The 57,499-nt window shown below is 45.9% G+C and carries 53 protein-coding genes, 6 tRNA genes and 1 pseudogene (1 of these 60 cut by a window edge); 40 read left to right on the plus strand and 20 right to left on the minus strand.

Features of this window, described 5'->3' with window-relative positions; all coding sequences use genetic code 11:
* The first annotated feature begins 48 nt into the window (after positions 1–48).
* The 5 genes from JAO78_RS11200 to JAO78_RS11220 all read left to right on the plus strand — a co-directional run bounded on the left by JAO78_RS11200 (position 49) and on the right by JAO78_RS11220 (position 3,099).
* Positions 49–288 (plus strand): hypothetical protein, encoded by a 240-nt coding sequence (locus JAO78_RS11200; RefSeq protein WP_226751449.1) that lies wholly within the window; start codon positions 49–51, stop codon positions 286–288.
* Between the two features lie 571 nt (positions 289–859).
* Positions 860–1,366 carry a hypothetical protein gene (locus JAO78_RS11205; RefSeq protein ID WP_226751450.1) on the plus strand — a complete coding sequence of 169 codons (507 nt, stop codon included), beginning with the start codon at positions 860–862 and terminating at the stop codon, positions 1,364–1,366.
* Positions 1,367–1,393: 27 nt separating this feature from the next.
* Positions 1,394–1,702: a hypothetical protein gene (locus tag JAO78_RS11210; protein WP_226751451.1), complete on the plus strand. Its 309-nt coding sequence runs from the start codon at positions 1,394–1,396 to the stop codon at positions 1,700–1,702.
* A gap of 90 nt (positions 1,703–1,792) precedes the next feature.
* A complete protein-coding gene (locus JAO78_RS11215) occupies positions 1,793–2,395 on the plus strand; it encodes a hypothetical protein (RefSeq protein ID WP_226751452.1) in 603 nt (200 codons plus the stop codon).
* Between the two features lie 89 nt (positions 2,396–2,484).
* Positions 2,485–3,099 carry a hypothetical protein gene (locus JAO78_RS11220; RefSeq protein WP_226751453.1) on the plus strand — a complete coding sequence of 205 codons (615 nt, stop codon included), beginning with the start codon at positions 2,485–2,487 and terminating at the stop codon, positions 3,097–3,099.
* 572 nt (positions 3,100–3,671) lie between these two features.
* Here the strand turns inward: JAO78_RS11220 and cspE are convergent.
* Together cspE and ald are read right to left on the minus strand one after the other, a co-directional pair.
* A complete protein-coding gene (gene cspE / locus JAO78_RS11225; RefSeq protein WP_027670166.1) occupies positions 3,672–3,881 on the minus strand; it encodes a transcription antiterminator/RNA stability regulator CspE in 210 nt (69 codons plus the stop codon).
* Positions 3,882–4,175: 294 nt separating this feature from the next.
* A complete protein-coding gene (gene ald / locus JAO78_RS11230; protein WP_226751454.1) occupies positions 4,176–5,294 on the minus strand; it encodes an alanine dehydrogenase in 1,119 nt (372 codons plus the stop codon).
* Positions 5,295–5,428: 134 nt separating this feature from the next.
* Between ald and lrp the strand changes: the two genes are divergently transcribed.
* The 5 genes from lrp to serS all read left to right on the plus strand — a co-directional run bounded on the left by lrp (position 5,429) and on the right by serS (position 12,110).
* Positions 5,429–5,914, plus strand: a complete 486-nt coding sequence (gene lrp / locus JAO78_RS11235) for a leucine-responsive transcriptional regulator Lrp (RefSeq protein WP_226751455.1) — start codon at positions 5,429–5,431, stop codon at positions 5,912–5,914.
* A 177-nt stretch (positions 5,915–6,091) separates the two neighbouring features.
* A complete protein-coding gene (locus tag JAO78_RS11240; RefSeq protein WP_226751456.1) occupies positions 6,092–8,665 on the plus strand; it encodes a DNA translocase FtsK in 2,574 nt (857 codons plus the stop codon).
* Positions 8,665–9,369 (plus strand): outer membrane lipoprotein periplasmic chaperone LolA, encoded by a 705-nt coding sequence (lolA, locus tag JAO78_RS11245; RefSeq protein ID WP_226751457.1) that lies wholly within the window; start codon positions 8,665–8,667, stop codon positions 9,367–9,369. The genes JAO78_RS11240 and lolA overlap by 1 nt, the downstream gene beginning before the upstream one ends.
* 20 nt (positions 9,370–9,389) lie before the next feature.
* On the plus strand, positions 9,390–10,718 hold the full coding sequence (locus JAO78_RS11250) for a replication-associated recombination protein A (protein ID WP_226751458.1): 1,329 nt from the start codon (positions 9,390–9,392) through the stop codon (positions 10,716–10,718).
* A gap of 102 nt (positions 10,719–10,820) precedes the next feature.
* Positions 10,821–12,110 (plus strand): serine--tRNA ligase, encoded by a 1,290-nt coding sequence (gene serS, locus JAO78_RS11255; RefSeq protein ID WP_226751459.1) that lies wholly within the window; start codon positions 10,821–10,823, stop codon positions 12,108–12,110.
* Positions 12,111–12,119: 9 nt separating this feature from the next.
* Here the strand turns inward: serS and JAO78_RS11260 are convergent, their stop codons facing one another.
* The 5 genes from JAO78_RS11260 to JAO78_RS11280 all read right to left on the minus strand — a co-directional run bounded on the left by JAO78_RS11260 (position 12,120) and on the right by JAO78_RS11280 (position 14,251).
* Positions 12,120–12,461, minus strand: a complete 342-nt coding sequence (locus JAO78_RS11260) for a TusE/DsrC/DsvC family sulfur relay protein (RefSeq protein ID WP_226751460.1) — start codon at positions 12,459–12,461, stop codon at positions 12,120–12,122.
* Between the two features lie 31 nt (positions 12,462–12,492).
* Complete coding sequence (locus JAO78_RS11265; RefSeq protein WP_226751461.1) at positions 12,493–12,756, minus strand: DsrH/TusB family sulfur metabolism protein; 264 nt, start codon at positions 12,754–12,756, stop codon at positions 12,493–12,495.
* 3 nt (positions 12,757–12,759) lie between these two features.
* Complete coding sequence (gene tusC, locus JAO78_RS11270) at positions 12,760–13,116, minus strand: sulfurtransferase complex subunit TusC (protein WP_226751462.1); 357 nt, start codon at positions 13,114–13,116, stop codon at positions 12,760–12,762.
* Positions 13,116–13,466: a DsrE/DsrF/TusD sulfur relay family protein gene (locus JAO78_RS11275; protein ID WP_226751463.1), complete on the minus strand. Its 351-nt coding sequence runs from the start codon at positions 13,464–13,466 to the stop codon at positions 13,116–13,118. The genes tusC and JAO78_RS11275 overlap by 1 nt, the downstream gene beginning before the upstream one ends.
* A 116-nt stretch (positions 13,467–13,582) precedes the next feature.
* Positions 13,583–14,251 (minus strand): Bax inhibitor-1/YccA family protein, encoded by a 669-nt coding sequence (locus JAO78_RS11280; protein WP_226751464.1) that lies wholly within the window; start codon positions 14,249–14,251, stop codon positions 13,583–13,585.
* Positions 14,252–14,410: 159 nt separating this feature from the next.
* Here JAO78_RS11280 and JAO78_RS11285 point away from each other — a divergent pair.
* From JAO78_RS11285 to JAO78_RS11325, 9 genes are all read left to right on the plus strand, one after another.
* Positions 14,411–14,501, plus strand: a tRNA-Ser gene (locus JAO78_RS11285).
* A 228-nt stretch (positions 14,502–14,729) separates the two neighbouring features.
* A tRNA-Ser gene (locus tag JAO78_RS11290) sits at positions 14,730–14,820 on the plus strand.
* A 332-nt stretch (positions 14,821–15,152) separates the two neighbouring features.
* Entirely contained in the window at positions 15,153–15,803 is a 651-nt protein-coding gene (gene uvrY, locus JAO78_RS11295) for a UvrY/SirA/GacA family response regulator transcription factor (protein ID WP_226751465.1), read from the plus strand.
* An 11-nt stretch (positions 15,804–15,814) separates the two neighbouring features.
* Complete coding sequence (uvrC, locus tag JAO78_RS11300; protein WP_226751466.1) at positions 15,815–17,632, plus strand: excinuclease ABC subunit UvrC; 1,818 nt, start codon at positions 15,815–15,817, stop codon at positions 17,630–17,632.
* Between the two features lie 32 nt (positions 17,633–17,664).
* Positions 17,665–18,222 (plus strand): CDP-diacylglycerol--glycerol-3-phosphate 3-phosphatidyltransferase, encoded by a 558-nt coding sequence (gene pgsA / locus JAO78_RS11305; protein WP_226751467.1) that lies wholly within the window; start codon positions 17,665–17,667, stop codon positions 18,220–18,222.
* A 142-nt stretch (positions 18,223–18,364) separates the two neighbouring features.
* A tRNA-Gly gene (locus JAO78_RS11310) sits at positions 18,365–18,440 on the plus strand.
* Between the two features lie 25 nt (positions 18,441–18,465).
* Positions 18,466–18,539: transfer RNA gene (locus JAO78_RS11315), tRNA-Cys, on the plus strand.
* 35 nt (positions 18,540–18,574) lie between these two features.
* Positions 18,575–18,661, plus strand: a tRNA-Leu gene (locus tag JAO78_RS11320).
* 35 nt (positions 18,662–18,696) lie between these two features.
* A tRNA-Gly gene (locus JAO78_RS11325) sits at positions 18,697–18,772 on the plus strand.
* 70 nt (positions 18,773–18,842) lie between these two features.
* On the opposite strand, the gene JAO78_RS11330 is transcribed toward JAO78_RS11325, so the two are convergent.
* Positions 18,843–19,154 carry a hypothetical protein gene (locus JAO78_RS11330; protein WP_226751468.1) on the minus strand — a complete coding sequence of 104 codons (312 nt, stop codon included), beginning with the start codon at positions 19,152–19,154 and terminating at the stop codon, positions 18,843–18,845.
* A 370-nt stretch (positions 19,155–19,524) separates the two neighbouring features.
* Between JAO78_RS11330 and JAO78_RS11335 the strand changes: the two genes are divergently transcribed.
* Genes JAO78_RS11335 through JAO78_RS11345 form a run of 3 tightly spaced genes read left to right on the plus strand, consistent with a single transcriptional unit; the run spans position 19,525 to position 22,414 of the window.
* Positions 19,525–20,649, plus strand: a complete 1,125-nt coding sequence (locus JAO78_RS11335) for an NAD(P) transhydrogenase subunit alpha (RefSeq protein WP_226751469.1) — start codon at positions 19,525–19,527, stop codon at positions 20,647–20,649.
* Between the two features lie 22 nt (positions 20,650–20,671).
* Positions 20,672–20,992: an NAD(P) transhydrogenase subunit alpha part 2 gene (locus JAO78_RS11340; RefSeq protein ID WP_226751470.1), complete on the plus strand. Its 321-nt coding sequence runs from the start codon at positions 20,672–20,674 to the stop codon at positions 20,990–20,992.
* A 3-nt stretch (positions 20,993–20,995) separates the two neighbouring features.
* Complete coding sequence (locus JAO78_RS11345; RefSeq protein ID WP_226751471.1) at positions 20,996–22,414, plus strand: NAD(P)(+) transhydrogenase (Re/Si-specific) subunit beta; 1,419 nt, start codon at positions 20,996–20,998, stop codon at positions 22,412–22,414.
* 159 nt (positions 22,415–22,573) lie between these two features.
* On the opposite strand, the gene JAO78_RS11350 is transcribed toward JAO78_RS11345, so the two are convergent.
* A complete protein-coding gene (locus tag JAO78_RS11350; protein ID WP_226751472.1) occupies positions 22,574–22,744 on the minus strand; it encodes a hypothetical protein in 171 nt (56 codons plus the stop codon).
* Between the two features lie 270 nt (positions 22,745–23,014).
* Between JAO78_RS11350 and JAO78_RS11355 the strand changes: the two genes are divergently transcribed.
* On the plus strand, positions 23,015–24,103 hold the full coding sequence (locus JAO78_RS11355) for an AI-2E family transporter (RefSeq protein WP_226751473.1): 1,089 nt from the start codon (positions 23,015–23,017) through the stop codon (positions 24,101–24,103).
* A gap of 37 nt (positions 24,104–24,140) precedes the next feature.
* Here the strand turns inward: JAO78_RS11355 and JAO78_RS11360 are convergent, their stop codons facing one another.
* Positions 24,141–26,078: an exoribonuclease II gene (locus tag JAO78_RS11360; protein ID WP_226751474.1), complete on the minus strand. Its 1,938-nt coding sequence runs from the start codon at positions 26,076–26,078 to the stop codon at positions 24,141–24,143.
* A gap of 231 nt (positions 26,079–26,309) precedes the next feature.
* Between JAO78_RS11360 and JAO78_RS16870 the strand changes: the two genes are divergently transcribed.
* Positions 26,310–29,021: a putative bifunctional diguanylate cyclase/phosphodiesterase gene (locus tag JAO78_RS16870; RefSeq protein ID WP_226751475.1), complete on the plus strand. Its 2,712-nt coding sequence runs from the start codon at positions 26,310–26,312 to the stop codon at positions 29,019–29,021.
* A 69-nt stretch (positions 29,022–29,090) separates the two neighbouring features.
* On the opposite strand, the pseudogene JAO78_RS11370 reads toward JAO78_RS16870, so the two are convergent.
* Positions 29,091–29,810, minus strand: a pseudogene (locus tag JAO78_RS11370) (pseudouridine synthase); the annotation flags it as partial.
* A 133-nt stretch (positions 29,811–29,943) separates the two neighbouring features.
* On the opposite strand from JAO78_RS11370, the gene JAO78_RS11375 reads away from it, so the two are divergent.
* Positions 29,944–30,909, plus strand: a complete 966-nt coding sequence (locus tag JAO78_RS11375; protein WP_226751477.1) for an aldo/keto reductase — start codon at positions 29,944–29,946, stop codon at positions 30,907–30,909.
* Positions 30,910–30,977: 68 nt separating this feature from the next.
* Here the strand turns inward: JAO78_RS11375 and JAO78_RS11380 are convergent, their stop codons facing one another.
* The gene (locus tag JAO78_RS11380; protein ID WP_226751478.1) at positions 30,978–32,609 is read right to left on the minus strand and encodes an electron transfer flavoprotein-ubiquinone oxidoreductase; all 1,632 of its coding nucleotides are present in this window, start codon (positions 32,607–32,609) and stop codon (positions 30,978–30,980) included.
* Between the two features lie 262 nt (positions 32,610–32,871).
* Between JAO78_RS11380 and JAO78_RS11385 the strand changes: the two genes are divergently transcribed.
* The 3 genes from JAO78_RS11385 to JAO78_RS11395 all read left to right on the plus strand — a co-directional run bounded on the left by JAO78_RS11385 (position 32,872) and on the right by JAO78_RS11395 (position 35,236).
* Entirely contained in the window at positions 32,872–33,621 is a 750-nt protein-coding gene (locus JAO78_RS11385) for an electron transfer flavoprotein subunit beta/FixA family protein (protein ID WP_226751479.1), read from the plus strand.
* A complete protein-coding gene (locus tag JAO78_RS11390; protein ID WP_226751480.1) occupies positions 33,621–34,547 on the plus strand; it encodes an electron transfer flavoprotein subunit alpha/FixB family protein in 927 nt (308 codons plus the stop codon). The genes JAO78_RS11385 and JAO78_RS11390 overlap by 1 nt, the downstream gene beginning before the upstream one ends.
* A 194-nt stretch (positions 34,548–34,741) precedes the next feature.
* Entirely contained in the window at positions 34,742–35,236 is a 495-nt protein-coding gene (locus JAO78_RS11395; RefSeq protein WP_226751481.1) for a GNAT family N-acetyltransferase, read from the plus strand.
* Positions 35,237–35,299: 63 nt separating this feature from the next.
* Here JAO78_RS11395 and JAO78_RS11400 read toward each other — a convergent pair whose 3' ends face one another.
* A complete protein-coding gene (locus JAO78_RS11400; protein ID WP_226751482.1) occupies positions 35,300–36,325 on the minus strand; it encodes a CNNM domain-containing protein in 1,026 nt (341 codons plus the stop codon).
* A 141-nt stretch (positions 36,326–36,466) separates the two neighbouring features.
* Complete coding sequence (gene fur, locus JAO78_RS11405; protein ID WP_226751483.1) at positions 36,467–36,907, minus strand: ferric iron uptake transcriptional regulator; 441 nt, start codon at positions 36,905–36,907, stop codon at positions 36,467–36,469.
* 152 nt (positions 36,908–37,059) lie between these two features.
* On the opposite strand from fur, the gene JAO78_RS11410 reads away from it, so the two are divergent.
* On the plus strand, positions 37,060–37,530 hold the full coding sequence (locus JAO78_RS11410; protein ID WP_226751484.1) for a DUF4442 domain-containing protein: 471 nt from the start codon (positions 37,060–37,062) through the stop codon (positions 37,528–37,530).
* Positions 37,531–37,594: 64 nt separating this feature from the next.
* Here JAO78_RS11410 and fldA read toward each other — a convergent pair whose 3' ends face one another.
* The 4 genes from fldA to JAO78_RS11430 form a co-directional block, all read right to left on the minus strand.
* The gene (fldA, locus tag JAO78_RS11415; RefSeq protein WP_226751485.1) at positions 37,595–38,125 is read right to left on the minus strand and encodes a flavodoxin FldA; all 531 of its coding nucleotides are present in this window, start codon (positions 38,123–38,125) and stop codon (positions 37,595–37,597) included.
* Positions 38,126–38,138: 13 nt separating this feature from the next.
* Positions 38,139–38,411, minus strand: coding sequence for a LexA regulated protein (gene ybfE / locus JAO78_RS11420; protein ID WP_226751486.1), 273 nt, complete (start codon positions 38,409–38,411; stop codon positions 38,139–38,141).
* A 15-nt stretch (positions 38,412–38,426) separates the two neighbouring features.
* Positions 38,427–38,624, minus strand: coding sequence for a DUF2788 domain-containing protein (locus JAO78_RS11425; RefSeq protein ID WP_226751487.1), 198 nt, complete (start codon positions 38,622–38,624; stop codon positions 38,427–38,429).
* Between the two features lie 64 nt (positions 38,625–38,688).
* A complete protein-coding gene (locus JAO78_RS11430) occupies positions 38,689–39,450 on the minus strand; it encodes an alpha/beta fold hydrolase (RefSeq protein WP_226751488.1) in 762 nt (253 codons plus the stop codon).
* Positions 39,451–39,556: 106 nt separating this feature from the next.
* On the opposite strand from JAO78_RS11430, the gene seqA reads away from it, so the two are divergent.
* From seqA to JAO78_RS11485, 11 genes are all read left to right on the plus strand, one after another.
* A complete protein-coding gene (gene seqA / locus JAO78_RS11435) occupies positions 39,557–40,120 on the plus strand; it encodes a replication initiation negative regulator SeqA (RefSeq protein ID WP_226751489.1) in 564 nt (187 codons plus the stop codon).
* 16 nt (positions 40,121–40,136) lie between these two features.
* Positions 40,137–41,786, plus strand: coding sequence for a phosphoglucomutase (alpha-D-glucose-1,6-bisphosphate-dependent) (pgm, locus tag JAO78_RS11440; protein WP_226751490.1), 1,650 nt, complete (start codon positions 40,137–40,139; stop codon positions 41,784–41,786).
* Between the two features lie 205 nt (positions 41,787–41,991).
* Complete coding sequence (locus JAO78_RS11445) at positions 41,992–44,478, plus strand: glycogen/starch/alpha-glucan phosphorylase (RefSeq protein ID WP_226751491.1); 2,487 nt, start codon at positions 41,992–41,994, stop codon at positions 44,476–44,478.
* Between the two features lie 144 nt (positions 44,479–44,622).
* Positions 44,623–45,492, plus strand: a complete 870-nt coding sequence (locus JAO78_RS11450) for an ABC transporter substrate-binding protein (RefSeq protein ID WP_226751492.1) — start codon at positions 44,623–44,625, stop codon at positions 45,490–45,492.
* 103 nt (positions 45,493–45,595) lie between these two features.
* A complete protein-coding gene (gene astE / locus JAO78_RS11455; RefSeq protein WP_226751493.1) occupies positions 45,596–46,633 on the plus strand; it encodes a succinylglutamate desuccinylase in 1,038 nt (345 codons plus the stop codon).
* A 144-nt stretch (positions 46,634–46,777) separates the two neighbouring features.
* Positions 46,778–47,962 carry a thiamine pyrophosphate-dependent dehydrogenase E1 component subunit alpha gene (locus tag JAO78_RS11460; RefSeq protein ID WP_226751494.1) on the plus strand — a complete coding sequence of 395 codons (1,185 nt, stop codon included), beginning with the start codon at positions 46,778–46,780 and terminating at the stop codon, positions 47,960–47,962.
* On the plus strand, positions 47,962–48,939 hold the full coding sequence (locus JAO78_RS11465; protein WP_226751495.1) for an alpha-ketoacid dehydrogenase subunit beta: 978 nt from the start codon (positions 47,962–47,964) through the stop codon (positions 48,937–48,939). Before JAO78_RS11460 ends, JAO78_RS11465 begins: the two co-directional genes overlap by 1 nt.
* A 10-nt stretch (positions 48,940–48,949) precedes the next feature.
* Positions 48,950–50,554 (plus strand): dihydrolipoyllysine-residue acetyltransferase, encoded by a 1,605-nt coding sequence (locus tag JAO78_RS11470; protein ID WP_226751496.1) that lies wholly within the window; start codon positions 48,950–48,952, stop codon positions 50,552–50,554.
* Between the two features lie 188 nt (positions 50,555–50,742).
* Positions 50,743–51,240 carry an energy transducer TonB gene (locus JAO78_RS11475; RefSeq protein ID WP_226751497.1) on the plus strand — a complete coding sequence of 166 codons (498 nt, stop codon included), beginning with the start codon at positions 50,743–50,745 and terminating at the stop codon, positions 51,238–51,240.
* A 143-nt stretch (positions 51,241–51,383) separates the two neighbouring features.
* Entirely contained in the window at positions 51,384–52,598 is a 1,215-nt protein-coding gene (locus JAO78_RS11480; protein ID WP_226751498.1) for a S1C family serine protease, read from the plus strand.
* Positions 52,589–53,545: an FHA domain-containing protein gene (locus JAO78_RS11485; protein WP_226751499.1), complete on the plus strand. Its 957-nt coding sequence runs from the start codon at positions 52,589–52,591 to the stop codon at positions 53,543–53,545. Before JAO78_RS11480 ends, JAO78_RS11485 begins: the two co-directional genes overlap by 10 nt.
* Positions 53,546–53,554: 9 nt before the next feature.
* Here the strand turns inward: JAO78_RS11485 and JAO78_RS11490 are convergent, their stop codons facing one another.
* Entirely contained in the window at positions 53,555–56,638 is a 3,084-nt protein-coding gene (locus JAO78_RS11490; RefSeq protein WP_226751500.1) for an efflux RND transporter permease subunit, read from the minus strand.
* A protein-coding gene (locus tag JAO78_RS11495) for an efflux RND transporter periplasmic adaptor subunit (RefSeq protein ID WP_226751501.1) crosses the window boundary here: on the minus strand, positions 56,635–57,499 show its 3' portion. 212 nt of this gene lie beyond the right edge of the window; 865 of the gene's 1,077 nt are visible here — the last part of the coding sequence; its start codon lies beyond the right edge, outside the window; the stop codon is at positions 56,635–56,637. The genes JAO78_RS11490 and JAO78_RS11495 overlap by 4 nt, the downstream gene beginning before the upstream one ends.

A 57,499-nucleotide genomic window follows, 5' to 3' on the forward strand; every position in this document is an offset into this window, starting at 1 on the left:
TGAATCATGGAGCTAGCTGAAAGATGGCGTCTTATCGAAGCTGAATTGATGGCAGCTTTCGAATTACTACCAAGCAATACTATAGAATCTGATAATGGATATAGAAAAGGGGATTTCTTGGACTATATCAATGCAAATGAGCTGCTTTTGGCAATGGAAGAGCTAGATGGGGTAATCGAAGATAACCCAAGCCCATCAAAGGAGTTTTGGGTGCGCTTGATTAGCGCTTCAAAACTAATGGGTAACAAGCATCTGGTCAAATACGAGTCCATTTTAAATGCAACATAACAAGCAAATATTATCGCCAGCAAAAAGCGCTGGCTGCGACGTCAACCCGCTGCGCGGCTTTCCGCGCTAAATTTGAGCGTTACATTTTTGGTTGGGACCGAGCGAAATGAATTACCTTAAAAGTGGGATGTATGTTTTTACTTGTACGGTTGCTCCTTTTCTTACGTGGTATTTGTTACAAACGTTAGTTTTTAGCCAATGTGATCCTAAATTTGGTTGCTTCGGGACGTTCAAATTATTTTTTTTCATATTGATTTTATGGGGGCTACTGGCTGTAGTTGGTCATATTTCTAACTTGTTTATTCAGTCAATAATGAAAGGAACACCACTAAAAGCAAATAACTACATGGTGGGATTATTCGGTTTTATTTACGGTTTTGGACATTTGTCAGTGTTCTCATACCATGGTATTGATCTGATGTTCATATTTTTTGCATTATTAGCAGCATACTTTTTAAGTTTGGTTTCTACGCTAATTAAATAAAATGTAACAAACGCCTAAAACAACGCGGCCTCTGGCCGCTGGACTCGCAACAAGTTGCTCGCCGTTTAGGCGAGCGTTAGAAGAACTATGAAACATCTGATGATAATCCCAATTCTGGGGCTAGGCGTAATACACGTAGTAACTTGGTTTGGTATTTTGCCGCCGACTTACTTAACTATTGGTTTGTCTGCTGCATCTGTAGTTGTATTGTTCGTCGGGATAATTTCTGTAAAAAGTTATGCTGATCGCACCGGTGAGAATTTAGGAGAGAAAGTTCTAGGAAATTTGAGTATTAAGCCCTTTTTGTTTGGTCTAGTCGTATTGGCGTACTTCTTCTTTAATTTTTTCTATAGTGCTTCAATGGGAGGAATTACTAAAATCGAAAATGGTAAGTATTTTGCCATGATGGAACCGACCAAAGAGAATTATGAGATTACAGAGTCTGAATACAATGAACGGCAACCTCACCAAGTACGCGCCATGACTGGACACCCATTAGTATTTGGAATAGTTGGTTATATCATGTTTAGTGTGAGTCGTTCCTCTAACAAGCCAAGCAAGAATGACGCACAAAATACGCGCGCCTCTTCTTGACGCGTTATAGCGCTAAATGGAGCTCAGATGTTAGGGAATAAACGAAAGTACAAAATTGCGTCATTTATCTTTCTGGTTTTAGGCTCGGCAGTTTTTGTTAATACGGCAATAGAAATTTTAGAGTCTGATAAATTCAGCTTTTTTGAGCTTCTGAAGGGTATTGCTGGCGCACTAGGTTGTATTTCAATCGGCCTTGCCCCGGAAAAATTATTCTTACCTATGTCTGAAGCTTTTCAAAAAGTTGGTGCCAGTAAGAGGCATCAAGTTTCAGACAAGCTGATTATTGGTGCTGGACTGTTAGCCATAACTGGTTTAATCGGCTCAGTCGCGCTATAACAAACGCCTTAAACAACGCGGCCTCCAGCCGCTGGACTCGCAACAAGTTGCTCGCCGTTTAGGCGTGCGTTATGATTCAATGAGGAACAAGTGGCACAATTAGACTTTTATGCCAGTAGTTCAGATGTTATCACTGTCATCGATTATATGTTTGAGCTATCTCCAATGAGATTATTTGAAGCATACTCTCGTATAGATCATGGAATTAGAGAATTTAAATCCGGTAAGGATATTCTTGAGTCTTCGCATATTGAAGACAATCATGGTGGGATTTTTGTGCGGGGTTGGTGGGAATCAGTGACTTCTGCACCTTATGTCAAAAGATTCGATCTGAATCCAACTGTTGGTAGGTTTCGGGAATCATTGGAAGGTGTTGGCACTTTTCAACTTCTCCAAGGTCGGCCACATGATCTAGCCGATAATGCCTTGAACCTAAGTTGCTTTACGCATTGGAATGAGAAAGGCGCGTTACAAAGAGCGAATTGCTCAGATTCAGAAATTAACGAAGTTAATTGGTCGGAATTGAAATGTCTTTCTGGAAAACTTCATCGCCAAATTAGAAGTACATTTTCTAAAGCCAAATTATTTAAACGCCCAATTTTAGAAGGTGCGTACTCAGATTTAAAAAATGGCGGAAAACTCTTTGGGCAACCCGGTGTTTATTTGATAGGGTCCAAAGAAATTGAATCATAACAAACGCCTAAAGCATCGCGGCCTTCGTCCGCTGGACTCGCAACAAGTTGCTCGCCGCTTAGGCGAACGTTATAACTCAATGGATAGTCATGCGTATAAATCTTGGTGATGTTTTAAAAGAAAATGATGATGACTCAATAATCAAAGTCATTGGCATTGACGAGCATGAAGTATTTTATGACGCATGGTGGGAGCACAGCCAAACTTGGGGTTTGGAAAAATCAAGAACTGCTACATTTTACAGGTTAGGCCTAGAATTCTGTCTAGACAGTTACTCATTTGTTCGAAATGAACCATTAAATCAAAAAGAGTTACTAAAATTCCAACCTGATTTGCCCCACAGAACAGCTAATCTATCAGATTGGCACTGGAACCAAATTGAATATAAAACTCTTGAAGAATTTCAAGACAAGCTTGGCTTGTGTGCTGATACTTTAAAATTTCAAGAACACATCAAAGTAAGTAAACTTGCGATTATTCCATTAGGCGCAAATGGTGGGCATAAGCCAAAAGTCATTTTAACTCCCGATAATGGTGAAATTTTTACCCCAATAGAATTGTTGTGGAAAGCACATAATATACAAGCTGAGTATAAGACCAATATTGTGTCAGGGGTTGGTATTTATCGGCTTGGTATTTCAAATAATGTGCCGTCATATTACTTAGGTGGTAAAGGTGATCAAGCTGGCAATTTTGAGTTATAACAAGGCCTTAAAGTCGGATTCGCAACAGTTGGCTCGGTTCCGCTTCGCTTCACATTTTAGCCAACTATTACTCACCGCTTAAGGCGGCGTTCTGCTAACTCCTAAAAGCGGACTTAAAAGCCTTAATGTTGGAATGTCTGCAATTGGCACAAACAAGCGATTCAGCTAAGCGAATACCGCCCTGGCATTTTATTTCCCTTAGAGCGAGCCGACTGATCATCGTTGACCAAGGTTTTAAAAAACGGGTGTTTGAGTGCAGCGACGAAGCATAACACGAGTGATGTTTTCGCCTTGGACAACGCATGAGCAGCTGGGCTTTCGAGCGGCAGTGGGGCGCAATTTCTTTGGATACGTTCTTTGGCGATGCAAAAGAAAGTCTCTCGCCAACGGCGAAAACGTGAATGCGATTTACCAGCAGAATGCGAGAATGAAGAACAGGGCAATATAAAATATCAGAGGAAACAACAGCAAACAAAAGAGTAAAGTAGAAACAGGAATGGCAGAAACAAAAAAGGCCAGCAAGCTGACCTTTTATACTATCTCAAATCGAGAAGCGCTTTATAAAAGTACTATTACAGTACAGTTACGTTAGCAGCTTGTGGGCCTTTTTGGCCTTGTTCGATTTCGAAGGCAACACGTTGGCCTTCATTTAAGGTTTTGTAACCTTCAGTTTGGATAGCACGGAAGTGAACGAAAGCGTCAGCGCCGCCGTTGTCTTGAGTGATGAAACCGAAACCTTTATCTGCGTTGAACCACTTTACTACACCAGTTACTTTAGCCATGAGAGACTCCTAAAAATTTTAAAAAGTTATTTAACGCGAAATGCGCTTTTAGCCTGACTGTTACTTATGTGGCCAAACGTGCGTGAATCTTCAGGACATGACTTACAAGCGAAGCTGTGTAGCGAAGTTTTCAAAAACAAGTTGTTACATAGGTCTGTACTACAGGCCGGAAAGCACTATAACAGGTCTGAGCGGAATGTATAGCTTTATCGGATAATAAATCGTTAAAACAAGCAGAAATAAAAAAGCCGGTAAAAAATACCGGCTGTTTGCTCAGATTAAAGGTAACGCTAATTAGGCACCAATAGCGGTTTCTGGCGCTACGTAAGCCAGTTTTAACGCGTCAGCAACACTTTCGTTAGTCACTAAGCCACGGTACACGTTTAGACCCGCTAACAGATGCTTGTCATCTTGTAAGGCTTTTTTGTAGCCTTTGTTCGCCAAACGAATAATGAAAGGCAGGGTGGCATTGTTCAAGGCGAAAGTAGAGGTACGTGGCACCGCACCTGGCATGTTCGCAACACAGTAATGCACAACTTCATCAATAATATAAGTTGGATCGGCATGGGTAGTGGGTTTTGAGGTTTCCACACAACCGCCTTGGTCAATCGCCACATCAACAATAGCTGAGCCTGGCTTCATGCGTTTGATATGGTCACGGGTAATCAGCTTAGGCGCGGCTGCGCCTGGTACTAATACACCACCAATCACTAAATCAGCGGCTAAGACTTCTTGCTCTAAGGCATCAGCCGTTGAGTAAATGGCTTTAACTGCGCCGTTGAACTGAGCGTTAATGCGGCGTAACACATCTACATTACGATCCAGTACGGTAACATCTGCACCTAAACCTAAGGCCATTTGCGCCGCGTTAGTACCCACCATACCGCCACCGACAACCACGACTTTAGCGGGTGCTACACCAGGTACACCGCCTAATAACATACCGCGACCAGCACAAGATTTTTCTAAAGCACGAGCACCGGCTTGAATTGACATGCGGCCAGCCACTTCTGACATAGGCGCTAATAACGGTAAACCGCCTTTATTATCGGTGACTGTTTCATAAGCGATACAAACCGCTTTTGAATTGATTAAATCAGCAGTTTGTTCTGGATCCGGCGCTAAGTGCAGGTAAGTGAACAGAATTTGGCCATCACGTAACATGGCACGTTCAACAGCTTGTGGCTCTTTAACTTTTACAATCATGTCTGCTTGTGCAAACACGTCAGCCGCAGTCGCTAATACAGAAGCACCGGCAGCTTGATAATCTTCATCGGTAAAACCGATACCCATACCGGCTTGCTGTTCAACCAACACGCTGTGGCCATGGCCAATCAGTTCGCGAACGCTTGCTGGCGTCATGCCGACACGGTATTCATGGTTTTTGATTTCTTTAGGTACACCGATAATCATATGTTTCACCTTGGTTCAGTTGAGTAATATTTTTAGGAAGTATAGCGGCAAAAAACCAGAATTACTGCTTGTTTTAAGTTCGCTAAATAGTGCAATATGCTGTTTATGGTTACAAGTCGGGATTTTATGCTGCTATGTATTCTTTAAGTAAGAGTATCAAGAAGTTAGATAGGATTGATCGAAAAATATTAGTCGAATTACAACTCGATGGTCGTTTAGCCAATGTGGAATTGGCCAGAAGGGTAGGGCTTAGTCCTACGCCCTGTTTAGAGCGAGTGCGAAAGCTAGAATCTGAAGGTTATATCTTGGGCTATACCGCACAAGTTGACCCACACAAAGTGGGAGCCGCATTATTGGTTTTTGTTGAAATAACGCTAAGCAAAACCTCGCCGGAAGACTTTGATGAGTTCAGTAAAGCGGTGCAAAAGTTATCAGAGATCCAAGAGTGTCATTTGGTATCGGGAAGCTTCGATTTTTTACTGAAAACCCGTGTTGCTAATATGGCGGCATACCGCGAGTTATTAGGGGAAACCTTACTCCGTTTACCCAGTGTGCGCGAAAGCCGTACCTATGTGGTGATGGAAGAGGTGAAACAAAGTAGTTTTGTGCCGATGGTTTAAGCTAAGTTATTGGCTTTATACAGCTATCATTCAGCGAAAAGCCGTTACGCTATGCCGGACATAGATGCACTTTTACCCCAGCTCTGGTAACCTAGTCGCGTCAGTGGCGACAGGCAGTCGTGACTGAGCGCTAGTGGCAATTCATGGTATGAAACCGGCGTTGCGTAGCCAAGTGTGATGACGAATTTAGGGGCCTTTCTTTTGCAAAGCAAAGTGTTTTTCACGTTAAATGGAGTACAGCGATTATTAGAAGTGGGGCTGATTGTTTTTTCTGGCCTGGCACTTTTTATGTTGCTGTCACTGTTGTCTTTTGACCCAGCCGATCCGAGCTGGTCACAAACAGGCTATCATCAACAAATTAATAATTATGCTGGGCGCAGTGGCGCTTGGTTAGCCGATGTGTTGTTGGTCAGTTTTGGCTGGGTAGCCTATTTGCTGCCTTTTGTGGTGGCATTAACCGGTTATCTGTTGTTTAAGCGCTACCATGACTTATTACAACTCGATTATTTAATTCTAGGCTTACGTTTATTTGGTGTGTTGTTGACACTGTGTGCGGCAACAGCCATTAGCAGCATGAATTTCAATGATATTTATTATTTCTCTTCCGGTGGCGTGTTAGGCGATCGGATCAGCGGTAATTTGCTGCCGTATTTTAATTTTATTGGCACCAGCCTGTTATTACTGTGCGCCTTTGCCACCGGCTTGACTTTATTAACCGGTATTTCTTGGCTAACCGTGGCGGATTATTTAGGCGCACAATGTTTTGCCCTGTTTAATCTTGTGCTGAATTTTCCTCAATTCTTGGCCGAGCGGCGAGCGGCTAATGCCGAGCGCAAAGCTGAACTGGAACGAGAAGAAGAGCTCGCACCACCTACCAAAGCCATCGCCAAACGCGCGCGTATAACTCGGATGCCTGAGCCGATTGACGATGATATTGATTTTAGCGAGCCGCCAGAAAGTGTCGATCCGCATTTCTCTTTTAGTGATGATGATGTGCCAGCCATTAAACGCAAAGAGCCGCTGCCTATCCGGCCATTGAATGAACGAACTGAAAGCAAAGCTTATTACAGTGTTGACACCTTGGCGGATGATCAACTGTCTTTTAGTGCGGTGGATGATCCCTTTGATGCAGAACATGTTACCAGCACCTTCAAATATATGCAGCAAGAGGAAGAACTGGATCCGTTGATGCAGTTCCCGTCAGACGAGGATGACGCGGTTGATGACAGTGAAGAAGTCGCGCACTCGCTGGAAGAGTTACCGTCTTTAGCCTTATTGGATCGCCCCGATAAAGCGATTAATCCGATTGACCCCGCCGATTTAGAGCGTGTGTCGCGCTTAGTTGAAGCCAAGCTATTAGATTTTAATGTCGAAGCGCAAGTGGTCGGTGTTCACCCTGGCCCAGTCGTCACCCGTTTTGAATTAGACTTAGCCCCTGGGGTTAAAGTGAGTAAAATTACGGGTTTAGCCAAAGATTTAGCACGCTCATTATCCGCAATCAGTGTCCGTGTTGTGGAAGTTATCCCAGGTAAAAGCTTTATCGGTTTAGAGTTACCGAACCAGCATCGGGAAATTGTGCGTTTATCTGAAGTGATTGGCGATGAGATTTTCACCGAGTCCAAATCAGCTTTAACCATGGTGTTAGGCAAAGATATCGCCGGTAAATCAGTGGTGGCCGACTTAGCCAAAATGCCGCATTTATTGGTGGCCGGTACAACCGGTTCGGGTAAATCAGTAGGGGTTAACGTGATGATTTGTAGTTTGTTATACAAATCAACCCCTGATGATGTGCGCTTCTTGATGATTGATCCCAAAATGTTGGAACTGTCGATTTACGAAGGTATTCCGCATTTATTAACCGAAGTGGTTACCGACATGAAAGACGCCGCCAATGGCCTGCGTTGGTGCGTGGGTGAAATGGAACGTCGCTATAAATTAATGTCAGCCTTAGGTGTGCGTAACTTAAAAGGCTACAACCTTAAAGTTAAAGAAGCGGCTGCCGAAGGCGAGCCACTGAAAGATCCGCTATGGAAACCCTCTGATGATATGCGCACTGAAGCGCCATTATTAGAGAAATTACCGGCTATTGTTGTGGTAATCGATGAATTCGCCGACATGATGATGATCGTCGGTAAAAAAGTGGAAGAGCTGATTGCACGTATTGCGCAAAAAGCCCGGGCCGCGGGGATCCATTTAATCCTGGCAACGCAGCGTCCTTCTGTGGATGTGATCACCGGCTTAATTAAAGCCAATATTCCTACGCGAATAGCCTTTCAGGTGTCGTCAAAAATTGACTCGCGTACCATTCTGGATCAGCAAGGGGCCGAAAGCTTATTAGGACAGGGTGATATGTTGTATTTACCGCCTGGTTCCGGTGTGCCAACACGGGTGCATGGTGCTTTTGTTGATGATCATGAAGTTCATGCGGTTGTCGCAGATTGGAAAAAACGCGGCAAACCTCAATATATCGCTGAGATTTTAAGTGGCGAAACGACCGAAGAGAACTTATTGCCTGGTGAAACACTCGAAACGGAAGACGGCGAATCGGATCCTTTATATGATCAGGCGGTTGCCTTTGTTATCGAATCGCGTCGAGCTTCAGTCTCTGGCGTACAGCGCAAGTTTCGGATCGGTTATAACCGTGCTGCACGTTTAGTAGAACAAATGGAAAGTAGTGGCGTTGTCAGTGCGCCGGGACACAATGGTAATCGCGAAGTCGTGGTACCTGCGCCAAATAATAGAGGGTATTAATGAAAAAAAGTGCAGTGGTCGTTTTGCTCTTAACCAGTTTAAACGCAGCAGGGTTAACCTCTACGTTATCAGCGCAAACGGTAGAAGTCGTGGCACGACCTGATTTTGCGCCACATATGCAGGCATTACGGCAACAGCGCATGGCGAGCGAAGATGCCAGTCAGCCCTTGATGCAGCAACTGGCGAAAATTAAGAGTTTTTCCGCAGATTATCAACAGCGAGTTTATGATATTCAGCAGCAATTGTTGCAAGAAGGTCAGGGCAAGTTGGCGTTAAAACAACATGCGCGTTTTCGTTTTGAAAGTGAAACGCCAGAGCAATCATTGTTAGTCAGTGATGGTAAAACTTTGTGGTTTTACAACGAGTTGCTTGAACAAGTCAGTATTTATGATGCCAACAGTGAAGTGGGGCAAACGCCTTTTGCACTGCTCACCTCAACGGATAAAGCGTTATGGCAGCAGTATCAAGTCACGCAGCAGCAACAGAGCTTTTTTATACATCCTCTCGATGTCGGTAATCCGGTGCAGCAACTGATGTTGACCTTTAAAGATGACCAGTTAGTTGAAATGCAAGTTATTGATATCAACCAACAACAAAGCGTTTATTTGTTTAGTAAGATCAAGGTTAATAGCAGTATTGCCGATAAGCTGTTTACTTTTACCGTGAGCAAAAATTTAGATGTTGATGATCAACGTCAGCGTTAATTTCTACAGTTGCTTGCCTGATGAGTAGCTTACCTTTCGATTTTAATGACAACTTGATGCCGTTGGCCGCGCGAATGCGGCCACGTACATTAGAGCATTATGTTGGGCAGCAGCATATCGTTGCGCCGGGTACACCGCTTTATCAAGCGATCCTTGCTGGACGCGTTTTTTCGTTGATCTTGTGGGGGCCGCCAGGCACCGGTAAAACCACCCTGGCTGAAATTATTGCCAGTCATGCCAAGGCTAGCATGCAGCGACTTTCTGCGGTAACTGCCGGTGTGAAAGAGATCCGTGACGCCATTAGCGAAGCGAAATTACGCCAGCAGCAGTATCAACAGCGCACCTTATTGTTTGTTGATGAAGTACATCGTTTTAACAAAGCCCAGCAAGACGCTTTTTTACCCTTTATCGAAGATGGCACTATTATCTTCATCGGTGCGACCACCGAAAACCCCGCTTTTGCGTTAAATAACGCTGTATTATCTCGCACTCGGGTGTGCGTGTTAAAACCGTTAACCGATGCAGATTTAAAGACGGTATTAACACGTACCTTGCACAGTCACCCTGAGGGATTGGCTGCGCTTAAACTCAGCTTAAGCCCTGCTGCTGAGCAGCTATTAATTCAATTAAGTGCCGGCGATGCGCGGCGTTTATTAAACATTTTAGAGCAATTAGCTGAGCTGGTGCAGAATGCCACCATCAGTGTTGAGCAAGTACGGCAAATTGTGCCGCAACAATTACCGGGTTTTGATCGTGAAGGTGAATTATTTTACGACCTGATTTCTGCTTTTCATAAATCCGTACGCGGCTCCGATCCGGATGCCGCCTTGTATTGGTATTGCCGTATTTTGGCCGGTGGCGGCGATCCACTTTACGTTGCCAGACGTTTGCTGGCCATTGCCAGTGAAGATATTGGTAATGCCGATCCTCGCGCGCTGACCTTGGCTAAGGATGCTTGGGATACCTTTCAGCGGGTGGGGCCAGCCGAGGGAGAGCGGGCTATCGCACAAGCCGCGGTGTATTTAGCGCTAGCGCCAAAAAGTAATGCGGTTTATCAAGCCTTCAATGACATGAAGCAGGTAGTGGCTAGCCAAAGAGATTATCCCGTGCCGCTACACCTGCGTAACGCGCCCACTCAGTTACAAAAACAATTGGGGCATGGAGCGGAGTATCGCTATGCCCATAACGAACCTGGTGCCTATGCGGCGGGCGAGCGCTATTTACCTGCAGAGCTTTGGGGACAACAATTTTATCACCCCTCTGATCGTGGCATGGAAAAACAATTGGCAGAAAAGCTACGCTATTTACGTGAATTAGACGCCAACAGTAAAAACAAGCGTCAGCCTTGAGGAAAATCAAGGAAAAGCATTTCAATTTGCCGCGACGCTGGTTAATATTCTGACCTATTCGATTAATTGCCACCCTCGGGTTGGCCACAAGAAGTTATTACTATGTTAGATCCAAAATTTCTTCGCGCTGAGCTAGCGCAAACTGCCGAACGTTTAGCAACGCGTGGTTTAACGCTAGATGTTGCCACCTTAACTGCTTTGGAAGAACAACGTCGCGAATTGCAGATGCAAACGCAAGATCTGCAAAGCTTACGTAACACTAAATCAAAAGGCATTGGTCAAGCTAAAGGCCGCGGTGAAGACATTACGCCACTGTTAGCTGAAGTGGATGGTTTAGGCGCACAATTAGATGCAGCCAAGTTACGTTTGGATGCGGTGTTAGCCGAATTAGACAAAATTGCCTTAAGTTTGCCAAATTTACCGGATGCATCCGTACCGATCGGCGCCGATGAGCAAGCCAATGTTGAAGTACGACGTGTAGGTGAGCCGGCAACATTTGCTTTTCCGGTCAAAGATCATGTGGCCTTAGGTGAGGCCTATGCTGAAGGCTTAGATTTTGAAAGTGCCGTAAAACTTTCAGGCTCGCGCTTTGTGGTGATGAAAGGGCAAATGGCCAAACTGCATCGTGCTTTAGCGCAATTTATGTTAGATGTGCATACTGAACAGCATGCCTACACCGAGTTGTACGTGCCTTTTTTAGTGAATCACGACAGTTTATATGGCACCGGCCAGTTACCCAAATTCAGTGCCGATTTATTTCATACTCAACCGGCGACCGAGGAAGGTCAAGGTATGGCGTTGATCCCTACAGCAGAAGTACCGGTGACCAACTTGGCGCGTGACAGCATTGTCGATGTAAACGAGTTACCGATTAAATATACGGCGCATACCCCTTGTTTTCGTAGTGAAGCCGGCTCATATGGTCGTGATACGCGAGGCCTGATCCGCCAACACCAATTTGATAAAGTAGAATTGGTGCAGTTGGTGCATCCTGAACTATCAATGGCCGCATTAGAAGAGCTGACGGGCCATGCCGAGAAAATCTTACAACTGCTCGGCTTACCGTATCGGGTCATGCTGCTTTGTACTGGCGATATGGGTTTTGGTGCCTGTAAAACCTATGATTTAGAAGTGTGGTTACCGGCGCAAAATACTTATCGTGAAATTTCGTCTTGCTCAAACATGGGCGATTTCCAAGCTCGTCGCATGCAAGCACGTTTCCGTTCAGCCGAAGGTAAAAAGCCCGAGTTGCTGCATACTTTAAATGGCTCAGGTTTAGCGGTAGGTCGCACCTTGGTAGCGATATTAGAAAACTATCAACAAGCCGACGGCTCAGTGGCTATTCCTGCCGTGTTACAGCCTTATATGGGGGGTAAAACGCACCTGCGTTAAACCGACTTGTTATAAGCACTTGGCTGGTTTGGGTAAACCGGCTAGCCGAGTGGCTTGTTTAGCAGGGCCTTCAGGAAACAACATAAATAAATATTTACTACTGCCTTTCTCAGGGCCAAATTTGGCTGCCATGGCTTTGACTAACATCCGCACTGCGGGTGAGGTATTAAATTCCTGATAAAACTCTCGCACAAAGCGGATCACCTCCCAGTGCGCCTCGGTTAAGGTTATCTGCTCTAATTCTGCAAAACGCTCTGCTACCGACGGCTGCCAATCAGACATCTGCGCTAAATAACCGTGTTTGTCTAATTCGAGCTGCTGATCGCCTACTGTCAAAAATGTCATGCTCATACTGAGGTTCGATCCTTAATAAAACTTGGCGTTATCGCCATAAGATGCTTTTATTCGCGGCTGCCGTTAATTGCACCCATTCTTGTGTGTTGATCAGCTGAATATGTGCTTGCTTGGCCAGATTGCGCCATGCTAGATCACTCGATAAAGCCAGCACCGTGCACGTAAAAGGTAATGACGGTTGTAACACTAGGTAAACGGCATCTTGGCGCAAAAGTACGGTATCAGCTGGGGAACAGAGTTGAGCTAATTCGGTTAAATCTGCTGCGGGGTTAATAAGATTAAACAGTATCATGGCTTAGCACCTTATTACCTGTTCGGCCGCGCACATCAGGGCGGTTATGGCTGTCGGCGTAATAGTTTGAAATCCGGGAGGCAGCGGCAAAGCGGTCAGACCGCGTTGTGTTAATGCTTGCTGGCAGACGAAGCACTGTTCAATGTCGTATAAGCCAAATAAACCAAAACTTTTATACACCGGCTTGATGGGCGGTGCTTTTAACTCCGCAGGGCTAACTAATTGAAATACGGCATCCGCCATAAAGATGACACTGAGCTGATAATCCACGGCGGCTAAAGCCAAGGTTAAATCGAGCGCTTCACGAGCGCGGGCTTGATTAAACGGCGACTGCGTTTGCAGTATCAGGATATGTTGCATCAGAATTGCACCAATTTACTGTTGGCCAAACGCATAGCAAACTCGGCCAAGCCAGCCGCTTGAAAAAGGCTATCGTTCGCTGCTTGCACACCGCGTTTCTCTGCCGCGGTAATGCAATATAACAAAGGCAGCTGTTGCTGCTGACAAAATTTGGCTAATTCCGCTGCCAAATTACGTTCATCTGTGGGTAAGTCGATCGTCGCTGCGGCTGCGAATACGGCATCTTCATATAAAAACACCTGCTCAATGCTGTAGCCTGCGGCTAAAGCCGCTTTGGCAAATTGCAAAGCACTATCAAAGCTTTGACAAGCGAAGGGGTTTTGAGTCAACAATAAACTAAAATGAGCCACGGTAGTTTCTCTTAATAACGGCATTAGTGCACTGGGCACAGCACAGTAGGGCGCGGCTAAAAAAATACCCCGCTAAGCGGGGTATTTTAACTAAATTACGACTGAGCAGCAAAAGCTTAGTCGTCACCACCCATAATGCCTAATAAGCTTAACAGGTGCACAAAGATGTTGAACACGTTTAGGTATAACGAAACGGTTGCACGGATATAATTTGTTTCACCACCGTTGATGATACGGCTGGTATCAAACAAGATTAAACCTGACATAATCAAAATAACCACGGCACTGATGGTTAGGCTTAACGCTGGGATAGCTAAAAATATATTTGCTAAAGCAGCAACCAACACCACGATTAAACCAATCATTAAGAAACCGCCCATAAAAGAGAAGTCTTTACGTGTGGTTAAAACATAAGCCGATAAACTAAAGAAGATCAGCGCAGTACCGGCTAAGGCTTGCATAATTAACGCTGGGCCATTGGCTAAGCCAGCATACATTGACAACATTGGGCCAAGTGACGCGCCCATGGCGCCTGCAAAACCAAATACCCAGAAAATGCCGCTAGCAGAGTCTGCTTTTTTGTTAACAACAAATAGCATAATAAAGCCTGCGATCATGCAGACTAAAGAAGCCATCGGCGAAATGTTCATGGCCATGGCGGTAACGGCGGTTACCGCGCTAAAGGCTAAGGTTAAACCTAGCAAAAAGTAGGTGTTGCGCAATACCTTGTTGATTTCAACACCATGACTGAGTGTGTTGATATTACTGGTTTCTCTGTATGACATAAATGTCTCCTATTACCGAGTTTTGTAAAGTTACTGAGTGCATAATACTGTTAAAGTTCCGTTATAACTAGAGCTGGCTGCACGAAAAAACGGCAGTTAGAATTATTTTAAATTTTTTGCTTTATTTTCCAGAGCAAAGTGATTAGTATACGCAGCGCTGGAGGGATGGCAGAGCGGTTTAATGCACCGGTCTTGAAAACCGGCGTAGGTTAATAGCCTACCGAGAGTTCGAATCTCTCTCCCTCCGCCATTATTCTAAAAAGCCACCCTAGGGTGGCTTTTTGCTTTCTTACGTTGCAGTTTAACGTTAGGTTCAACATCACGCTGTTGCAAACCTGAATAAGCTGCGACGACAATATAGCGTTAGGTTTGTAACGTTTGCCCGCCATTTGCTGAAATTGTCGGCAGTTAGTTTAGCGAAGTAAAATTAACGCTTTACAAAGTGCAGCCAAGTTTTTAATATGCCGTCCTGTAACGCGGAGGGGTGGCAGAGCGGTTTAATGCACCGGTCTTGAAAACCGGCGTAGGTTAATAGCCTACCGAGAGTTCGAATCTCTCCCCCTCCGCCACGCAACTTCCTATACTTGTCTAGCTAAATACCTCATAATTTTTTCATTTAACTACACTCGCTAAATAAACTTAATCGCTATATAGTAGTTTTTGCGCTAAAAGCCTTTGATTTCGCTTGTTAATTTGCACCGATTTTAGAAACATTTAATGGTTTGCAGATGCAACGCTTTCTGGCACACTAAGCAGCTGCTTTGCTGGTCATTGTTAATTTGACGCAAAGCGATGACACCGTAGTTAGCCCTTAAGCGGTTAACTGGAAAATTAATATAGCGCCTAGCTGTGGACAAATCCGCCAGCTACAGGTGATAACCCGCATAACGGAGAAGCCAAGTTGATTAACGTGCTGTTAGTTGATGATCACGAGCTTGTTCGGACTGGTATAAGTCGCATACTAATGGATGAGCGCGGTATCAAGGTGATAGGCGAGGCCAGCTCCGGCGAAGAAGCCTTACAGTTTTGTCGTCAAAACGAACCTGATGTCGTGTTGATGGACATGAATATGCCCGGTATGGGTGGCATGACCGCGACCAAGCGCATTCTGCATTATTGCCCAGATGTTAAAGTATTGGCCTTATCTATTTCTTGTGAAGAGCCGGTACCGACTAAAGTGATGCAATTAGGTGCCGCCGGTTTTATCTCAAAAAATACGCCACCCAAAGAAATGGTAATGGCGATTAAAAAAGTGTATTCCGGTGTGCGACATATCTCTGATGAAGTGGCGCAAAAAATGGCCTTGGCTAAGGTCAATAATTTGCAACCTAATCCTTTTGAAGGGTTATCTGATCGTGAATTACAAATCATGATGATGATCACCCGTGGTCAAAAGGTGACCGATATCGCTGATCAGTTAAATGTCAGTGCAAAAACGGTGAATTCATATCGTTATCGCATGTTTGAAAAACTGGCGATTAATGGTGATGTTGAACTGACTCATCTAGCGTTTCGACACGGCATGATAGATATCGCTAAGATTGCGCATTAACAAGTCCTATTATGTTTGATTCAAAAGCGTTTTTGGCCACAGTGCCGCAACAACCTGGCGTGTATCGCATGTTTAACCAGGGCGGCATTGTTATTTATGTGGGTAAAGCAAAAGTTCTGAAGAAAAGGCTAAGTAGCTATTTTCGAACCACGGTCGACAGTGTGAAAACCCGTGCCTTGGTTGGGCAAATTGCGAGTATCGAATTCACTCTGACGCACAGTGAAACCGAAGCACTGATTTTAGAAAACAACCTGATAAAACAGTACTTACCCAAATACAATATTTTACTGCGTGATGATAAGTCTTATCCGTATATCTTATTAACTTCTCATCGTCATCCGCGGATTAGTTCACATCGCGGCCCGCGAAAAGTGGTGGGCCAGTATTTTGGGCCTTACCCGAATGCTGGTGCGGTGTGGCAAAGTTTAAAAAGTTTGCAGAAAATTTTCCCGATCCGTCAATGCGAAGATGGTTTCTACCGTGCTCGCACTCGGCCCTGTTTGCAATATCAATTAAAGCTGTGCAGTGCGCCCTGCGTGGGTAAAATTAGCGATGAAGATTACGCAGAGCAAGTGCGTTTAGCGGCGCTATTTTTAGCCGGTAAAAACCAACAAGTTATTGATGATTTAGTGCAGAAAATGGCTGCAGCCAGTGAGAGCTGGCAATTTGAAGCTGCCGCTGCATTTCGCGATCAAATTAGTGCCTTGCGCAAAGTGCAAGAACAGCAATATGTGAGCGGTGATCATGAAGAGCTTGATGCCATCGGCTTTAGCTTGCATGGTCAAACCGCGGTAGTGCATGTGCTGTTTATTCGTGATCGGAAAATTCTCGGTAGCAAATCCTATTATCCGAAAGTGCCGTTGGATATGAGCGCGGCCGAGGTATTATCTGCTTTTATTCTACAATTTTATCTCAATGGTCACAGCGAACAGCAGATCCCTAAAGAGATCGTGTTACCGATGGCACTTGAAAATGCGGATAGTTTAGCCGAAGCGATAAGTAATATTGCTGAGTTCAAAGTGCGGTTAACTGCCGCTAAACGCGGCGAGAAAGCCCAGTATTTGAGTTTAGCGCAGAAAAATGCGCAAATTGCCTTAGACAGCAGGCAGTCATTAACGCAAAAAATGCGGGTACGCTATCAAGCATTACAACAATTATTACAATTACCAGATGATATTGGCCGTATGGAATGTTTTGATATTAGTCATACCATGGGGCAGGCCACCATCGCATCTTGCGTGGTGTTTGATGGTGAAGGCCCTTACAAGCAAGAATACCGCCGTTACAATGTCACCGGTATCACCGGGGGGGACGATTATGCCGCGATGCGCTTTGCGTTAGATAAGCGATACAGCAAGCTAAGCGAAGTCAGTAAAATCCCTGATATTATTTTTATCGATGGTGGTATCGGGCAACTGAACATCGCACTGGAACAATTTAGCGCTTGGCCACATGCGAAAAAGCCCTTACTGATTGGTGTGGCTAAAGGCGTCAGTCGTAAAGCGGGCTTAGAAACCTTAATTTTGTGGGACAGTGGGCGGAGTATTAACTTACCGGAAGATAGCCCCGCCTTGCATTTGATCCAGCAGATCCGTGATGAGGCGCACCGTTTTGCGATAACCGGTCATCGAAATAAACGCGGTAAAGCTTTATTAAAAAGTCCGCTTGAAAACATTTCAGGTATTGGTGAAAAACGCCGGCAAGCCTTGTTACAATACTTAGGTGGCTTACAAGGTGTATTAAAAGCGTCGGTCACTGAGCTATGCTCAGTACCAGGAATTTCAAAACAACAAGCAGAAAAGATTTACCAAGCCTGTCAGAACAAGTAGCATTAAGGCATTAAGTGCCTGAGAACTCTGTTATGTGGAATATTCCCAACCTGTTAACGCTGTTTCGTTTACTGCTCATCCCAGTATTTATCTATTTTTTCTACTCTGGTTTGGAAAATGCCCGTTTTTGGTCTGCTCTGGTGTTTTGCTTAGCGGCAATTACCGATGCGTTAGACGGCTATTTAGCCAGAAAACTGGAGCAATTTACCCCGTTCGGTGCTTTTTTAGATCCGGTCGCCGATAAGGTGATGGTGGCCACCGCTTTGGTATTAGTTGCCGTAGACATTAAAACCCTCTGGGTGATCATTCCTACTATTATTATTATTAGTCGTGAAATCTTTATTTCGGCGTTACGTGAATGGATGGCAAGCCTAGGCAAACGCGCGAATGTTGCGGTATCGAATTTAGGCAAATACAAAACTATTGCGCAAATGTTAGCGTTAATCGCTTTAATTTGGCAGCCGACTTTGAGTTTATTAAGCTGGTTTACGCCGGCAGGCATGTTATTGTTGTATATCGCCACCATCTTAACGGTTTGGTCGATGTATGAATATTTGCGTGCGGCCTGGGCGGATTTGTCGACCGTATAAGCAAGTCGCTGTTATTGTCAGCAAGTCAGTTACTTTTTAAGCAAACAGACACAAAACTAAAAATTTAATATTGACGGATTTAATTAAAACAGTAGAATGCGTCACGTGTTAAGGCAGATGACCATTAAGCGGTCATAGCAACGCGAGTTTAGCTCAGCTGGTAGAGCGCGACCTTGCCAAGGTCGAGGTCACGAGTTCGAATCTCGTAACTCGCTCCAATTCTTTAGAGTTGGTAGCAACAGTGGCGGGTTGGCAGAGTGGCCATGCAGCGGATTGCAAATCCGTCCACCTCGGTTCGACTCCGGGACCCGCCTCCATAACAGGCTGTTTTAATACCTTTGAAAAGTTGTCTGCCCGGGTGGTGAAATCGGTAGACACAAGGGATTTAAAATCCCTCGAGGGAAACCTCGTGCCGGTTCAAGTCCGGCCCCGGGCACCATTTAATATTGACCAGCAATATTAAAGCTTCAATTTGCGAGTTTAGCTCAGCTGGTAGAGCGCGACCTTGCCAAGGTCGAGGTCACGAGTTCGAATCTCGTAACTCGCTCCAAATTCAATAAAAACCGCTTATCTAAGCGGTTTTTTTGTATCCGAAATATCGCCTTTTATATTAAGGCCTTTTAACGTTTACCTTCCAAAATTCGTACTATCTCTCTGCTGTGTTCAAATAATTCAATGATAGTGCCTTCAACTTGGATAGTAATAATGCCATCAGCATTAGGTCTTTTTAATACTGTACTACGACGATAATAATCATCTTGAAGATACTGACCCACTGACAGTTTTTTTTGCCAACCAGGCGGCAAAGGTTTTCCTTTTTCTAGCTTTTTCTCCAAGCCAGGTGGTAATCCTTTTTCATGCTCAGGTTTGGCCATGGCCGAATGACTCAACAGTAGGGTGGAAGTAAATAACACGAGCATAACTGTTTTCATTTGAATTTACCTTTTAACTTGTGGACTTCATTTATAACAGTCTGTGCTTAACGCTGCATTAATCACTGCACCGGCTTTTTCGTATTTAGTTAGTCGATCTCGGTATAAACGAAATGGATGTTAAGCTGTTATTTGATTAAATATGACTGAAAACCCGATGCTAAGTGCAAAGTGACATAGCAAGGATTTCAGAAAACAACCGCGACATACAGTCGTATCCTGTTGGCGTTTTTAGGCAACGAGGTTGTTGAGTTTTGCAGCGTTATGACAAAAGATAACCTAAACCTCAAAAACTTTTAATGCTGAAACACCGGTAAGTTTCTAAGTAAAGACTATACTCCTCAGACAGTTATCATTAGGAGTAAAGGATATGCCGATAAAGGTTGCCGTGTTGTTTGAGCGCAGGCCGCATGAGAAACGGGTCGCGATGGTGCCAGCAGTGGCGGATAAGCTCGCGAAACTGGGTTGCAGTATCAGTATGCTAAGCGGGGCGGGTTTAGCCAGTAAGCTGCCAGACACGGCCTTTAGTGCTGTGACTTTTGCCCAGAGTGAACAAGCATTACTCGCGGATGCCGCTATTGTGTTAGCGGTGCAAGCGCCCAGCGCTGAGCTCATTACTTTGCTGCAACCCGGCACGATCTTAATTAGTTTTATTTATCCCCATAAAGAAGCGGCATTAACCCGCTTATTACGTGATAAACAGATCACCTGTTTCGCCATGGAACAAGTACCGCGCATTAGCCGCGCCCAAGCTATGGATGCCTTATCTTCACAAGCTGCACTCGCCGGTTATTATGCCGCCTTAATGGGCGCAACCAAACTTTCCCGTATTTTACCGATGATGACCACTGCGGTTGGCTCTATTCGCCCGGCACGCTGTTTAGTAATGGGGCTTGGGGTTGCCGGTTTGCAAGCGTTGGCCACCGCTAGACGCTTAGGTGCGATAACCGAAGGTTATGACGTTAGGCCTGAAACCAAAGAGCAGGCCGAATCTCTAGGGGCTAAATTTGTGGATACCGGTGTTGATGCTCGCGGTGAAGGCGGTTATGCCCGAGAATTAACTGCAGCAGAAAAAGACAAGATTGCTGCGGTCGTCACCAAACATATTCAACAAGCCGATATTGTGATCACCACTGCAGCCATTCCAGGGCGACCTTCGCCCAAATTGATCAGTAAAGCGCAAGTTGATGGCATGAAACTGGGCGCCGTAATCATTGACCTTGCAGCCGAAGGCGGCGGTAATTGCGAATACAGCGTGCCGGGTGAAACCGTACTGCAAGGTCAAATTACTATCGCGGCCCCTTTAAATGTCCCCTCGATGTTGGCGGAGCATGCTTCTGAGTTGTACGCCAAAAATGTACTGAATTTACTGCAACTGTTTATTGTTGACGGTGAAATCGCCCTGAACTGGGAAGATGAAGTGTTAGCCAAAACGGTACTGACGCACGCGGGCGAGATCAAACCCGCTGCGATTAAAACCGCACTAGAACAATAAATACAGGCTTTGGGAGTTTTTTATGGAATACAGCACCACTATTTTAACGGGCTTTGTCGCCTTATACATTTTTATGCTGGCTGCCTTTACCGGCTTTGAAATTATCGGCCGAGTACCGGCTATTTTGCATACGCCGTTAATGTCTGGCTCGAATTTTATTCATGGCATCGTGGTAGTGGGGGCGCTCTGGGCATTACTTAATGCAAGTTCATTACCTGAGCAGATCATTGGTTTTTTAGGCGTGTTATTGGGGGCCGGCAATGCTGCGGGCGGTTATGTCGTCACAGAGCGTATGCTGCAGATGTTTAAACCCTCAAGTAAAAGCCCTAAAGCCAAGGAGTAACACATGAATGCAGCTTTGTTGATTGATGCCAGTTATTTCGTTGCGGCGTTTTTGTTTATCTATGGTTTAAAGCGCATGTCATCACCGTTAACGGCACGCTCAGGCATTGTGGTAGCCGGTGCCGGTATGGTGTTAGCGGTGTTGGCGAGCTTTCTCTACACGTTAGACGTGAACGAAGCCGCAAAACCGCATTTAAGTACCAACTTAACCCTGGCATTCCTCGCGCTGGCCATCGGTTTAGGCTGGGCCTGGCGCAGTGGTAAAAAAGTGGCCATGACCGAAATGCCACAAATGGTTGCGCTTTATAATGGTATGGGCGGCGGTGCCGCGGCGGCCATTGCAGCAATTGAGCTGATTGGTTATAAAACCCACGGCAGCATTTCACTGAGCCTAGCGGTGCTTGGCGGGGTGATAGGTGCAGTGTCCTTATCTGGCTCATTGATTGCGTGGGCCAAGCTGGATGGCCGGATCAATGGTACTTTGCGGTTTAGCGCCTTACAACTGGTTAATGGCAGCTTGTTACTGGTGTTGTTGGCCATCGGTACTTACATCGTGTGGCAAGGCGGGGCGGTCAGCATGCCGGTCTTCGCCGTGTTCTTTGCCTTGGCGTTGCTTTACGGTGTGATGATGACCATGCCTATTGGCGGTGCCGACATGCCTGTTGTGATCTCACTTTACAACGCCTTTACTGGCTTAGCGGTTGGCTTTGAGGGCTATGTGCTGAATAACCCAGCGTTGATGATTGCCGGTATGGTGGTTGGCTCTGCTGGCTCTTTATTAACCTTATTAATGGCTAAAGCGATGAATCGCTCTGTGGCTAATGTGCTATTTTCAAACTTCGGGGCAGCGGGCGATGAAGAACAAGGCGAAATGTCCGGTAGCCAAAAACCGATTGATGCCGGCGATGCCGGTATCAATATGCGGTATGCCTCTAAAGTGATTATTGCCCCAGGCTATGGTTTAGCGGTGGCACAAGCACAACATAAATTGTATGAATTAGTGAAGTTACTGCAAGACGCCGATGTGGAAGTGAAATTTGCCATTCATCCGGTAGCGGGCCGTATGCCCGGACACATGAACGTGTTACTGGCAGAAGCCGGTGTGCCTTATGACATTATTTATGATATGGAAGACATTAATAATGAGTTTAAAGATGCGGATGTCGCCATTGTGATCGGCGCTAACGATACGGTCAATCCTGCCGCGCGCAGTAACAAAAGCTCACCGATTTACGGTATGCCTATTTTGAACGTCGACATGGCTAAGCAGGTGTATGTGGTGAAGCGTGGTCAGGGTAAAGGGTATTCTGGTGTTGAAAACGCGTTGTTTTATGCCGATAACACGCAAATGGTGTACGGTGATGCGCAAAAGGTCATGGTGTCGATGATCCAAGCTATTAAGTCTTTAGGTGGCGGTCATTAAACGCTGCTGACATAACACTGGGTTACTGATAGCGATGCCAGTTGTTTAGTGTAAAGAACAAGCATCCACCGCTTAGGTGGGTGCCTTTTGGTCATTAAAGCCGCAACAAGTTGTTATTTTGACAGCGGCAGGGTAAGGGATTAACGAGCGCGCAGCAGGCTAAGACTTGGGTAGCAGCTTGTTGCTGAACAAGCCCAACCAAAACCCCAATTCTAATACCATGCCTAGCACCACAAAAATTACTGTGCCACTCGAAAAACCATAGCCATAGCAGATCAAAGCAGCGAGCAGTAAGCCGATAATCATTAAGGTTCTGTAGAGAGTTTTCATTCATTCTCGCTCTTGCAATAGTGTTGCTGTTTAACTTTAGAGGCTAGGTGTGTTTTCGTCAAATGGACAGCTGTTGCCCCTTATTTTGGGACGTGAAGAGGGGGGAAGTTGCACCGTCGCGCGACAAGTCGCAAAACTTTAGTCGCAAGCGGCTGCTTGTCAGTGCTATTTCACCCGTAAAGCAGTAAAGTAGCGCCATTATTGTGGCTAGGATCAAGGCTGCATTTCTAGGTGTCGTCAGCCCCTTGCGGGCAGTCAAAGGTGGTAAGCATGGCACAAATTTTTAGTAATGAAGCGATCAGTCGCGTTTTGCTGTTGTTGATTTTAGCCTCAGGGGTGTTTTTCTTTATTGGTTTTTTGGTGCCAGTCTTAGCCGCACTGATTATCTGCTTTGCCAGTTGGCCGCTTTATCAAAAATTGGTACAGCGCTGCGCTGAAAACGTGACCTTAGCGGCAACACTGGCGCTAACGATGATAGTGTTAGGGTTAGTGGTGCCTTTAACATTGGTGTTTTCTTTTGCGCTGCAAGAAGCCAAAACCTGGCTGCAATGGCTGGTGCATGCCAACCAATTTGGTGAGCCGGTACCGGCATGGTTAGCTGCTTTGCCCTTAGCTGGCGAGTGGTTAGCAGAGTTATGGCAGGCGCACCTTAGTGCGCCTAATCAGTTGGGGCAATTTATCAGTGTGGTCACGGGAGAACATCTTGGTGGTATTTCCCGTACCATTTTAACCATGGGCTGGCATACCGCAGGGTTTTTACTGTCACTGTTGTTTATGTTGATTACGCTGTTTTTTTTGTATAAAGACGGCGATAAATTAGCGCTGCAATTAGATACCGTGGGCGAGCGTATTTTGCCACAGCGTTGGCAGCGTTTCTCGCGGGTGGTACCGGCTACTGTAACTTCAACCGTGCTGGGGATGTCAATTATTGCCGTGGGTGAGGGCGTAGTACTGGGCGTTGCTTACTGGGTGGCAGGGGTGCCTTCGCCGGTCGCTTTTGGTGTGTTAACGGGCTTTATGGCGCTGGTGCCCGGTGGCGCACCGCTGGCCTTTAGTTTGATTTCGTTATACCTCGTTGGCACCGGTGCTACCACCGCAGGGATTGGCTTATTTTTATGGGGCAGTATCGAGCTATTTATTGTTGATAAAACCATTCGGCCAACCTTGGTGGGAGGGCGAATTAAACTGCCGTTTTTACCCACATTTTTTGGTTTAATTGGTGGCGTGAAAACGATGGGTTTAGTGGGGTTATTTATTGGCCCGGTATTAATGGCATTGTTGGTGGCGATTTGGCGCGAATGGATCCGCGATGAAACCCAAAAAGCTCAAGCAGAAGAGCGTAATAACTTATCTGAATGAGCCTTTGGGCCCGTTAGCAAATCAGCTGACGGGCGCTTTACTCTGCGCTTTGCAAAGGTTTGACTAAAATATGACCAGGTTCATTCAGCTCATGTAACTGCACCTGCAGTTGCTGGCCTAACTCGTACAAGGCTTGCTCGGCAAGATAGCAACGGCCTTCTTCCCAATTTAATTTAACCGTTTCGCTACCCTGAGCAATTAAGCTGGCAGGAATAAAGGCCGCCGCGCCGTTTTCTAATAAACGCACACGGATCCCCGCCCGGTTAATATCAAATATCTCAGCGGTAAATGCTTGAGCTGCACCGAGTTGCGGCTGTAGATACAGATGATACAACCAATCGGCGATATCCCGTTCGGCTTTGCGCTGTACTTTACGTTGATCGGCCAGATGTTGCGTCAGCTGTTCGGGGATCTCCGGCGCAGGCTGTTGCTGTAAAATGGCTTTTAACAAACGTTGATTGACCAGATCGCCATATTTACGGATTGGTGAAGTCCAGGTTGCATATTGCGTTAAGCCCATACCAAAATGCGGTGCAGGCGTAATACTCATGCCAGCATAGGCTTGAAAACGACGTAAACGGCTTTCTAAATAGCGCGTATCTTGTTGCGTTAACCAGCGACGTAGTTGGCAATAACCGCTCAACTCAGCCAGTTCCTCGTGTGCAACGGGTGCGGCATGCTGTTGCAGTAATTCAGCCAGTGCGCTGAGTTTGTTGCTGTCAAAGCCTTGATGCACGTTAAATAAACCAAAGCCCAAACGATTGGCCAGTAAATCACCACAGGCTTGGTTAGCGGCAATCATCGCCTCTTCTACCATTTGATTGGCGATGCGCCGATGTTCGGCATGAATATGCACCACTTGACCGGCCTCATCTAATTCAAAGCGGTAATCCGGTTTATCTTGAAACACAATGGCGTGTTGCTGACGCCATTGTTGTCTGGCTTGAGTTAATAAGTGCAGTTGCTGTAATTGCTCGGTCATGTCGCTATTATCGGGTTGCCAATCACCTTGTTGTTCTAAAAAGTCGGAAACCTGCTGATAATTAAGTCGCGCCTGCGAGCAAATCCAGGCCAACGTAAACTCAGCCGGGCTTTGCAAAGCACCGTCTGTTGTAATGTGCATCGTGGCGACAATGGCTGGGCGCTTCACCCCTTGTTGTAGCGAGCATAAATCATCTGCGAGTTCGCGCGGTAACATGGGGATATTACGCCCAGGCAAATAGGTGGTAAAAGCCCGTTGCTGTGCTTGTCGATCTAAGGCAGAGCCGGCGGCTATGTAAGCGTCTGGATCGGCAACAGCAACTTGTAATTGCCAGCCATCAGCCTCGGCTCGAACACTGATCGCATCGTCCATATCTTGAGTTGAGGCGTTATCAATTGTCAAAAACGGTATCGTAGTAAAGTCTGTACGAGGCTGAGTGTCTAGTAACGGCCATTGCTGAAGAGCATCTGGCGCTCTTTTCGGTAATTCGTGTCGTGCTAACACAACCCACCAAGGCGCTTCTGGATCATCGGCTTTTGCCACTAACTCGGTAATTGTCACAATAAAACTTTCAGCGCTAAGCGCATGCTGGCTTAGTGTAGCAATAACCCAATCACCATTTTGTAACTCAGCGGCATTGATGCCCTCAGCTACTGTCGCTTTAAAAGCGTCTCGTAACAGTGGGTTGGCGGCCTCTACACTGAGTTTGTTTTTTTGACGTTTAATCTGGCCGACAAAACTGCTTATGGCACTTTCTAACAATGCTTCAGGTTCAGCTTGGCTTTTTTCGCCTTCGGTGCGGATCACTGCGCGGATACGATCACCATGCAGTACCTTTTTCATTTGGGGTGGCGCGATAAAAACACTTTCTTTGTCGCTGATTTCTAAAAAGCCGTAGCTTTTTGCTGTTGCGCGAACGATACCTTCTTTTGTAGGTAACGTTTCTTTAAGTTGTTGTTTTAATTGAGCCAAAAGCGGATTGTTTTGCAGCATAAATAAGAACCTAAGAAATTAACCGCGCCACTATACGGTGTTAGGGCGCAGAAGCCAAGTTAAGCCCAAGCTATAGGCATCATTATGGCAGTGCTTTTGCGGGTTAACGGGTTAAATCTTTAGCATATCCATAAATATCCTTGTTGCACCCTGTCAGGCACTGTGGTTACATGTGCTACACGTGTTTTATAGGCTAAACTCATAAGCCTATGCAGTTAAATGGTGTGAAGAGTGCCTGAAACTTGGAAAGTAAACGATAGTATAAGCCGTGCTTCGGCCGTAGTGTTTTATCTGCTGACTGCAGGTTTTTACACTATTATTGCGTTATTAGGACTGGTCGAGCACCTTTTTTTAGCTAAGCTTATTCTGCCTTTACTGTCATTTAATTTAGTTCTCGCCACCGCCTTAGTCAGCTTGGGGTTAACCGCTTTACTCTTCAACCGTCGCAAACTGCAAATATTCTGCGGCCTATTGATATTAAGTTTTATCAGTTATCTGTGGTTGGCTACTCGTCGAGGCCAGCTGCAAGACTTAAGTGGTATGCCATTATCCTTGTTGTCGGTGCTGCTATTGTTAGCGGCGGCGATATTAGTCTGTTCGCATACGACGCGTGTTGGCCATTATCTTTGGCGTATTATGGCTTTCATTTGTCTTGTGTATGGCTGCTACGCGCAACTAAGCTTGTGGTTTCCGCAACTGCCTTGGCAAAATACCACGCCCTTTAGCTCATCTTTATTACCCATTATGCTGATTATGGTCGGGATTTCGCTTTGGCTAAAACAGCATTTTCAGTTGCAGGTCACCCGGCCATTAAGCCATAGCGCTATTGCTGCTATGTTAATGTTTCAAGCCGGATATGGCATCTGGTTTGCCCTAAGCGTGTTTGATGTGCGCTATGAAACACACTTAGCCGAGCAAAAAGTGACTCGGGTGGTCAGCCAAGTACAAGCCCAGTTAGCGTTTTCTGAAGAATTATTTCAGCGTGCTCGTACAAGATGGCAGCGAGTTAATCCTGCTGAACGTTTACAATTTATCACAGAAGATCTGTCTGCCATTACGGCTGCCTACGATGTGGTCTATGGTGCTGTCATTTTTGATCAGCAACAGCAAGCCGTGTTAATGACGGGTAAAGCCGCTTCGTTTCAAGAACAAGGTTTGTTTAGTAGCGAGGGTACTCGGTCGTGGCTGTTTTCTGGCTCGGATCAGGAAGCCATGGCCATCAATCGTGCTTCGTTAGACAGTGATTTACCCATTATGATGTTGCGCTTGGCTTTGCCTGTTACAGACGCTTCGCCAGAATTTTTACTGGTGCTGATTAATTTACAACAAGCGTTATTAGTCGATAACTCTGTGGGCGCGGCAAAAATCCAAATTTACCTGGAAGTATTACCCCAGTTGCTGTTTACCGCTGATGCCAGTGGCTTTAAGCGGGCGACCTTACCTGATTTACAACGCCGTTATCCGTATCATCAACAAATTCAACCCGATCAAGCTAATTGGGGTAGTATTCCTTTTTATGTTTTTATTACCGATCTCACCGAGTTGCAAGCACGCAGTCGATTACATCAAATCATATTATGGGTATCGCTACTGTTCTGCTGCACCTTTATTTTAGCTGCTGATCGCACGCGTTTGTTGCGCCACGAAAAAGTGAAACTGTCGACCCTCGCTAAGTTTGATGATATTACCGGCTTATTGCGCCGCGATGCCTTTTATCAAGCAGTCGAGCAGGTGGTGATCCGTGAAAAGACGGCACCCGAAGTGATTATATTTATTGATTTAGACGGTTTTAAACCGATAAACGACAGTTTTGGGCATGATGTTGGCGATAAATTGCTCTCAGAAATGGCGCTGCGTATCCGTTTACTTTGTGGAGAACAGGCTTTATTAGCGCGTTTTAGTGGTGATGAGTTTTTAGTGTACTTACCTGAATCTCCCTTTGAGGCCACTGAACAGTTAGCGAATGCGTTGTTACGCGCTTTATCTCAACCTAGCGCAGTGACCGGGTTTGATGTGTATTTGTCAGCCAGTATTGGTATTGTGCAAAATCAAGAAGCCCATTGCAGCTCGCAATTATTAACCCAGCTTGCAGATGTGGCGATGAGTAATGCCAAACAGGCAGGGGGAAATACTTACCGTTTTTATCAAGATACCATGGCTGATAACTACCGCAATATTGTGGCTATGCGTAACAAGTTACAAGCGGCCCTCGATGCAGAGCAGTTACAGGTGTACTACCAGCCGGTGATGGAGTTCAGTACAGGTAAAACCGTTGCTATTGAAAGTTTAGTGCGTTGGCAGCATCAGGGGAGCTTTATCTCGCCTGTTTCTTTTATCCCGATTGCTGAACAAACCGGACAAATCATTCAAATAGGCGAACAAGTCATGAAGATGGTGCTGCGTGATCTGGTTGAAAATCCGGGTTTAGCCAAACTTAGCGTGGCGATTAATGTGTCAGCACAGCAGCTTAGGCGTTATGATTTTGTACAATTCTTAGGCGCAGTTTTAGCAGAATATCAGATTGACCCTGCGCGAATTTGTATTGAGTTGACCGAAAGTGCTTTATTAGAGGAGCAAGGCCATACGCTGGCGCTGCCTAATCAGATTAAAGCCTTAGGCTGTCAGCTAGCCATTGATGATTTTGGTACCGGCTATTCTAGTTTGTCTTATCTTTATCGGTTGCCGGCAGATATTGTGAAATTAGATCGCTCCTTTACCCGTGATCTTACCCACGATCTTAAGCAACGTAAAATTGTTGAAATGTTGGTCAGTACCTGCAATCAAATTGGTAAAACCGTGGTAATTGAAGGTGTCGAAACCGCAGAAATGAGTGAATTGTGTCAACAACTCGGTTGTGATCGGGCGCAAGGTTATTATTATGCGCGGCCGATGCCGTTAGCAGAGTTACTGACGTTTTTAAATCGCCCTGCAGAGCAGGGCTAGGTATACAAGAAGATGACCGTTGCTGCTGCTCGGTTATTCTTCGTGATCATGCTGGGCGCTAGCGGCCACTTTGCTGGAATCTTGAACCAGTTGGTCCAGCATTTTAATTTCGATCGGATCGAGTAAGCGCCATTTGCCGGGTTTAAGCTCTGCTAAACGAATATGCATAATGCGGATGCGTTTTAGCTTAACCACTTCATAGCCTAAAAACTCTGCCATACGGCGAATTTGCCGATTGAGCCCCTGCGTTAAAATGATCTTAAACGTATTACGTGAGATCTGGGTCACCTGACAGGGAAGGGTAACCGTGCCTAAAATAGGCACTCCCTGTGACATTTTCTTAATAAAGTAATCTGATATCGGTTTATTCACGCTGACCACGTACTCTTTCTCATGGGCATTGCCAGCACGCAATACTTTATTGACGATGTCACCGTCATTCGTTAAAAAGATTAAACCTTCAGAGGGTTTGTCTAAGCGGCCAATCGGGAAGATCCGCTCGGGGTACTTCACCGCATCAATAATATTGCCGGCAATATGCCGCTCGGTGGTACAGGTAATGCCTACCGGCTTATGATAAGCCAGATAAACCCGTTTGGGTTTTTCCTTTAAGGGTTGCCCCTTAATTAAAACAGTGTCAGCATAAGATACTTTCAGGCCCATTTCTGCCAGTTGACCATTTACGGTGACATCACCGGCAGCAATGTGGGCATCGGCCTGACGGCGCGAGCAAAAACCGGTATCACTGATAAATTTATTTAAACGGTATAAGGTAGCTTCTTCGGTCATAGCGTTGTCAGTAAACAGTATTAAAAGTTATCTAGCGCGCTAGTGTAAGTGTCTGGCTTGGTTTGTACAAGGTTTTCACCGCCGCGCGTTCAGCTTGATTTAGCATAAGCCTTCAATTAATTGAGAATTCAGCATGACATTACCAATACATGACATTTTACCGCAAGCCAGCCGCATCAGTATGGGGTGTATGGGATTAGGCGGTGGTTGGAATGAAACCGAGGTAAGCCTCGCGGCCGAGCAGCAGGCCTTTGCCGTAATAGAGACCGCACTGGAGAATGGTATTAATTTCTTCGACCATGCGGATATTTATAGTCATGGTAAAGCTGAAACGGTGTTTGGTCGTTATTTAAACGCCCATCCTCAGCAACGGGAGCAACTGTATATTCAGTCTAAATGCGCTATTCGCTTACCGCAGACGGGGCAAGTGGGTTTATACGATTGTTCTAAAACCGCTATTTTGCGCGCTGTTGAAGAATCGTTACAACGTTTACAAACTGAGTATCTCGATCTGCTGTTACTACATCGGCCGGATCCTTTATGTCAACCTGAAGAAGTAGCTGAAGCTTTTAACCAGTTACAACAGCAAGGTAAGGTAAGACACTTTGGTGTCTCGAATATGGGCTGGGCACAATTGCAACTGTTGCAGCAAGCCGTGACACAGCCGCTACGTGCTAATCAGTTAGAAATGAGTTTAGCGGCACATAACTGGCTAGAAGAAAGTGTCATGGTCGGTATGCCCGCCGCGGCAGGTCGTCACTTTGGTTATGGCACCATTGAATATTGCCAATTGCATAAGATCCAAATTCAAAGCTGGGGCAGCCTAGCACAAGGACGCTTTAGTGTCGGTTATCCTGGGCAGACGGAAGCAGAAAGTGCGGTCTGTCAGCTACTGCAACAATTTGCAGCAGAATATCAATGCAGTACTGAAGCGATTATCCTCGCTTGGTTGATGCGCCATCCGGCACAGGTACAGCCGGTGATCGGCACCACCAATTTACAGCGCATTCGAGCTTGTGCCGAAGCGAGTCGTATTTTATTAAATCGCGAGCACTGGTATCAATTATATATTGCGGCTCGCGGCGAACGACTGCCTTAACAACCTAAATTGCATCAAGCAAAACGCCGCGTTTCTCGCGGCGTTTTTTTTAAGAACTTCAAACATGCTTACATATTTGGGTAGTTCGGCCCGCCGCCCCCTTCTGGTGTCACCCAAGTAATATTCTGACTGGGATCTTTAATATCACAGGTTTTACAGTGAATGCAGTTTTGCGCATTAATTTGCAATTTAGGATTAGCGTGTTCGTCTTCGATAATTTCATAGACTCCTGCCGGACAATAACGCTGTGCCGGTTCGGCATATTTGGCTAAATTAAACGTGATAGGAATGCTGGCATCTTTTAAACGTAGATGACAAGGCTGTTCTTCCTCGTGGTTGGTATTGGACAAATACACTGAACTTAAGCGATCAAAACTGAGCTGGTTATCTGGTTTCGGATAACTGATTGGCTGACACTCGCTGGCCAGTTTTAAACAAGCGTGATCCGGCGTAGTATCGTGTAGTGTAAAGGGTAATTTACCCTGAAACAGGTTTTGATCCAGCGTGTTATAAACACCACCAAAAAAGGATCCAAATTTATGGATGGCAGCACCAAAGTTTCGCGCGCTGTAAAGCTCTGTATAGAGCCAGCTATTTTTAATATTACTGGCGTAAGCCGTTAAATCTTCTCCACCCAAATCACCATTAAATAAGGCATCCGCAACGGTTTCGGCAGCCAACATACCCGATTTCATGGCTGTGTGATTACCTTTAATTTTGGCAAAGTTTAAGGTACCGGCATTACAACCGAGCAGTAAACCACCTTTGAAGCTCATTTTCGGTAAGCTGTGCAAGCCGCCTTTGGCAATAGCACGGGCACCGTAAGTCACGCGTTTGCCGCCACTAAGATATTGACGAATGACCGGATGTTGCTTATAGCGTTGAAACTCCTCAAACGGGTTCAGATAGGGGTTTTGATAATTTAAATCGACAATTAATCCGACCACAACTTGCTGATCTTCGCTGTGGTATAAATAACCGCCACCGCTGGCATCATTTAAAGGCCAGCCAGCAGAATGCACGACTAAACCTGGATGATGTTGATCGGCAGGCACATCCCAAATTTCTTTAAAGCCGATAGCATAATGTTGTGGCGCGCTGTCTAAATCCAATTTAAATTGGTTTATCAGTTGTTTACCTAAATGTCCGCGGCAACCTTCAGCAAATAACGTATATTTTGCCTTTAACTCCATGCCGGGTGTGTAACTGTCTTTGGGTTGACCTTGGCGATCGACACCCATATCACCAATGATTATGCCAGCAACGGCACCGTCGTTTATCAGTAATTCGCTGGCGGCAAAACCGGGGAAAATATCGACACCTAAGCCTTCAGCTTGTTCGGCTAACCAACGACACAAATTGGCTGCAGAGATAATAAAATTGCCGCTGTTATGCATGGTTTTAGGTGCCGCTATACCTGGTATTTTTCGGGCTTGCTCGGCGTTATTAAACCAGTAGATATCATCATGGGTTACCGGTGTTTTCAGCGGTGCGCCAAGTGTTTGCCAGTCAGGTAATAATTCATTTAACGCTCTGGGTTCAAACACGGCACCCGATAAGATATGAGCGCCCACTTCAGAGCCTTTTTCCACCACACAAACAGACAGTTCTTGAGCTGCGGCTTGCGCGCGTTGCATCAAACGGATAGCAGCTGATAAACCAGCTGGACCTGCACCGACGATGACAACGTCGTACTCCATTGCTTCTCTTTCCACTGAATACCTCTCTTGCTGCGTTGGGGGTGGCGGTCGCCAGAGTCTTAATGAAATTAACGCATTAAGTCACTCAGTAAACCGACGTTGGATGCTATAGTTTACATAATTGTCGCATCTAATACCGCTATCAGAATATTGCAGGTTGACGTTAACGTCAACAGGAAGTAGATTGGCAGGCATTCGACAAGTTAAACTTTACCTTCACGTAAAGCAGCCTGCAAAAGGCTGGCATTAATATGAGGCCATTATGAAGCTATTAGTACCGGTAAAACGGGTAATTGATTATAACGTGAAAGTTCGGGTTAAACCGGATCAATCTGGTGTGGATTTAGCAAATGTCAAAATGGCATTAAACCCGTTCTGCGAAATTGCTGTTGAAGAAGCGGTACGCTTAAAAGAAGCCGGTAGCGCTAGCGAAGTGATCGTGGTGTCTATTGGTGCAAAAGCGGTTCAAGAACAGCTGCGTACAGCCTTAGCTTTAGGTGCGGACCGCGCTATTCATATCGAAACTGACCTTACGCTTGATTCGTTACAAGTGGCTAAATTATTAGCCAAAGTGGTGGCAGAAGAACAACCACAGTTAGTGATTCTGGGTAAACAAGCGATCGATTCTGATAATAACCAAACCGCTCAGATGTTAGCTGCGCTAACCGGTATGGGGCAGGGTACTTTTGCCTCAAAAGTGGTGGTGGCCAATGATAAAGTGCAAGTGACGCGTGAAATTGACGGTGGCTTGCAAACAGTAGAACTGAGTTTACCTGCGGTGGTATCAACCGATCTACGCTTAAATGAACCGCGCTACGCCTCGCTGCCGAACATTATGAAAGCGAAAAAGAAACCTTTAGATGTTAAAGCCGCAGACAGTTTCGGTGTCGGCTTAAGCTCAGAAGTACAGACCTTAAAAGTCACGGCACCACAAAGCCGTAAAGCCGGGGTCATTGTCGAGTCAGTGGCTGAGTTGGTCAGCAAGTTAAAAGATGAAGCGAAGGTGATCTGATGACGATTTTAGTAATTGCAGAACATAATAACGCGGCGTTAAAAGCGGATACATTCAAAACAGTACAAGCGGCAACCTTAATTGGCCAAGACATTCATCTGTTAGTGGCGGGGGCAGATTGCCAAGCCGCAGCTAACGAAGCCGCGACCATCGCGGGGGTCAGTAAAGTGTTGCACGCAGATGCAGCCGCTTACTGCCATCAACTGGCTGAAAATGTTGCCGCACTGGTGGCTGAGCTTGGCCCGAGTTACAGCCATATTCTGGCAGCCGCGACCACTACCGGTAAAAATATGCTGCCACGCGTAGCGGCTTTACTTGACGTGGCACAGCTTTCCGATGTGATTGCGATTGAAAGTGCCGATACTTTTGTCAGACCGATCTATGCCGGTAATGCTATCGCTACCGTGCAATCTACGGCCAAGATTAAAGTATTAACGGTGCGTAGTTCCGCTTTTGCTGCTGCTGCAACCGGCAATGCTGCAGCCATTGAAGTGGTGTCGGTGGTTAAAGATCTCGGTGTATCTCGTTTTGTCGCAGAAGAGTTAACCAAATCAGAGCGTCCTGAACTCACCGCCGCTAAAGTGATTATTTCTGGTGGCCGTGGTATGCAAAATGGTGAAAACTTTGCGCTGCTAAACGGTATTGCCGATAAGTTGAATGCGGCGATTGGTGCGTCTCGCGCAGCAGTGGATGCTGGCTTTGTGCCAAATGACATGCAAGTGGGCCAAACCGGTAAAATTGTGGCTCCTGATTTATATATTGCTGTCGGTATTTCTGGTGCTATTCAACACTTAGCCGGTATGAAAGACTCTAAAGTGATTGTTGCAATTAACAAAGACGCTGAAGCGCCAATCTTCCAAGTAGCGGATTACGGTATTGTTGGCGATTTGTTCAATGTGCTTCCTGAGCTTGACGCTGCACTGTAACCGCTGGCGTTAATAGCGGCTCGTTATGAAAAACGGAGTGGCCAAGCCACTCCGTTTTTTAGGCCGCGACAAAAATCTTTACCTGCTTAACCCCGTCTTTTACATAATCTGCTGGCTTTTCTTTTGGCGCAACTTTACTATTTGCAGCTGTTATTTATCTTATATGGTCTGGTTCGTCTTCAGGGAGAAAAGTCATGTTACCGCTTATTCGACATGCAGAGCCGGCAGATATTGCGGCAGTGAAAGCCATTTATGATGCGCCCTTAGTCTATGCCAACACCCTACAATTGCCGTTTCAGCCGATGGCAAAATGGCAAAGTTTATTTGAACCGCAAGCCGGTTTTTATAATTTGGTGGCGGAATTAGAAGGTGAAGTCATTGGTCAATTAGGTTTACAGGTGATGCAGAATCCACGGCGACGCCATGCAGCGGATATTGGTATGGCAGTCGCTGAAGCGTATCAAGGGCAGGGTGTGGGCTCGTCACTGCTCCGTGCCGCCTTAGACTTAGCGGATAACTGGTTAGCCCTGCGGCGTATTGAATTACTGGTGTATAGCAATAACGACTCAGCGATTGCATTATATGAACGTTTTGGTTTTGAAGTTGAGGCGGAATTAACAGATTATGCCTTTCAATATGGCAACTATATCAATGCGCTGCAGATGGTGCGGATTAATGCTGACCTTTAATCAAAGCGCACCGCCGTTTTAAGACGCTTTAGGGTGAAACCTTAGATTTCACCCTAATATTTTCTATTTCATCTCTTCCAGTTGTTTTTGCTTGTTCTCCCAACGGCGTTTCGCAAAACGACGCAGGTTGGGAATGTTATCGGTTTCATCCATAATCGGTTGGCCGATAATCGCTTCAAACACATCTTCCATGGTCACTAAACCCATCCAGCTGCCGTACTCGTCATAAACCAGCGCCATATGTTGCTGCTCGCGGATCAGCTGCGACATTAATTGCTCAACATTCATTTTATCCGAAATGACTTTAACCGGTTTTTTGATGTCTGAGGCCGTTTGTCCACTTTGATAATCCAACATGTCATAACGAAATACGATGCCGATGGGGGCTTCTTCGTGATCTAAAATAGGATAACGGGAATACTGGCCTTTTTTGGCGCGTTTCACTAAATCGGCTAACAATTCATCCGGTTTGGCATAATCACAAACGGTGCGCGGCGTCATAATATCGCGTACTTTGATTTCATGCAGATCCAAAATATTACTGATCACGCGTTGCTCATTTTCATCCAGCTTATTTAACTCGCGGCCCAAAATGGTTAAAGCTTTAATTTCTTGTCTTAAATCAAGTTCATGCTGGCCGCCCCCAAATAATTTCATCACCTGATCCGACATCCAGATAAAAGGTTTTAGCAGCAGAATCATCGTGTTTAACACGGGAGGCAACACTGGCACTAAGCTTGGCCAATAACGGGCACCGATGGTTTTCGGCACGATCTCTGAAAGAATCAAGATCAATAATGTCATTACCGCAGAAGCGATACCCAAATAGCCATCGCCAAATACAATAGTCACTTGCGCACCAACACCGGTAGCACCCACGGTATGCGCCACGGTATTGAGCGTTAAAATAGCCGCTAAGGGTTGGTCAATTTTTTCTTTAAGTTGTTTCAGTTTTTCGTATAGCTTTGGCTTGAGCAATTTTTGCTGCGCAATATAGCTCGGTGTGATGGAGAGTAGGGCGGCTTCAAGAATAGAGCAAATGAAGGAAACGCTGATAGACAAAACCACAAACGCGATCAGTAGACTCATAAAATTTAGCTTTAACACCTCTTTTTGCTAAGACAGCAACATTATATCAAGCGTATTTAACAATAGCTTTAAAATTATTGCTGATGTTGAGCAACGATATGAATAAAAAACCTTCACAAGGAAGGTTTTTAAGATTTCAATTTACTGATTTTGCGCGTAAAGCTTACATTTTGCCGTATCTTCGCACTCACCATACAAATACAAACTGTGATGGGTGAGTTTGATACCATTGCTGTTAGCAATTTCTAATTGGCGTCTTTCGATAATATCATCTTCAAATTCGACAACCTTACCGCATTTTAAACAAACTAAATGATCATGATGGTTAGCACCGGTGAGCTCAAACACCGATTTGCCGCCTTCAAAATGGTGGCGCGTTAAAATGCCTGCATCATCAAATTGGTTAAGTACTCGATAAACTGTGGCTAAACCGATATCTTCACCCAACTCCAACAGGATTTTATACACATCTTCAGCACTGATATGCTGATTTTTTGGATCTTGTAGGATCTCAAGGATTTTTACTCGAGGCAGCGTGACTTTGAGCCCCGCTTTGCGTAATTCGGTATTGTGATCGTTCATAAGTACTCTTTTTTAACGTGAACTTGCCAAGGATTATAAAGAGATCAGGTTTATATTCAAATGCTTTATGTACATTGCTTTTTTAAGAGCCACTCTTGTACTGTTAACGGCAATCGGTAGAATGCGCTAAACAGGTCTTACCAGGGGAACTTATGCGTTGGGCATTTAAGCCATCGGTGCTGCGGCATTTACTTAATTTTTGGCCGCCGTTTTTATTTTGTGGTATCAGAGTGGTGATATTAAGTGATGATTATCGCTATTGTAAAGTGGAGCTAAAATCACGGCCTTGGACCAAGAACATTAATCGCAGTCAATTTGGCGGTTCTATGTTTGCGATGACCGATCCCATTTATCCCTTGATGTTAATGGGCGCCTTAGGTAAAGAGTACCACGTTTGGGATAAACAAGCAGACATCAACTTTATTAGTCCTGGCTACAGTAAGTTGGTGGCTGAGTTTTGGTTATCGGATGACACCGTGGCCGACATCAAGCAACATACAGCGCAGGGTGACAAATATTTTCCACAGTTTTTGGTGCATATTCATGATGCTAAACATCAAGTTGTGTGTGAGGTCAATCGTACCTTGTATGTGCGAAAGAAAGCAAAATATCGCGCTGGCTAAGCATAAAAAAGGACAAAGGCTGCCCATGGCAGCCTTTGTTTGGAACGCATAACGCTTACTGCAATTACAGCGAAGCAAATTCAGCTAGACTCATTTCGTCATAAACTTGCTTGCACCACTGCTTAACCCTTTTTTCGGTTAATTCAGGTTGACGATCTTCATCAACCCCTAAACCGATAAAGTGGTTATCGTCCACTAAAGCTTTTGAAGCAACAAAGTTGTAGCCTGCGGTTGGCCAGTGTCCTACGATGATGGCGCCTTTAGGTTCGATAATGTCACGTAATGTGCCCATCGCATCGAGGAAATACTCAGCGTAATCTTCCTGATCACCACAACCAAAGATACCAACCAGTTTATTATTAAAGTCGATGCCTTCAAGTTCTGGGAAGAAATCGTCCCAGTCACATTGTGCTTCGCCATAATACCAAGTAGGAATGCCCAGCAGCAGTAAATCAAAATTCGCTATATCTTCTTTACTGCTTTTAGCGATATCCCGTACTTCTATTAACTGTTTACCCAGTTCTTTCTGGATCATTTTGGCGATATGTTCAGTGTTACCTGTATCGCTACCAAAAAAAATGCCAACTGTTGCCATGTTTTAAGCCTTCTTACCCGGCCAAAGCCTGTTCTAAAAGATGTTCAATAAAGTGACTACGTGTCATATTTGCTTGTGCAGCGGCCAAATCAAGCTTTTCACAAAGCTGTTCTGGCACTTTACACTCAATACGCTTTAAGCCCTTAACACGATCGCGTTTAATTTGATTACGTTTGTTTTGTTTCAGTTGTTCTTCCCGTGGCAACAAATTGGTTTTGGGCCGACCAGGACGCTTATCCAAAGCAAACAAATCAATAGTTGTGCGATCAGTGGCTATTTTCGCCATTAATCTGTAACCCTCTTATTCGAAAAAATACTGCACAATACTTTTCACGATAAACACCAGAGGTGATAAAAACAGCACTAGCCAAACAAAGATATGTCCGATTCTTGGTGCTTCACTTTTCTTCAAGACGTCTCGGATAGCTAGTACGATAAAGAAGTACAATCCGCCAAGTCCTAACCATAATCCAATGGTTTCAAACTGTTCTATGCTCATTGACATCGTTCGCCTCTGAAAAAAGTGCGCGCATCATAGCATATTTAGTGAAAAGTTTTCTGCGTTACGTCAATAAAAAGTCAGATACCAGCTTATTAAATGCACTGGGTTTTTCGGCATGTAACCAATGCCCTGTGCCTTGAATGATCTTCGCTTGTGCCTTTGGAAATAAGCCTAAGATAGTTTCGCGATGTTCTGGCAAAATATAATCCGATTCGGCGCCCTTGATAAACAAGACTTTACCATTGAATTGGCCCCCGGCTTGTGGCGCGCTTATCAGCTGCGGATACTGCTGCTGCAAGGCGGCTAAGTTAAAGCGCCAACGAAATACGTTGTCTGTTTTTTCTAAGCTCTTCAGTAAAAACTGCCGCACACCAGGTTCAACAATGTGCTGCGCCATTTGTTGGTCTGCCTCACCGCGATTGGCGATGTGCAAAAGATCAACCTGATTTAAGCCGGCAAAAACCGAGTTATGCCGAGCGCTGTAACTGACCGGAGCAATATCCGCCACAATTAAGCGGTCGAGTTGCTCAGGGTAACGCAGCGCAAATTCCATCGCCAATTTACCGCCCATCGAGTGTCCTAACACTGCAAAAGGTCGCAGCCCTAAACCCTCTAAGGTTTCAGACAGATCGGCTGCCATCAGCGAATAGTTCATTTCATCACTGTGTGCAGAGCGGCCATGATTACGTACATCAATGTTGAGTACCTGAAAATGCTCGCTTAACGCACGCGCTACACCGCCTAAATTTTCTAAGCTACCGAATAAACCGTGGACTAACACCACTAAGGGGCCTTGGCCTGTTAATTGATAATGTAAAATCATAATTATCCTATCTGCGTAATTGCTGCTATTTTAACAAAACAGCGAACTGGCGTCAGTGGCAAAGCCTTTATATAATGAGCTGAATTTGAGGTAACGGATTAAATCTATGAAAACCATTGAAATTGACGACGATTTGTATCAATACATTGCGGCACAGACATTACAGATTGGCGAAAGTGCGTCGGATATACTGCGTCGTTTATTGCCTGGTGCCCCGCTAAAAACTTCCACGGCATCCCTTGACAGCTCGTCAGAGCTCAACAAAGCTAAATCTGAAGCGCCAGTGGTTCCGGTTGCAACGGTTAGCGAGCAGCCAAAGCGTACCGAGAAACAAGGCAATATTTTTGATCTGGTCACACCGGCTGATTTACAAGCCGAGCACAATATTGTTGGCCGTTTTCTGTATTTGTTGTCGGTGTTAGCCCGAGTACACAAAAAAGACTTCCCCAATGTGTTGGAAATTAAAGGACGCAATCGACTGTATTTTGCTAAATCAGCAGCTGAATTGTCTGAAAGTGGCAGTAGTACCAACCCTAAGCAAATTCCGAATACGGATTTTTGGGTGATTACTAACTCAAACACAACTCGCAAGAAAATGATGTTGACAGAAACGGCAAGCAAACTGGGTTATAGCGCTGAAGACGCAGAACGTATTCGCGATTTATTATAATAATTAAGGAATGGTTATGTCATTACATCCGCTGGCAGGTCAGCCGGTACCTAACGAACTTATCCCGAATGTTTGCCGCTTAATGACGGCCTATTATGTCCTAGAACCCGATATTCATAGCCATGCCACTCACCGCGTTAGCTTTGGGACTTCTGGGCATCGTGGTAGCGCATTAAGCTGCTCATTCAACGAGCCGCACGTTTTAGCCATTTGCCAAGCAGTCGCTGATTATCGTAAAGCACAGGGGATTACGGGCCCGTTGTTTTTAGGTAAAGATACGCATGCCTTATCTGAAGCCGCCTTTGCCAGTGCCTTGGAGGTGTTAATTGCTAACAACATTCAGGTTTGTATTCAAGAAGGCCTTGGCTATACGCCTACGCCGGTTATTTCGCATGCCATTTTAACGCAAAATAAAGGCGCTACTGGCCAACTTGCCGATGGTATTGTTATTACACCGTCGCACAATCCACCTGAAGATGGCGGTATTAAGTACAATCCACCGCACGGTGGCCCAGCGGATACCGATGCGACAGACTGGATCGAGCAACGCGCTAATGAATTACTGGCTAATGAATTAGAGGGTGTTCGGATGATGCCCTACGCCTTGGCCATACAATCAGGCTATTGCCAGCATATTGATTATATCCAGCACTATGTTGATGACCTTGAAAACGTGATCGATATGGCCGCGATTGCCAAAGCCGGGATACGGATCGGGGTGGATCCTTTAGGGGGTTCCGGTATTGCCTATTGGCCCCGTATTGCTGAACGTTACGGTTTAAATATTACCGTAGTAAACAACAAAGTTGACCCATCATTCTCTTTTATGTCGTTAGATAAAGACGGCAAGATCCGCATGGATTGTTCCTCTGCTTATGCCATGGCGAATTTAATTAAACTCAAAGATCAGTTTGATGTGGCCATTGGTAATGATCCAGATTTTGACCGTCATGGCATCGTGACACGCAGTGGTGGCTTGATGAATCCAAACCATTACTTGGCGGTGGCGATCAATTATTTACTGGCGAATCGACCGCAGTGGGATGACAAACTGGCCATCGGTAAAACCTTGGTATCCAGTGCGCTAATTGACCGAGTCGTTGCAGCACAAGGCCGTATTTTAAAAGAAGTACCGGTTGGCTTTAAATGGTTTGTTGAAGGTTTACACCAAGGCACTATTGCTTTTGGTGGCGAAGAGAGCGCCGGTGCCAGTTTCTTACGCCATGATGGTTCCGCTTGGTCTACCGATAAAGACGGTTTTATCCTAGGCTTATTGGCCGCTGAAATGCTGGCAAAAACCGGTGTTGACCCTTATCAGCAATACCAAGCATTAACACGTGAGCTGGGCTCGCCGTTGTATCGTCGTTTAGATGCGCCGGCGGATGCCAAGCAAAAAGCGGCATTGAAGAATCTGGATACCAGCAGTGTCAGTGCCACCCATTTAGCGGGTGATGCCATCTTAGCGGTATTAACGAAGGCACCCGGTAACGATGCCAGTATTGGTGGCGTAAAAGTCGTGACAAAGAATGGCTGGTTTGCTGCGCGGCCATCGGGTACCGAAAATGCCTATAAAATTTACTTAGAGAGTTTTGTTGATCAGGCCCACTTAGAGCAGTTAGAAATTGATGCAAAAGCCTTTGTGGCTGATGTGTTCAGTAAAATGTAGTGTTATACCCTTTTGGCAGTTAAACACGCTTATGTCGCGCGTTTACCTGCCTTTTGCGTTTTAGATAAAAATCATGATTGTGTAATTTAATTACAAAACGCACTATTTTTTTTGCCAAAACGACCTTAATAGGCTATTGTTTTGGTAATTTTTCAACAAATGTGCATTGAAATCGTGAGATACGCGTAAAACTTTAGGATTGGCAATGAAAAAAAACACTACATCTAAAGCGGCCTCGTCTGCCGCAACTGCCACAGAGCAGTTGAAAGAACGCATTGTTAAACATTTACACTCCACCTTAGGAACCGATCTTAATAAAGCCAATCATCAGGCTTGGTGGCGCGCGACCTGTGCTGCTGTCAACGAACAAATCTACGACGGTTTAAGAACAACGCAACGTACCCACTATGAAAAAGATACTCGGGCACTTCACTATTTCAGTTTAGAGTACCTGATGGGACGTATGTTCAGTAATAACCTGCATAACCTTGGGTTATACGAGCAAGCAAAACAAGCCTTATCTGAATTGGGCTTAGACATTGCCGATTTGGAAGATCAAGAAGAAGATATGGCACTGGGTAACGGTGGTTTAGGGCGCTTAGCTGCGTGCTTTATCGAATCGTTAGCCACCTTAAATTATCCGGCTATTGGCTATGGTATTCATTACGAAAACGGTTTATTCCAGCAAAGTTTTCAAGATGGACGTCAAATTGAACGTCCAGACAGCTGGCGCGAATACGGTAACCCTTGGGAGATCTGTCGCCCAGAATCAGTACAAGAAATTGCTGTTTATGGTTATGTCGAAACCGTATTTGATTTACAAGGCCAAATGCAAAAAGTCTGGCACCCGGGACGTATTATCAAAGGTGTGCCTTGGGATATTCCGATTGTTGGTTACGATGGCAGCTCAGTTAACGTGTTACGATTGTGGGAAAGCCGTGCCTCAGACTTTTTCAACTGGGACGTATTTAACTCGGGTGGATATATTGATGCTGCGCGTGAAAACGTGGAAGCCGAAAATATTTCCAAGGTGTTATACCCCAATGATGAAACGGATGCCGGTAAAGAATTACGGTTAATTCAGCAATATTTCTTCTGTTCTTGTTCACTAAAAGACATTATTCGCCGCTATAAGCGTCGGCACAGTGATGATTGGAGCCACTTTGGTAAACAAGTGGTCATTCAATTAAACGATACTCACCCTGCGGTAGCAATTCCTGAATTAATGCGTATTTTAGTCGACCGAGCGCAAATGGCTTGGGATGATGCATGGGCGATTTGTCAGCAGGTTTTTGCCTACACCAACCATACCCTCTTGCCAGAAGCACTAGAGCGTTGGCCGGTAAGATTGTTTGAAAAAGTTTTACCTCGGCACATTGAAATTATTTATGAAATCAACCGCCGCTTCTTGTTAGAGCAGGTAGACGTGTTGTGGCCTGGTGATAACGAGAAAAAACGTAAATTGTCTATTATCGAAGAAGGCCATGAGCCAATGGTTCGGATGGGGCATTTATCGGTTGTGGGTTCATTTAAAGTGAATGGTGTGGCCGAAGTGCACTCTAAATTGGTGCAATCCGATCTGTTCCCAGAAATGGTGGCATTATGGCCGGATAAATTTACCAACATCACTAACGGTGTCACGCCACGGCGTTGGTTAAAGTCATGTAACCCGCGTTTGGCTAAGTTGCTGGATACCATTGTCGGTACAGATTGGCCACGAGAGCTGAATCAGTTACAAAAACTGGTTGAGCATGCCAAAGATCCGCAGTTCCAAGAAAACTTTATGGCGATTAAACAGCAAAATAAAGCGGACTTAGCTGTGGTAATTAAGAAACTAACGCGTATCGATGTTGATCCTACCGCGATGTTTGATGTGCAAATTAAACGCTTACATGAATACAAACGGCAACATCTGAATTTACTGCATATCTTGGCGTTATATCGCCGTATTTTGCAAAATCCAGACTACGACATGGTTCCACGGGTGTTCTTGTTTGGTGCTAAAGCCGCCCCCGGTTACAAGCTGGCTAAAGACATTATTTATGCCATCAATAAAGTCGCTGAAAAAATCAACAACGATAAGCGAGTTAAAAACCGTATTAAAGTGGTGTTCATGCCGAACTACCGCGTCACCTTGGCTGAAAAACTGATCCCCGCAGCAGATATTTCTGAGCAAATCTCTACGGCCGGAAAAGAAGCTTCAGGTACCGGTAATATGAAACTGGCGTTAAATGGTGCCATTACAGTGGGAACCTTGGATGGGGCTAATATTGAAATTGCCGAAGAAGTCGGTGAAGACAATATCGCGATCTTTGGTTTAACGGTAGATGAAGTTAAAGCGCTTCATCAGAAGGGCTATCATAGCAGCGAGTATTACCATAATAACCCTGAGCTGAAAGCGATTCTGGATTGGTTAGAAACCGATTACTTTACGCCAGGTAAACCCGGTGAGTTAGCGGCAATTAAGCGCAGCTTATTAGATGGCAACGACCCATACTTAGTATTGGCTGATTTTGAGTCTTACTTAGCGGCGCAGCAAAAAGTCGATACATGGTATCGTGACCCCGCGCTCTGGGCAGAGAAAGCGATTATCAATACGGCATCGGTCGGGAAGTTTACTTCAGATCGCTCTATCAACGATTATGTTGAACGGGTGTGGAAACTGAAGTCTTGCGACATTATTAAAAAGTAAAAGAAAAAAGAAAGTAAACGTCTGATTACGTTTCTTCATAGTTTAAACGGCAGCGCTTTTCGCTGCCGTTTTTATTTAATGCTCGAAACTTGTTTTGCTTTCTTTTATGCTAGCGCCAAGTTCGATGGCGTAGTGTGAAAGCTTATGCGTTTTCTTTGCGTGGTAATATGCTTTTTCTGCTTTAGTAAAATGGCCAGTGCTAACGCGTCATTGGCCAACACTTTGCAGTGGGCCATCAATGATGCACCGCCTTTTCATATTATTGACGGGCCCTATCAAGGCTTAGGCTTGTGTGATGGATTAATGGATGCGGTACATCGCGCCTTGCCAGATAAACAACGTTCAGTGTGGTTAATGCCCCAAGCGCGCATCAGTAGTTTATTAAAACAACAATCCGAATTATGCTTCCCCTGTATGATTTATCATGGCCAACATGATGAGCGAGCCTATTTCAGTTTACCGACCCATGTCTATTACCCTTATCAATTGATCACCACTAAAGCCAAAGCGGCACAGATACAATTGCGCTATGGTAATCCATTAGCTTTTACCGCCTTATTGGCTGATAAACACTACCGCTTAGGTTATCCGGCGGGGCGGCGCTATAGTATTTTGCAGCCCTTGTTAGATAAAACCCCACCGTTTCTTGCGCGAACTGGCAGTGGCGGTGCTATTGCGATCCTGCAGATGATCGAGGCAGATCGCTTAGATTACACGATGGATTATCCGATTATTGCCAATTACTTTCATAAAGTGTTTGATAGCGAGTTAACGTTAACCCCACTGCAAGAGAACGATCAAACGCACATGCCTGGCGCCATTGGCTGTGCTAAAACGGCATGGGGCCAAGCGGTCTTAGCCGAGATCAACGCGGTAATGCCGCAAATAAGACAAGATCCCGCCTTTCTAAAAGTTCTGGAATTGTGGGCAGGGCAAGATCCTGCTGCTTACCTAGAGTTTAATAAACGGCATTTGGCCAATCCTGCTTATAATGCCAGCCCCTTACAACCTTGAATAGCTTCGTGCTAACTGCGGCGTTTGGTGATCAGGCTTTCTCGGGTTACTATCAGAAAAAACACGACTAAAAATTAACATTTTATCGACAGGAGTAACAGCAATGATGATGGAGCAGTTTCGTCATAGCGGCGATTTTTTAGCTTTTACCTTAGCCAATCCTAATGGTTTAGCCCCTTGTCAGTTTGAATTAGGCTCAGGCGTTACTGTCGAGATCTGGGATACTGGCGTGATCTGTTTTCAGCCCGCCCAAGCCGCTCGACAACATATTATTCTCAGTTGTGGTGTGCATGGTAATGAAACGGCTCCCATCGAACTGTGTGCCGCTATCGTGCAAGATATTTTACAGGGGCATTTAACACCTACTGAGCGGGTATTAGTGCTATTCGCTAATCCTGCCGCCATAAATTTAGGCCGTCGTGAAGTGACTGAGAATTTAAATCGGTTATTTTCGGGGCATCATAGTAAAGGGGCGGGTTTAATCAACGCCGAGCGGCAACGCGCCCAAGCGTTAGAGCAGTATGTTACACGATTTTATGAAGGCGCCCCGGCCAATGAGCCGCGTTGTTTGTATGATTTACACACCGCCATTCGTGGCTCTCGTTTTGAGAAGTTCGCCGTGTATCCTTTTTTACATGGTAAGCCTTGGCGCAAACAACAGTTACAATTTCTGGCGGCTTGCGATGTGCACACGGTGCTGATGATGCAAACGCCGGCCAGTACCTTTAGCTATTATGCGTCGCACAGCCATGGCGCGGATGCCTTTACCATAGAGCTGGGTAAAGTGCAGCCGTTTGGCCAAAATGATATGTCACGTTTTGCTCAAGCAGACAATGCCTTACGTGCATTGATTACTAACCGTTTACTTGCGCCGAAACCTTTTGCGGCAGAAGATTTTCATCTTTATGAAGTGTATCGCGCCATTAATAAGCAAACTCAAGATTTCAAGTTGCATTTTGCTGACGATGTCCAGAATTTCACCAGTTATCCGTTAGGTAGCTTATTGGCCACCGATGGTGACTTAGAGTATCGGGTAGAGCGCGAGGGGGAGGCGTTAATTTTCCCGAACGCTAAAGTGGCCATTGGGCAGCGTGCTATGCTGATGGTGGTACCCACAGACATTCAACATAACCTGATCTAACGTCTTAACGGCCTTAGCCAGTAAATATAACCTGACAGTACTGTGTGCTGTCAGGTTTTTTTATGCCAGCGCGCGGTTGCATTGCAGTTTACGTAAAGGTAAAGTCTAGCGGAAAAACGAGTCATTACAACCAAGAGAGTCCTTATGACCAATCCAAATAACGCCACCATTACCACGGTGCATCGCGCAGAGTTTACTGCCAGTGACGCGTTAAAAATCCCTACCTTAAGGATCCTGAAAGACGATGGTAGCCTTTATGCAGAAGCAGAGGCACCCACGTTAGACAAGGCAACCGCGTTAAAAATGTATGACACTATGGTGTTTATCCGAGTGTTAGATGAAAGGATGTTGGCTGCACAGCGCCAAGGTCGTATCAGTTTTTACATGCAATGCTTAGGCGAAGAGGCAACCACTGTCGGCAGTGCGGCAGCGTTAACGGATCTTGACATGATTATGGCGCAATACCGCGAACAAGGTGCTTTGCGCTATCGCGGCTTTACGCTAGAGCAATTTATGAACCAGTTGTTCTCCAACGAGAAAGACTTGGGTAAAGGCCGGCAGATGCCGGTGCATTATGGAAGCAATGCCATCAACTATATGACGATTTCGTCACCCTTAGGCACCCAGATCCCACAGGCCAGTGGTTATGCTTATGCGCAAAAATTGCGTGGATTGGACGCCGTGACAATTTGTTATTTTGGTGAAGGCGCGGCTTCTGAAGGCGACTTCCATGCCGGTTTAAATATGGCAGCGGTGCACAAAGCACCGGTGATTTTTTTCTGTCGCAACAATGGCTATGCCATTTCTACGCCAGCGAATGAACAGTTTGTCGGTGACGGTATTGCCTGTCGCGCGGTAGGTTATGGCATGAAGTCGATTCGTGTTGACGGGGCCGACATTCTGGCGGTGTTTAAGGCCACGCAAATGGCCCGTGAATATGCGTTAAAGCATAACGAGCCGGTATTAATTGAGTCGATGGCATACCGTTTAGGTGCCCATTCCTCTTCTGATGATCCAAGTGGCTATCGTTCTAAGGAAGAAGAAGCATTATGGCGCAAGAACGATCCTATCGCCCGTTACAAAGCCTGGTTATTACAGCAAGGTTGGCTGGATGAAGCGGCCGACAAAGCGCAAACTGAGCAGTTACGTATTGATATCTTAGATGCCCTTAAAGTGGCTGAAAAAGTGGCGAAACCAGGTATCGAACACTTAATTTCTGATGTTTATGCCGAGCCTATTCCTGCATTACAGCAACAATTAGACGAATTAAAACAGCATATCCGGAAATATCCAGATGCGTATCCGATCACGGCGGGGAGATTAGACTAATGGCAAAAATGAACATGTTGCAGGCCATTAACAATGCCCTAGATTTGGCAATGGCTAAAGATGATGGCGTGGTCTGTTTTGGTGAAGATGTTGGCCACTTTGGTGGTGTATTTCGTGCAACCAGTAAATTGCAAGAAAAGTATGGTAAAGCCCGTTGTTTCAACACGCCACTGACTGAGCAAGGTATCGCTGGTTTTGCCAATGGTATGGCGGCACAGGGCATGAAGCCGGTTGCTGAAATTCAATTTGCGGATTATATCTTTCCCGCCTTTGACCAAATCGTCAATGAAACCGCCAAGTTTCGCTACCGCTCGGGTAATGAATTTAATGTCGGTGGCTTGGTGTTCCGTACGCCTTATGGTGGCGGCATTGCAGGTGGACATTACCACAGCCAAAGCCCAGAGGCCTATTTTGCGCACACCCCGGGTTTAAAAATCGTGGTACCTCGCGACCCTTATCAAGCGAAAGGCTTACTCTTAGCCTCGATTGCTTGCCCGGATCCGGTGATCTTTTTTGAACCGAAGAAACTGTATCGTGCCTCCATTGGCGAAGTACCAGAAGAGTATTATGAGTTACCTATCGGTAAAGCTGAGATCCTACAACAAGGTAAGGATGTCACGGTACTGGGCTGGGGCGCGCAAATGGAAATTATTCAAAAAGCCGTTGAGATGGCCGCTGCCGAAGGTATCTCCTGTGAAGTGATTGACCTGCGCAGCATTCTGCCATGGGACGCGGATACCGTTGCCGCATCCGTGAAAAAAACTGGCCGTTTAGTGATTAACCATGAAGCGCCATTAACCGGTGGTTTCGCCGGTGAAATTGCCGCGACCATTCAAGGCAGCTGTTTCTTGCACCTCGAAAGCCCCATCGAACGGGTGTGCGGTATGGATACACCTTATCCGCTGGCGCTAGAAAAAGAATATGTCGCCGATCATCTGAAAACCTTCGAAGCGATTAAACGCTCGGTTAACTTCTAAGGAGCCTTGGATGAAACAGGATTTTATTCTGCCAGATATTGGCGAAGGTATTGTTGAGTGTGAAATCGTGGAATGGCTGGTTGCTGAGGGCGATACCATCAGTGAAGACCAACCGGTTTGTGATGTGATGACCGACAAAGCTTTAGTGCAGATCCCCGCGGTTTATAACGGTGTGGTCAGTAAACTGTATTATGCCAAAGGTGAGATTGCTAAGGTACATGCGCCATTATTTGCAATGGAGATTGCCGACGATGCTAATACCGCTGCCCATGCTGAACCCGCGAAGGCCACCCAAGTAGCGGCCCCAGCTCAGCCTGCTGCTGCGCCACAAGCCAATGGCACGATCACTGAAGACTTTATTTTACCGGATATCGGTGAGGGTATTGTCGAGTGTGAAATCGTAGAATGGTTAGTTGCTGAAGGTGAGACCATCAGCGAAGATCAACCGGTTTGTGATGTGATGACTGATAAAGCCTTAGTGCAGATCCCGGCAAAACACTCGGGTGTAGTCAGTAAACTGTATTATGCCAAAGGTGAGATTGCCAAGGTGCATGCGCCGTTATTTGCCATCAGTCGTGCAGTGGATGCGCCATCTGACAGCAGCAATGCGGTTACCGCAGCCCCAGCAGCCACCACCAGCAGCGCAGTGACTGCTCAGGCTAAAGCCAGTAATCATGCCGCGGTAAGTCGTCAGGCGCCACAAGGTAAAGCCTTAGCTAGCCCTGCGGTGCGGCGTTTAGCACGTGAACTGGGTGTGGATATTCATATGGTACCAGGCTCTGGTGATAAAGGCCGAGTGTTTAAAGACGATGTCCGTGCCTTTACTGCCGGTGAGGCGAAGCCCACGACGCAAGCAACCGCCAGCAGCGTGAGCAACACGACAGCCTCTGCAGCGCCAGCAGCATCAGCGACTCATCGCGTTGAAGCTATTCGGGGAATTAAAGCAGCCATGGCTCGGCAAATGACCGAGTCGGTATCGACTATTCCGCATTTTACTTATTGCGAAGAAATTGATTTAACAGAATTGATTGCCCTGCGCAGCCAGTTAAAAGATCACTATGCCAAGCAAGGCGTGAAACTGACCATGATGCCGTTCTTTATGAAAGCCTTATCGCTGGCGATCAATGAGTTTCCGGTAATGAACAGTCAGCCGAATGCCGACTGCACTGAGTTAACTTATTTTAGTGCGCACAATATTGGCATTGCGGTTGACTCTAAAGTCGGTTTGTTAGTGCCAAATATTAAAGGTTGTGAGCAAAAGTCTATTGTGGAAATTGCTAATGCCTTAACTAAATTAACGGATGCTGCTCGCGAAGGCCGAGTAAGTCCAGCTGATTTAAAAGGCGGCACGATTACCATCAGTAATATTGGCGCCATTGGTGGCACAGTAGCGACACCCATCATCAATAAACCGGAAGTGGCGATTGTCGCCCTAGGTAAGGTACAGTCTTTACCGCGCTTTGATGCCAAAGGCCAAGTGGTCGCTCGGCAAATTATGCAAGTGAGCTGGTCAGGCGATCACCGCATTATTGATGGCGGTACCATTGCACGCTTTACTAATTTGTGGAAACAGTATTTAGAGCAGCCAAGCAGTATGCTGGTGGCTATGCGCTAAACCGTGCATTTTAAGTCGGTTTAAAACCCCAGCTTGCTGGGGTTTTGTTTTTGGTGAATTGAAACTGAAATGTAAACTTTATTTTTTTGCGGTGTTGCGTTAAATTGCAGGCTGTTTATGTTTTATCCATCAGGCGTCATCACAGCGTGTTGTCAGTGTTTATTTGAATTTAATCTAAAGGAACTAGAATGGTTATTGTTAGTAACCCCCAGTTAGGTATCAAGCTCAGCATCATACTCGCGGCACTTATGCTCGGTGCTTGCCAAACCCCAGCGCCTTCAAGCTATTCTGATTTACCGCTAACGCCAGGTTTGCTGAATCAGCCGTCGTGGCAGGTGGTCAAGCCGATTGAACCGCGTTATCCGGTCGAAGAAGCCATAGAGGGTACCGAGGGTTGTGCCAGCCTTTCTTATGTGGTGACGCCCACTAATCAATTAACGGATGTGCAGGTGTTGCATGCGTCCTCACATCGATTTGCCCGTGAAGCTCGCAAAGCCATCGCTAAGTGGCAATGGCAACATTTACCGGCAGGGTTGCTCAATGCACCGGTGAAAAGCGCCGTGCGTTTTGAATTTTGTTTAGAAGATAACAGTGGGCACTGCAATGACGCCTTTTTTGCTGCGCCATCGAAATGCCCAGGCGAGGATGTACTTCCGGTCATTGGTTATCGGATCACGAATCTCTAAAGAGAATTGCCGTGTTTAGCGTGATGACCGACAGATTAAGCTTGTAAAAAAAACAGGTAGTGCTAAGGTCAAATCTTGTTATGTCGGGAGTTATCAGGATGTTTTATAGGCGTTTTTTCATTAGCATGGTGTGTTGTTTCGGCTTGGCAGCCCTTCAGGTACAAGCGGACAATGCGCAACAGGTCTTTAGCCAATATCAAGATGCCTTACTGCAGGTGCAGGTTGTTGAAAAACAAACTCAGCACAAAACCTCAATTGGCAGCGGTTTTTATATTGCGCCCGAGTTGGTGATCACCAATTATCATGTGGTTGCAAGCCGCGTTGCCACCCCAGATAGCTATCAATTAATGGCAAAGTTTGGGGATGATGGATTACAGCCATTAGAGATTTTAGCCCTAGATGTGGTAAACGATTTAGCCTTGTTAAAAGCGCCGGCCAGAGTAGGGCATTTTTTTGCGTTAGCCGATGCCTTACCGGAGCAGGGCGCGGCGGTGTTCAGTTTAGGTAATCCGCATGATTTAGGCATGGTAGTGGTACCGGGTACCTATAACGGCATGAAACAACAAAGCTTTTATCCGCGTTTACATGTCACAGGCTCGATTAATCCGGGTATGAGTGGTGGCCCTAGTGTTAACGAGCTTGGCCAAGTGGTTGGGGTGAATGTGTCAACGGGCGGTAATCAATTAGGCTTTGTGGTGCCGATGGCGCAGGTTAAAGCTCTGGTGAATACAAAGCCTGCCGAGGTCCCTGCGGTTGAGCTTTTAAAAACACAAATTGGCCAACAGTTATTGGCTAACCAACAGCAAATGCTCGAACCCTTATTAAACGCGAACTGGCAAATGAAAGCTTTAGGCCGGGGTTTAGTGCCAGAGAGTATCGCGCCTTATATCACTTGTTGGGCTCGCACTAATCCCCCCCGCGTAGAGCAAGAAATTCGCGCTTCTGCCGCGTTTTGTGGTTTGTCGGAAGAGGTGTTTATTAGTCATCAATTCACCACCGGCAAAATTCAAATGCAATTTGAGTGGTTTGATGGTTCGGCGTTAGCCATGACAAAATTCGTACATCATTACGCGAACAAGCTAAAACAAATGCGCCCAGACAATCGCGCTTCGGTGCGTGATGTTGGCGAATATAGCTGCTTAAGTGACATTGTCGGCGACAAGCAAGTTGCGGCCCGCACCATCTATTGTGTGCGTGCCTACAAAGATTACCCCGAGCTATTTGATGTGTTGTTTTTAGCTGGAACCGTGCCTGCTGAGCAACAAGGTTTTGTGAGTCACTTTTCGTTAGCGGGCGTTAGTCAACAAAATGCCGATGCGTTTACCCGTAAGTTTATGGAGACAGTGAAATGGCAATAATTATTGAGCTGTTAAATAATCAGGGAAAAAGTGTTGGGATCCATAAATTTACTCAAAACGATATCCGGATTGGTCGCAGTTATGATAACGATGTTATCTTACTGGATCCGCACAGTTGCGCTGAGCATGCCATACTTAGTTGCGATGAGCAGGGGCATTGGCAGTTACGCGATCTGGATTCGGCAAATGGTACTTTAAGTAGCTCAGGGCAGCGTATTCAGAAAACCACGATCCCGCATTCTGGCCAAGAATTTATCTTAGGTAAACAACGTTTACGGGTGTTTTTTGCTGCAGCCAGTGTCGCGCCAACGCGCATACTCGCTAAAGGTTGGCAAAGTTTACGATTATTATCGTCAGTACCCTTGCTGATCTTATTATTGTTGTTGGTTTCTGCGTACTTTTCTTATGAAATGTGGCTGGGTGCCATCGGTGAGGCGGCTGAGAATTGGCATCGACAGTTATTAAGTATTCCGTTTATTTTATTGGCTTTGCTGCTGTGGCCTGCACTGTTAGCGTTATGGGCGCGGCTGCGCTCGCAAGAGTCAAACTTTCGACCGCAGGTGACGCTGATCCTGCTCATTACCGCAAGTTGGTTGCTTTGGTCAGAATTGAGCCGCTGGTTAAGTTTTAACTTTAGTCAGGCGATGTTGGTCGAGGTGTTGCAGTTAACCCTGCCTGCAGTACTGCTTGTAGTGTTGTTTTGGAATGGCTTTAAACTGGCGGGTATGCAACGTAAAAGTTTGCAGCTAGTGTTAACCATTGCCTTAGCGAGTACTTATTGGTTAGTGCCCTACATGCAAGCGGCTGGGCCGCAAATAATGCCGCAGTATCAAGCGGAATTATTGTCACAACCTATGCTCATTAGTACGCCCAAAAATCCAGAAGTGTTTTTAACCGACAGTGCCAGCTTGTTTGACAAAGCGACACAGTCGGCGAAACAACCTTAAGCGTTAAGTCTATTCTTTTGCAGTGGTTGCTATTGCTGGGTTGCGGCGAAATTTATCGCCCAACACCAGCAGTGCAGGGGTCAAAAACAGCGTTAATATCGTGGCAAAGGTTAAACCTCCGGCGATGGCACTCGATAGCTGAGTCCACCACATGGTAGAGGGTGCACCAAAACCTAAACTGGGTTCCAGTAAATTTACATTCACCGATAGCACCATCGGCATTAAGCCCAGCACCGTAGTAATTGACGTCAATAACACCGGCCTTAGGCGTAAACAGCCTGTTTCTAACGCCGCACTGACCGCAGTATGGCCTTCCGCGCGAAATTGATTGTAGGTATCAATTAACACAATATTGTTGTTTACCACGATACCGGCCAAACCAATAATTCCCATGCCCACCATCACAATGCCAAAACTTTGGCCATTGATCAGCAAACCCAGCAAAACGCCTGCGGTAGATAGAACAATAGCGGATAAAATCAGTAAACTTTGATACCAACTATTAAATTGCGCCAGCAAAATCATCAGCATGATAAAGATAGCAATCACAAAAGCGCCGAGTAAAAAACTCATGGTTTCTTGTTGATCGGCATCTTCACCTGCGGTTTGAATCATCACCCCGTCGGGAAGCGTAATGTCGGCAGAGCGCAGAGTATTTAAACGTTCTGTTAACTGATAACCTTCTGCTAAATCGCTTTTGATGGTGATGGCACGGTTACTGTCAACGCGTTTAATCACACTGGTTTTGGGGGAGGGCACCACATTGACAAAGTTACTCAGTGGCACCTGACCTGAGGTGGTTGCTACGGTTAATCGTGATAACTGGCTGAGCGAGCGTTCGTTATGAGGAAAGCGTACCCGAATATCGACTTCATCACTGGCGTATTCCGGACGAAACCGAGCCAGTAATAAACCATTGCTGACCAATTGAATGGCATTGCCGACGGTTAATACATCTGCGCCAAAACGGGCGGCCTCGGCGCGGTTCACTTCTACTCGCCATTCGATACCCGGTAAATTACGATCATCTTCAATATCGACAAAACCACCGAGTTGCTGCATGTTAGCAATGACCAACGCGGTTGCCGCATCAATTTGCGATGGATCTTGTGATGTAATTAATAACTCCACCGGTTTACCCGCAGCAGGGCCTTCTTGCTGTTGGCGAAACTCCAGCATAATGCCGGGGATATCGGCGGTCAGTTGCCGCATATCGTGTAATATGGCCGCCGCAGGGCGTCGTTGATCCCAATCAATAAATTGAAACTGTAAGGTGCCTACCACATCTGCCGTTAGCTCGCCACCCGCACTGGCCATTGAGCGCGCATATAAGGCTTTCACTTCAGGTAAATGCAATAAACGCTGCTCCACTTTTTGCAGCAAAGCATCTTTTTCAAAAATGGACATGTCACCGCGAGCCCGTACCCAGACTTGCGCCGATTCTGGCTCTACGGCCGGAAAAAATTCAGTACCATAGTTAAATTTGGCATAAGCAAAATACACCAAAATAATCGCCGATAGCGTAAAAGCCAAGCTGCGACCGGGCCAATGTAATACTACGCTTAACGCACGACGATAGCCCGCGCTAAAACGGTTTGCCGGTTCAGCAATATCGGGTGCCGGTGGTCGATAACGGCCAAGGCTACCCATCACCGGTAAGAAAATGAGCGCCATCACCATGGATGCAAGTAAACAGACAATCACGGTCGCCGGTAGGTATTTCATAAATTGCCCGACCATGCCTGGCCAAAATAATAAAGGCACAAACACCGCAAGGGTGGTGCAGGTAGAGGCGATGATAGGCCATGCCATTCTATCGGCGGCATTAAGCCAAGCAGTCTTGCGATCTTGCCCTTCTTTACTGAAACGGTCAGCTAATTCAGATACGACAATCGCGCCATCAACTAACATACCTGCCACTAAGATTAGCGCGAACAACACGATAATATTCATGGTAAAACCTAGTGCCCAGATCAGCATGATGCCCGCAAAAAAAGCGCCTGGGATAGTGATGCCCACCAATAAGGCACTGCGCAGCCCCATGGTAGCGATAATCAAAATTAACACTAACACCACGGCGGTCAGCACGTTGTTAAGCAAATCCGACAGCATGGTTTCAACCTGCACAGATTGATCCATGATGTAGTCTATTTGCAGCCCTTCTGGAAATTGTTTGCTGGCCTCGGTTAATAACGCCTTGGTTTGCTCGATACTGGAGATAATATTGGCACCACTGCGTTTTTTTACTTCGAGTACGACGGCGGGTTGGCCATTGATCCGGGCAAAGCCTTGTGGATCTTTAAAGCTACGATTGACGGTCGCAACATCGCCAAAGGTGATGACCGTATCGCCACTGACTTTGATGGGCATCGCCAGTACATCGGTAAGATCTTCAATGATCCCAGGCACTTTTAATGCCATACGCCCCGCACCGGTATCTAAACTGCCGGCGGCGACTAAGCGGTTATTGTTGCTGACTAACGAGAATAGCTGTTGATAATCTAGGCCATAGCTTTGTAATACTTGTGGATCGACGACAATCTCCAGTAAATCTTCTCGATCACCGCCAATGTCGACTTCTAATACTTCCGGAATGGCTTCAATTTGTTCTTTTAATGCACGGGCAATGCGCACCAAAACTTCTTCGGCGATGGGCCCCGATAAGCCAACTGACAGCACCGGAAATAACGCCACATTGATTTCGTTGACCGTGGGCTCTTTGGCTTCTGCTGGCAGTTTCGCGCGAGCGGCATCTACTTTAACTCGAACATCCGCCAAGGCTTTATCTGGATCAAAACCTGCGTCAAACTCTAGCATTACCGAGGCATGCCCTTCGCTGGCGGTGGAGGTCATTTTTTTAATGCCCTCTAACGAGCGTAATTCGTGCTCCATCGGCCGCACCAGTAATCGCTCACCGTCTTCTGGACTGATGCCATCGAGCGACATCGACACATACATCATTGGAATGGCAACATCGGGGTTGGCTTCTTTTGGGATGACGATATAGGCGGTTAGGCCTGCAGCAAAAATAAACAGCAGCAACATAATGCTGGCTCGACTGCGGTCAATCGCCGCGGCGATTAACGCTCTCATTCGCTGACTCCGCGCTGCACTGTCACGGCTTGGCCGACCGCAACAAAGCCTGCGCCTTGTGTGATCAATTCCGCTTGCGCTGGCAGACCTGTGACCCAAGCGCTATTGTTGTCGGTGCTTAATAAACTGATGGGGTAAAACTGCACTACATCGTTTTCTACCGTGTAAAGACCAAGCCGTCCTTGTGGGTCAAGCCGTAATAACGCCGGTGAGATCTGATGAGCTTCGACCGCCGACAAGGCAATCACTAAGGTCGCACTGGCACCAGCGAGAGGCTGTAACTGAGGATTCGCCACGGTAGCTTCAATATAATAACTGCGGCTTTGTGCATCAGCGACGGGGCTAATAAAACTGAGGCTGCCGTTAAGCTGTTGGCCGTTCATTAAATGGACTGCCACGGTTTGACCCAGCGATAACTCTGCTACGCGTTGTTGTGGCACTTGCGCTGTTACGCGTAATTGACTGATATCCACTAATTGAAACAGTGTATCGCCAATTTGCACTCGGCTACCCGGATCGCTGTAACGACGTGCCAGCACACCATCAAAGGGAGCCGTAGGCTGCGTGTGGGCAACATTTAATTCCGCCTCGGCTAAATTGGCTTCTGCACTGGCTAAGTCACTTTGTAAGCGTGCTAATTCGGTTTTACTCACAAATTGTTGGCGGGTTAATTGTTGAGCGCTTTGCAGTTCACTTTGTCGTAAATGATACAATGCTTTGGCTTGCTGTAAGCGGGCTGTGCGTCCTTCATCACTTAATTGCAGCAGCGTTGTCCCTTGTTTGACCTTATCGCCTTGCTCGACGTTTAATTGCAGTAGCTGTCCGGCAACTTGGGCTTTTATGTCAATACTGTGCCAAGCC

Origin of the sequence: Alishewanella maricola (assembly GCF_016343785.1) — a bacterium.
GTDB lineage: Bacteria > Pseudomonadota > Gammaproteobacteria > Enterobacterales > Alteromonadaceae > Alishewanella > Alishewanella maricola.

What these genes read in the sequence shown, in the direction of transcription:
- pgm (WP_226751490.1), top strand. Translation starts at nt 40,137, where the DNA reads ATGTCATTACATCCGCTGGCAGGTCAGCCGGTACCTAACGAACTTATC.
- JAO78_RS11350 (WP_226751472.1), bottom strand. Translation starts at nt 22,744, where the DNA reads ATGAAAACTCTCTACAGAACCTTAATGATTATCGGCTTACTGCTCGCT.
- JAO78_RS11380 (WP_226751478.1), bottom strand. Translation starts at nt 32,609, where the DNA reads ATGGAGTACGACGTTGTCATCGTCGGTGCAGGTCCAGCTGGTTTATCA.
- JAO78_RS11490 (WP_226751500.1), bottom strand. Translation starts at nt 56,638, where the DNA reads ATGAGAGCGTTAATCGCCGCGGCGATTGACCGCAGTCGAGCCAGCATT.
- JAO78_RS11280 (WP_226751464.1), bottom strand. Translation starts at nt 14,251, where the DNA reads ATGTCATACAGAGAAACCAGTAATATCAACACACTCAGTCATGGTGTT.
- JAO78_RS11210 (WP_226751451.1), top strand. Translation starts at nt 1,394, where the DNA reads ATGTTAGGGAATAAACGAAAGTACAAAATTGCGTCATTTATCTTTCTG.
- JAO78_RS11425 (WP_226751487.1), bottom strand. Translation starts at nt 38,624, where the DNA reads ATGAGCATAGAACAGTTTGAAACCATTGGATTATGGTTAGGACTTGGC.
- JAO78_RS11450 (WP_226751492.1), top strand. Translation starts at nt 44,623, where the DNA reads ATGCGTTTTCTTTGCGTGGTAATATGCTTTTTCTGCTTTAGTAAAATG.
- JAO78_RS11250 (WP_226751458.1), top strand. Translation starts at nt 9,390, where the DNA reads ATGAGTAGCTTACCTTTCGATTTTAATGACAACTTGATGCCGTTGGCC.
- JAO78_RS11345 (WP_226751471.1), top strand. Translation starts at nt 20,996, where the DNA reads ATGAATGCAGCTTTGTTGATTGATGCCAGTTATTTCGTTGCGGCGTTT.
- JAO78_RS11410 (WP_226751484.1), top strand. Translation starts at nt 37,060, where the DNA reads ATGCGTTGGGCATTTAAGCCATCGGTGCTGCGGCATTTACTTAATTTT.
- cspE (WP_027670166.1), bottom strand. Translation starts at nt 3,881, where the DNA reads ATGGCTAAAGTAACTGGTGTAGTAAAGTGGTTCAACGCAGATAAAGGT.
- fldA (WP_226751485.1), bottom strand. Translation starts at nt 38,125, where the DNA reads ATGGCAACAGTTGGCATTTTTTTTGGTAGCGATACAGGTAACACTGAA.
- JAO78_RS11360 (WP_226751474.1), bottom strand. Translation starts at nt 26,078, where the DNA reads ATGCTGCAAAACAATCCGCTTTTGGCTCAATTAAAACAACAACTTAAA.
- pgsA (WP_226751467.1), top strand. Translation starts at nt 17,665, where the DNA reads ATGTGGAATATTCCCAACCTGTTAACGCTGTTTCGTTTACTGCTCATC.
- JAO78_RS11335 (WP_226751469.1), top strand. Translation starts at nt 19,525, where the DNA reads ATGCCGATAAAGGTTGCCGTGTTGTTTGAGCGCAGGCCGCATGAGAAA.
- serS (WP_226751459.1), top strand. Translation starts at nt 10,821, where the DNA reads ATGTTAGATCCAAAATTTCTTCGCGCTGAGCTAGCGCAAACTGCCGAA.
- JAO78_RS11265 (WP_226751461.1), bottom strand. Translation starts at nt 12,756, where the DNA reads ATGATACTGTTTAATCTTATTAACCCCGCAGCAGATTTAACCGAATTA.
- ald (WP_226751454.1), bottom strand. Translation starts at nt 5,294, where the DNA reads ATGATTATCGGTGTACCTAAAGAAATCAAAAACCATGAATACCGTGTC.
- JAO78_RS11385 (WP_226751479.1), top strand. Translation starts at nt 32,872, where the DNA reads ATGAAGCTATTAGTACCGGTAAAACGGGTAATTGATTATAACGTGAAA.
- JAO78_RS11465 (WP_226751495.1), top strand. Translation starts at nt 47,962, where the DNA reads ATGGCAAAAATGAACATGTTGCAGGCCATTAACAATGCCCTAGATTTG.
- JAO78_RS11430 (WP_226751488.1), bottom strand. Translation starts at nt 39,450, where the DNA reads ATGATTTTACATTATCAATTAACAGGCCAAGGCCCCTTAGTGGTGTTA.
- JAO78_RS11445 (WP_226751491.1), top strand. Translation starts at nt 41,992, where the DNA reads ATGAAAAAAAACACTACATCTAAAGCGGCCTCGTCTGCCGCAACTGCC.
- JAO78_RS11205 (WP_226751450.1), top strand. Translation starts at nt 860, where the DNA reads ATGAAACATCTGATGATAATCCCAATTCTGGGGCTAGGCGTAATACAC.
- JAO78_RS11400 (WP_226751482.1), bottom strand. Translation starts at nt 36,325, where the DNA reads ATGAGTCTACTGATCGCGTTTGTGGTTTTGTCTATCAGCGTTTCCTTC.
- tusC (WP_226751462.1), bottom strand. Translation starts at nt 13,116, where the DNA reads ATGCAACATATCCTGATACTGCAAACGCAGTCGCCGTTTAATCAAGCC.
- JAO78_RS11375 (WP_226751477.1), top strand. Translation starts at nt 29,944, where the DNA reads ATGACATTACCAATACATGACATTTTACCGCAAGCCAGCCGCATCAGT.
- fur (WP_226751483.1), bottom strand. Translation starts at nt 36,907, where the DNA reads ATGAACGATCACAATACCGAATTACGCAAAGCGGGGCTCAAAGTCACG.
- JAO78_RS11390 (WP_226751480.1), top strand. Translation starts at nt 33,621, where the DNA reads ATGACGATTTTAGTAATTGCAGAACATAATAACGCGGCGTTAAAAGCG.
- seqA (WP_226751489.1), top strand. Translation starts at nt 39,557, where the DNA reads ATGAAAACCATTGAAATTGACGACGATTTGTATCAATACATTGCGGCA.
- lolA (WP_226751457.1), top strand. Translation starts at nt 8,665, where the DNA reads ATGAAAAAAAGTGCAGTGGTCGTTTTGCTCTTAACCAGTTTAAACGCA.
- JAO78_RS11395 (WP_226751481.1), top strand. Translation starts at nt 34,742, where the DNA reads ATGTTACCGCTTATTCGACATGCAGAGCCGGCAGATATTGCGGCAGTG.
- JAO78_RS11260 (WP_226751460.1), bottom strand. Translation starts at nt 12,461, where the DNA reads ATGAGCATGACATTTTTGACAGTAGGCGATCAGCAGCTCGAATTAGAC.
- lrp (WP_226751455.1), top strand. Translation starts at nt 5,429, where the DNA reads ATGTATTCTTTAAGTAAGAGTATCAAGAAGTTAGATAGGATTGATCGA.
- JAO78_RS11470 (WP_226751496.1), top strand. Translation starts at nt 48,950, where the DNA reads ATGAAACAGGATTTTATTCTGCCAGATATTGGCGAAGGTATTGTTGAG.
- JAO78_RS11200 (WP_226751449.1), top strand. Translation starts at nt 49, where the DNA reads ATGGCAGCTTTCGAATTACTACCAAGCAATACTATAGAATCTGATAAT.
- JAO78_RS11330 (WP_226751468.1), bottom strand. Translation starts at nt 19,154, where the DNA reads ATGAAAACAGTTATGCTCGTGTTATTTACTTCCACCCTACTGTTGAGT.
- JAO78_RS11240 (WP_226751456.1), top strand. Translation starts at nt 6,092, where the DNA reads ATGACGAATTTAGGGGCCTTTCTTTTGCAAAGCAAAGTGTTTTTCACG.
- JAO78_RS11355 (WP_226751473.1), top strand. Translation starts at nt 23,015, where the DNA reads ATGGCACAAATTTTTAGTAATGAAGCGATCAGTCGCGTTTTGCTGTTG.
- ybfE (WP_226751486.1), bottom strand. Translation starts at nt 38,411, where the DNA reads ATGGCGAAAATAGCCACTGATCGCACAACTATTGATTTGTTTGCTTTG.
- JAO78_RS11340 (WP_226751470.1), top strand. Translation starts at nt 20,672, where the DNA reads ATGGAATACAGCACCACTATTTTAACGGGCTTTGTCGCCTTATACATT.
- JAO78_RS11485 (WP_226751499.1), top strand. Translation starts at nt 52,589, where the DNA reads ATGGCAATAATTATTGAGCTGTTAAATAATCAGGGAAAAAGTGTTGGG.
- JAO78_RS11220 (WP_226751453.1), top strand. Translation starts at nt 2,485, where the DNA reads ATGCGTATAAATCTTGGTGATGTTTTAAAAGAAAATGATGATGACTCA.
- JAO78_RS11460 (WP_226751494.1), top strand. Translation starts at nt 46,778, where the DNA reads ATGACCAATCCAAATAACGCCACCATTACCACGGTGCATCGCGCAGAG.
- uvrC (WP_226751466.1), top strand. Translation starts at nt 15,815, where the DNA reads ATGTTTGATTCAAAAGCGTTTTTGGCCACAGTGCCGCAACAACCTGGC.
- JAO78_RS11475 (WP_226751497.1), top strand. Translation starts at nt 50,743, where the DNA reads ATGGTTATTGTTAGTAACCCCCAGTTAGGTATCAAGCTCAGCATCATA.
- astE (WP_226751493.1), top strand. Translation starts at nt 45,596, where the DNA reads ATGATGATGGAGCAGTTTCGTCATAGCGGCGATTTTTTAGCTTTTACC.